Here is a 56,343-nt window from a genome sequence, read left to right as displayed (position 1 = left end):
CTTCTGCGAGGCCTGCAGCAGCGGCGCGTAGCTCGGCTCGGCCCAGAAGTCCTTCACGACGGCCATCGAGTCGAGGAAGGCCTGCGCATAGGGCTGGCTGGACGGGAACTTCGGGTCCTTGACGACGGAGTTCAGGCAGGAATAGCCGCCGAGCGACCACCACTTGGCCTGCACGTCCTTGTTGGCGAACCACTTGATGTATTTCAGGGCCGATTCCTGCTTGTCGGAGTATGAGACCACCGAAATGCCCTGGCCGCCGAGCTGGGCGAACTGGTCGCCGTCGGGACCTTTAGGGTTGACGAAGTAACCGATCTTGTCGCCGCCGACATTCTCGTCCTTCTGCAGGCCGGGCCAGGTGAAGGCGAAGTTCATATGCATCGCCACCTGTCCGGATTTGAAGGCGTCGACGCCTTCGCCCATGTAGGCATTGGAGGAACCAGGAGGCGTGCAGCAGTCGTAGAGCGCCTTGTAGAATTCCAGTCCCTTCACCGATTTCTCGGAGTTGACGAAGCCGTCCATCTCGTAGGGCTTCTTCGGGTTCTCATACTGGAAGCCGTAGCTGTAGAGCACGTCCATGGCGCCCATGGTGATGCCTTCGGAGCCGCGTTCGGTATAGATCGAGGCGCCGTAGACCGTCTTGCCGTCGATCTGCCGCTTCTGGAAGAATTCGGCGATCTGCTTCAACTGGTCGAAGGTCGTCGGCGGGGCGAGGTCCCAGCCATACTTTTCCTTGAACTCCTTCTGCAGCTCGGGCCGCGAGAACCAGTCCTTGCGGTAGGTCCAGCCGACCACGTCGCCCATGGCCGGCAGCGCCCAGTAGTTCGGCGTGTTCTTCGGCCATTCGGAATAGCCGACCACGGTCGCCGGCACGAAGTCGTCCATGCTGATCTTCTCCTTGTCGAAGAAGTCGTTCAGCTTGACGTAGTGGCCGTTCTCGGCGGCGCCGCCGATCCACTGGCTGTCGCCGATGATCAGGTCGCAGAGCTTGCCATGCGAGTTGAGCTCGTTGAGGAAGCGGTCGGCATAGTTGGTCCACGGCACGAATTCGAACTTCATGCCGATGCCGGTCTCCTTGGTAAAATCCTTGGACAGCTCCACGAGCGCGTTGGCCGGGTCCCAGGCGGCCCAGCAAAGCGTCAGGTCTTCCGCATGCGCGGCGTTCGAGACGGCTGTCGACGCGAGTGCCGCCGAGGTTAGTCCCAACGCCAGTTTCCAGGTCGATTTCATGCCTTACCTCCCATTTGCGAAACGCGTCCGGATGACGGTTTCAAAAGCCCTCAACCCTCGCTCCTCCGAGGGGCTAAACATGACGCGCAATGCGCTGCCGATGTTTAGTAATTTGTTTAGTGATGCTCTTTTTACTAAACAAGGCAAGCGAATTCGTTGCTGCGCCGCAGCATGATGAAAACGGTGCTTGAAATCGTTGGGAAATAACTGCCGGTCGCTCCGACCGGATCGTCGTCAGCCGGCTACTTGGCGCTCTTCGTGCTGACCGTCACCGGCCGGATCGGAGGTGCCGGCGGCAGCAATTCGCGTATGTCGGCGAACGGGAAGACTGGCTCGAACCGGAAGGCTTCGGCCAAGGCGCCGTGCGCGCCGTTGCATTGGCCGGCACGGAATTCGTTCTGCGTGCGCGCGCCCTCGACGAACCGCTCCGGATCCTGCGAGCGATGCGCGCGGATCGCTTGCGCCTTGATGTTCCAATGCGCGGAAATATCGACATAGTGCGTCGGCGCAAAGCCGGTGCCGCCGAGCGTGTCGGCATGCAGCACCGGCACGGCGAAGGACGCCGCGATGCGCACGCCGTCCGACAGCGCGCGATGGTCGCCATGATAGTCGTTCGGCGCATGGGTGATCGCGAGATCGGGTTCTATCTCGGCGATCATCGCCTTCAGAGTGCCGATCAACGCGGCGTCCACAACCAGCGCGCCGTCAGGAAAATCGAGGAAGCGCGGCGTGACCCCGAGCAGGCCGGCCGCGGCGATCGCTTCCGCGCGTCGTGCCTTGGCGAGCGCGGCAGGGTCGCCCTTGCCGCCCTTGGCGCCGTCCGTGGCTATCGCAAAAGTGAGCTCTGCGCCTAGCGCGGCATAGGCGGCCATCGTACCGAACATGAAGATCTCGATGTCGTCGGGATGCGCCCCCAGCGCCAGTATCTTCACTCTTTTCTCCCGGAAACGGAACGTGCCGAACGGAATTCTGCTCGCCCTGATCGCCTATGCAAGCTATTCGTGCAGCGACGCCGTCATCAAGAGCCTGGGCGGGCAGTTCACCGTCTTCGAGATAGGCTTCTTCGTAACCTTGTTTGCCGGCTGTTTCCTGTTCTTCACCCGTCCCGCCGATGAGCGCTGGCGTGACTTCTGGCGCACCAAACGCCCATGGGCCGTGCAGGCCCGTGCCTGGGCGGGCATCGCTTCGGGCGTGCTCAGCGTCTATGCCTTCACCACCATTCCGCTGGCCGAAGTCTACGCGTTGATCTTCCTGGCGCCGCTGTTCGTCACCATCCTCTCCACCGTCATCCTGAAGGAGAGGGTCGGCCCCTGGCGGTGGCTGGCGGTGGTTGCCGGCTTTGCTGGCGTCATGCTGGTTGTACGGCCGGGCTTCCGCGAGTTGCATCTAGGCCACCTCGCGGCCTTTGCCATCGCATTCCTCGCCGCCACCAGCGTCATCCTGATGCGCTCGCTGGCGCAGCAGGAAAAGCGTACGACGATGCTTGGCGTGCTGATCGGCTACGGCCTCGTCTTCAACGGCCTTGGCGCCGCGGCGACGTCGTTCACCGTGCCGGACGCCAAGCAACTGGTCTGGCTGATGATGGCCGGGGCGTTCACCGCCTGCGGTCAGCTTCTGCAGCTTCTGGCGGCCAAATACGCGCCGGCCAACCGGATCGCGCCGACGCATTATTCGCAGATTGTCTGGGCGGTGATCCTGGGCTCGCTGTTCTTCCACGAATATCCCGACATGCTGACGCTGGTCGGCCTTGCTGTGCTTGGCGCCTCCGGCCTTCTCACCATGGTGCGCGAGGAGGTGCGGCTGGGCACCGTGCGCTGGAACCCTTTTACGCGCACAAGGCTCTGAGCAATTCCAGGACTGGTTGCGTACCGTGTACGGCCGCTGATATGCGGGCGGCATGAAGACAGGATCGCTGCCGGAACTCCCGGTATCCGCCGTGCTGGCGGCGCTGGGCGCCGCGCTCGCCGAGCGCAACGGCGCCGTGCTGGTGGCGCCGCCCGGCGCCGGCAAGACGACGCTGGTGCCGCTGGCCCTGCTCGACGCGCCTTGGCTAGGGGACCGCAAGATCGTGCTGCTCGAGCCGCGCCGGCTGGCGGCCCGCGCCGCCGCCCGCCGCATGGCCGAGCTGCTCGGCGAGGAGCCTGGCGGCACCGTCGGTTATGCGATGCGCATGGAGAACCGCACCTCGGCGCGGACAAAAGTCCTTGTCGTCACCGAGGGCGTGCTCTCCCGCATGATCCTCGACGATCCGGAACTGCCGGGCGTTTCGGCGCTGATCTTCGACGAATTCCACGAGCGCTCGCTCGACGGCGATTTCGGCCTCGCGCTGGCGCTCGATGTCCAGGGCGCGCTGCGGCCCGATCTGCGCCTGCTGGTCATGTCGGCGACGCTCGACGGCGCGCGCGTCGCAAAACTCCTGGCCGGAGCCCCGGTGATCGAAAGCGAAGGCCGCGCTTATCCCATCGAGATCCGCTACGACGAGCGGTCGGCGGGCGTGGCCATCGAGGACGCGATAGCCAAGGCGGTCCGTTCCACTCTCGCCACCGAGCAGGGCAGCGTGCTCGCCTTCCTGCCTGGACAGCGCGAGATCGAGCGCACGGCCGAACGGCTTCTGGGCAATGTCGCGGCCGACACCGATATCGTCCCGCTCTACGGTCAGCTCGACAACAGAACGCAGGACGCCGCGATCAAGCCGGCCCCAGCCGGCCGCCGCAAGGTGGTGCTGGCGACCTCGATCGCCGAGACCTCGATCACCATCGACGGCGTGCGTGTCGTCATCGATTCCGGCCTGTCGCGCCTGCCGCGCTACGAGCCGGCCAGCGGCCTGACCAGGCTGGAGACGGTGCGCGTCAGCAAGGCTTCCGCCGACCAGCGTGCCGGCCGCGCCGGCCGCACCCAACCCGGCGTCGCCATCCGGCTGTGGCGCGCCGAGCAGACGGCTGCGCTTCCCGCCTTCACGCCGCCGGAAATCCTCGAGGCCGACCTTTCCGGCCTGCTGCTAGACTGCGCCGCCTTCGGCGTCGCCGATCCGTCGAGCCTGGCCTTTCTCGACCCGCCGCCGGCGCCTGCGCTCAACGAGGCGAGGGTTCTGCTTAAGGCGCTGCACGCCATAGATGACGCTGGCCGGTTGACCGAAGCGGGCGCGGCGATGCGCAAATTGGCGCTGCCGGTGCGGCTGGCGCATATGGTGGCGGAAGCGGCAAAGGCTGGGCAGGCGCTCGAAGCGGCGACGCTTGCCGTGCTGCTCACCGAGCGCGGGCTGGGCGGCGACAGCGCCGACCTGGAGCGGCGGCTGATGCGCTTTCGCACCGAAAAATCCCCGCGCGCCAACGCTGCCCGACAGCTCGCCGAGCGCCTGGCCAAACCCTCCCCCTCGAGGGGAGGGTTGGCGAGCGCGCTGAGCGACGCTCAGCGTGATCGACGGGGTGGGGTCGCTGGTAGCGTGCCCGAACCGACCCCACCCCGATCCGCTGCGCGGCTCGACCTTCCCCACAAGGGGGAGGGTAGCGCCGGCGCTCTCCTCATCCATGCCTGGCCGGATCGCATCGCCAGGGCGCGCGGCGAGCGCGGCCGCTTCGTGCTCGCCAATGGTTCCGGTGCGACGGTCGATGCCGCCGATCCGTTGGCCGGCGAGACCTGGCTGGTCGTCGCCGACCTGCAGGGCAAGGCGCAGAACGCCCGCATCACCGCCGCCGCGCCCGTCGACGAGGCCGATTTCCGCGCGGCGCTCGCCGACCGAATCGAGACGAAACGAGAAGCCAGCTTCGATCGCGAACGGCGTGCCGTGCGCGTGCGCGAGATCGCGCGGCTTGGCGCCATCACGCTTTCCGAGCGCATGCTGCCGGCGCCTTCGGGCGCCGATGCGGATCGCGCCATCCTGGATGCCCTGCGCGAGCACGGCCTGTCACTGCTCGACTGGGGCAAGGGGGGAGAGACGCTGCGCCAGCGGCTGGGCTGGCTCAATCGCGGCCTCGGCGCACCTTGGCCCGATGTCTCGGACCAGGCGCTGCTCGACCGCCTCGACGACTGGTTGCTGCCCTTCCTCGCTGGCGACGCCTCTTTCGCGGCGATCAAGCCGAGCGTGCTCGCGGCGGGACTGATGTCGCTGGTTCCGCACGACCTGCAGCGCAAGGTCGATGCGTTGGCGCCGACCCATTTCGGCGCGCCCTCGGGCAGCCACGTGCCGATCCGCTATGACGGCGAATGGCCGGTGCTGGCCATCCGCGTGCAGGAGCTGTTCGGCCTCGACCGCCATCCGGCGATCGCGGGCGGCACGGTGCCGCTGACGCTCGAACTCTTGTCGCCGGCGCATCGCCCGATCCAGACGACGCGCGACCTCCCCGGCTTCTGGCGCGGCTCCTGGGCGGATGTGCGCACCGACATGCGCGGCCGTTATCCGAAACATGTCTGGCCGGAAAACCCGCTGCTGGCGGCGGCCACCAGCCGTGCCAAGCCGCGGGGGACGTAGCCTTGCGCAGAATTGGCGCAGACGCTCATCGCTCCGCCCGTGGATGACGAAGTCGCGAGGGGCCTCGGCCAATCCCGAATGTTCATGATGTTGAACCGAGACGAACGGTGAAACACCGGGCTGCCAACCGGGTAAGTCACCTTCACAGCGCTACTAGCGCTCACCCTCCTGCGGCTATAATCGTAAGTCATGATCAACATTCTGCGCGCGCCCGATTCCCAGCAGAGCCAGCGGCTGCGGCTCAACACGCTGATCCGCCTGCGCTGGCTCGCCATCGTCGGCCAGAGCATTGCGGTGCTCGTCGTCGCCTACGGGCTGAAATTCCCGCTGCCGGTCTCGATGTGCTTCGCGCTCATCGCCTGCTCGGCCTGGATGAACCTCTGGCTGACCTTCCGCTATCCGGCGGCGCACCGGCTGGGTCCGCTCGCGGCCTTCGCCATCCTGACTTTCGACAGCCTGCAGCTCGCCGGGCTGCTCTACATGACCGGCGGCCTGACCAATCCGTTCTCGGTCCTGCTCTCCGTGCCGGTGGTCATCTCCGCCGCGTCGCTGCCGCTGCGCTTCACGGCGATGCTCGGCGTGCTGGTCATCGTGGCGGCAACGCTGCTGGTGTTCTTCCATCTGCCACTGCCCTGGTACGAGAATGCGCCGCTGCCGATGCCGTTCATTTATGTCGCCGGCATGTGGATGGCCGTGTTCGCCTCGATCGCCTTCACCGCCATCTACGCTTTCCGCGTCGCGGCGGAGGCGCGCCTGCTCGCCAATGCGCTCGCCGCCACCGAGCTGGTGCTGCAGCGCGAGCAGCATCTTTCCGCGCTGGACGGGCTCGCGGCGGCAGCCGCGCACGAGCTCGGCACGCCTCTGGCCACCATCACGGTCGTCGCCAAGGAAATGGAAAAGGCGCTCGGCAAGGATCCGAAATTCGGCGAGGACGTGAAGCTCTTACGCTCGCAGAGCGAGCGTTGCCGCGAGATCCTGAAGCGGCTGACCAGCCTGTCCTCGGAAGGCGAGGCGCACCTGTCGCGCCTGCCGCTGACCTCGCTGGTCGAGGAGGTGACGGCGCCGCACCGCGATTTCGGCATCTCGATCCGGCTACGTCCCGGCGAGCGCATCGGCCCGGAGCCGGTCGGGCAGCGCAGCCCCGGCGTCATCTACGGGCTCGGCAACCTGGTCGAGAACGCCGTCGACTTCGCCAAGAAGACCGTCACCATCGGCTGGAACTGGGATGAGACCGAGGTTTCCTTTTCCATCACCGACGACGGACCAGGCTTCCCGCCGGAGATCATCGACCGCATCGGCGAGCCCTATATGTCGACACGCCAGGGGACCGAGGCCGGCGGCGGCCTTGGCCTCGGGCTGTTCATCGCCAAGACCTTGCTGGAGCGTTCCGGCGCGACGCTCGACTTCCGCAATTCGAGCGGGCTCGGCGAGGGCGCGGTGGTGCAGATCACCTGGCCGCGCAGCGTCTTTCTCAATCCCCAGCAGCTGTCGGGGACCATGTTCGACAACGCCTGAGCCTTGCGTTTGCCGCATGGCAGCTTTGTTGCCGGCTGTAAAAATTGGACAATGCTGTTGCGGAATTGTATCTGCGTAAAAGTAAGGCAGTAGGATGCTGACGAAATGAGCGCAGAAGAACCCACCGGCGCAATGGTTGAGGGCGAGGACACCTCGTTGCTGATCGTCGACGACGACAAGCCGTTCCTCACCCGGCTTGCCCGCGCCATGGAAACCAGGGGCTTCGCGGTCGAGACGGCGGAGAGCGTGGAGGAGGCCGTCGCCAAGGCGCGCGCCCGTCCGCCCGCCTATGCGGTGGTCGACATGCGCCTCGGCGACGGCAACGGCCTCGACGTGGTCGCCGCCATCCGCGAGAAGCGCGACGATTCCCGCACCATCATCCTGACCGGCTATGGCAACATCGCCACCGCGGTGACGGCGGTGAAGCTCGGCGCCGTCGACTATCTGTCGAAGCCGGCCGACGCCGACGACGTCTTCGCCGCGCTCACCCGCACCGCCGGCGAGCGCGCGGCGCCGCCCGAAAACCCTATGTCGGCCGACCGCGTGCGCTGGGAACACATCCAGCGCGTCTATGAAATGTGCGACCGCAACGTCTCCGAGACCGCGCGCCGGCTCAACATGCATCGCCGCACCTTGCAGCGTATCCTCGCCAAGCGCGCGCCGCGTTAACACGCTTGCGTCGCCAAAGACGCTTACGCATCATCCGACAACAGGATTCCGGCCCGTTGGCCGTGTGACGGAGGCGATATGCGCGACGAGCGGCCGAGATCGATCCTTCGTGAATTCCTCGACGGCGAGGCGGCCGGCGGCATCATCCTGATGGCGGCAGCGGCGCTGGCTCTGATCGTCGCCAACTCGCCGCTCTCCGAAACCTATTTCGCCGTCCTCCACGGCTATCTCGGACCGCTCAGCGTCTCGCATTGGATCAATGACGGGCTGATGGCGGTGTTCTTCCTGCTGGTCGGCCTCGAGATCAAGCGCGAGATGCTGGACGGCCAGCTCTCGACCTGGCCTCGCCGCGTGCTGCCCGGCATCGCCGCCGCCGGCGGCATGCTGGTTCCGGCGCTGGTCTATGTCTTGATCAACCGCGACAGTCCGGCGGCGCTGTCCGGCTGGGCGATCCCGACCGCCACCGACATCGCCTTCGCACTCGGCGTGCTCTCGCTGCTCGGCAGCCGGGTGCCGGCGTCGCTGAAAGTGTTCCTCACCGCCTTGGCCATCATCGACGATCTCGGCGCCGTCATCATCATTGCTTTGTTTTATACCAGCGGCCTGTCGCTCGCCTATCTGGCGGCGGCCTTCGCGGCCATCGCCGTGCTGATCGCGCTCAACCGCGTGCGCGTGATGAATCTCGTGCCCTATCTCGTGATCGGCGCGCTGCTGTGGGTGCTGGTGCTGAAGTCGGGCGTGCATGCCACGTTGGCCGGCGTGGCGCTGGCGCTCACCATTCCGCTCGAGCGCTCGCCCGGCATCGGCCACGATGTCGAGCATTCGCCGCTGCACCGGCTGGAACATGGCCTGCACAAGCTCGTGCCCTTCATCGTCATCCCGATCTTCGGCTTCGCCAATGCCGGCGTCTCGCTCGGCGGCCTGAGCGTCGCCGCGCTCGTCGAGCCGCTGACGCTGGGCGTCGCCGCCGGCCTCGTTGTCGGCAAGCTGGTCGGCGTCTTCGGCTCCTCGGCCATCGCCATTCGGCTCGGCCTCGCCGACCTGCCGGTCAATTCCGGCTGGCTGCATATGCTTGGCATTTCGCTTCTGTGCGGCATCGGCTTCACCATGAGCCTGTTCATCGGCCTGCTCGCCTTCGCCGGTGACGCAGCGCTTCAGGACGCGGTGAAGGTCGGCATCCTCGCGGGTTCGCTGATTGCCGCGCTGTTCGGCGCCGCCGTGCTGCTCACGGCGCCGGCGGCAGGTGAGGAGGAGGAAGTGGAGTAGGCCAGGCCGCAACGCCGCCCGTTTTCCTCGCCCCCGCGAAGGCGGGGGGGTGGCCCGGCGAAGCCGGGACGGAGCGGGGGACGCCCTCCGCGACGCCAAACCCCGGCGCAAGAAGGGCATAAGACCAGCCGCGATACGAAGCTCATAGAGGCTTCGAGACAACTCCCAGACGCCGCGCTGACCCCTCTCCGTCCCGGCTTGGCCGGGCCACCTCTCCCCACTGCGTGGGGCGAGGAACTGGGCGCTACTCGCTCTCGCCGTCCAGCGCCGGCACCGCCACACCGGCAAGCTCCGCCGCCAGAAGGCGCGCAGCGCCGGCGCGGGCGATCCTGAGCATCAGCGCCTTGCGCGTCGCGGCCGCCATGCGGTGCTCCGGCGCATCGCGCAGGATCTCGGCGCCATAGCCGTCGGAGAGGATGAAGCCGCATTCCTCCGGAAAGATCTCCTGCGGCACGCCCGGATGGGTGGCGAAGAAGAAGCGGTCGGAATGCAGCCGATAGTCCGGCCATTTGCGGTCGACGCGGAAATCCTCGATCGAGGACTTGATCTCGATGATCCAGATGTCGCCCTGCCGGGTCAGCGCGACGAGGTCGGCGCGGCGCCCGGTGGCGAGCGACAGTTCCGGCAGCACATGCGCGCCCATTTCGCGGAGCAAGCGCTGTACGCCGCGCCGCACCAGCATGGCGCGCTCCGACTGGCGGCCGTCGATCAGCGGGTTGAGGGGAATCGGGGAGACGATAGGCATGGCAGCACCATGCCAGATTTTGTTCACGGTTTGAACCCGCTTCTTATCTGGTTGACGGACCCCGACGGACCTATGCGGCCGACAGTGCGACTTCGGGCCCAAGATTAGATATCACTAATATGTTATGCGTAAATGCGAGGGGATTTCCATGTACCACCGAGGAAGACACGTCGCATGGGTTTGGCTTGCCTTGGTTGGCGATGCAGACGCTCACGATTGGTACACAGGCAAGGCTGACCCTGTTATGCGATATGACTGTTGTGGGGGCAAGGATTGCCACCCGATCGACCCCAGTGATGTCAGGGCGACAAAGGATGGGTATTACGTCAGGGTGCCGCGCCCGACCTACATGAATGAACCGCAGGAAGCGGAATGGTTCATCCCAAGCGAGCGAGTCCAGACCGCGCCGGATGACCGATACCATATCTGCGAACGTTTGATGACGTTTTACCGGACGATCACGCCACATATGAAGTTCGAGGCGTATCAGAGATACGGATGGACCTGCTTCTTCGTGCCCATGGGCACAGGCTCAATCACGACTGAGCGCTAGAACTTAATTTACTGGTCCTGTCCCGTCACAGGGATGAATGCGAGTATTGTCAGACGGGTATGTGCCCGACTGTAGAGCCCTTCATTCAGGCTCCCCCGAGGTCTCCTTCGAAGATGAGAAGGACACGGTTTGACGCCCGCAGCGCAAACCGCCGGGCTTCGTCGTAGGCCGGGTCGTCGTAGCAGGCCTTGGCCATTTCCAGTGACGGGAATTCGACGACAACCACCCGGCCGGCATCGCGCGCCTCTACCAGCAAGGGTGGCTCTTTGGTGGGATTGCTGCGCGCCTGATACTTCTCGCCGATAGGCTTCCACAGCCTGGCGTATTCGGCTTGCGCTTCCTGATCCGAAATCTCGGTGCCGACGATGAGCCAGTATCCCTTCACGGTGAAGCACTCCTGCCGCTGAGTTGTTGCTGGCCAGAGAGCTAAGACAGGGATGGGACACTTGTCCAGGTTCTGGCCACGGCGCCTCAGGCCGCTCCCGCCATATCATCCAAAATCGGACACTCCGGCCGTTCGTCACCATGGCAGGCGTGGATCAGCTTCTGCAGCGTCGCGCGCATCGACTGCAGCTCGCGCACCTTTTCCTCGATTGCCTTCACATGGGCGGCGGCGATTTCGCGCACGTCGTGGCTGGCGCGGTCGCGATCCTGATAGAGCGCCATGAGCTGCCTGCAATCGTCGATTGAAAAGCCGAGGTTGCGCGCCCGGCGCAGGAAAGCCAGCCGGTGGACGTCGTCGCCGGAATAATCGCGGTAGCCGTTCTCGGCCCTGGCAGGCCGGATCAGGCCGATCTCCTCATAATAGCGTATGGTCTTGGCCGGCAGTCCGGAACGCTCGGCGGCATCACCGACATTCATGGCGCACTCCTTGGTCTCCGATGGGCCTTGAGCGGCCCCATTGATTTTGCTTCACAATCCTGTCAGCCCTGTTGCCGAAATGCCGCAGTTCGGCACTTACCGGCGGGTAAAGCCTTGCATATAGGCACCTCGCGCTTGGCAAGCAAAAGAAATGCCAGCATGAATGATGGCGACAAGGCGGCCGACTCGTGCCGCTGATATTTGGGCAGGGCGTCGGACCTATTCATGCGCTTGAAGTCACTTGCAATCCTCGCTGCTCTTGCGCTTTCGGCCGCGGTCAGCGGCTGCAGCACGATCGGCTCGCAGCTCTTCACCAACAACTATGGCGCGATGACCGACGCCGGCTACCAGCTGCCGCGCGTCCCGATCGAGAAGGTGCCGGCGCGCTTTCACCGGCAGGAAGTGCGCTACGACTCCTCGGAGAAGCCGGGCACCATCATCGTCGACACCCAGAACAAGTTCCTCTACTTCATCGAGGGTGACGGCATGGCGATGCGCTATGGCATCGGCGTCGGCCGCGAGGGCTTCGAATGGCACGGCACCGCCCATATCGCGCTGAAGCGCGAATGGCCGACCTGGACGCCGCCTTCGCAGATGATCAGGCGCCAGCCCGAGCTCGCCAAGTTCGCCGGCGGCATGGAGCCGGGCCTGAAGAACCCGCTCGGCGCGCGCGCCATGTATCTGTTCAACAAGGGCGGCGACATGGGCTACCGCCTGCATGGCAGCCCGGAATGGTTCTCGATCGGCAAGGCGATGTCGTCGGGCTGCATCCGCCTGATGAACCAGGACATTATCGATCTCTACGACCGCACCTCGGTCGGGGCCAAGGTCATCGTGTTGTGATCACGATGACCGCGGACAAAAGCATTCATGCGCGGACCGTCTAGGCAACAACAAGACGTCCAAGAACAGAAAACCGGGCCGTTGGGGCCCGGTTTTTTGTTTTTAGGTCTTGGATAGGAGGGAATTCGCTCCGCCGGGGCCGGCGAAGCGGAATTGTCAGGCGACCTGCTCGACCTGCTGCACCTCCGGAACGAAGTGGCGAAGCAGGTTCTGGATGCCGTGCTTCAGCGTCGCCGTCGACGACGGGCAGCCGGCGCAGGCGCCCTTCATGTGCAGGAACACGGTGCCGTTCTCGAAGCCGCGGAAGGTGATGTCGCCGCCGTCCTGCGCGACCGCCGGGCGCACCCTCGTGTCGAGCAATTCCTTTATGGTCCGCACCAGCTCTTCGTCGGCCTTGTCGTAGAACTCCCCGCCCTGGCCGGCATCAGCCGCCGGAGCCGCCGACGCCATGACCGGCGCGCCTGACATGAAATGCTCCATGATCGCGCCGAGGATCGCCGGCTTCAGGTGCTGCCAGTCGGGACCGTCCTTGGTGACGGTGATGAAATCGTAGCCGAAGAAGACGCCGGTGACGCCGGGGATCTCGAACAGCCGGCCGGCCAGTGGCGAGGCCTCGCCTGCCGTTGCCGCGTCGCGGAAATCGGCGGTGCCTTCGCGCAGCACTTCCTTGCCGGGCAGGAACTTCAACGTCGCCGGGTTCGGCGTCGATTCGGTCTGGATGAACATGGGTATCTCCAGGCCCTTCCCGGGCCGATAGTTTGGAATAATTCTAAATAGGCTCTATCGGCTGGACATTCAAGCGAAACGCGACGCCCGAACGGCTGGCTGGCGGGATGTTTTGTGGGCTTCTGTCACCCACGATGAGATGTGCTGAGATTCAGGTCAGGCCGGCCCCACAACGCATCTCAGGCCAGGCTCTCGATCTCCTCGTCCGACAGATTCTGCGGCACCACGGTAACCGGGATGGGGAAGGCGGCGCCCCGGCCGGCCACGGCGCTCACCAGCGGCCCCGGGCCTTCCTTGCCGGCACCGGCCGCCAGCACCAGGATGGCTATGTCCTGGTCTTCCTCGATCAGCTTGTGGATCTCTTCTGTCGGCTTGCCTTCGCGCACCGTCAGTTCGGGTTCGATGCCGACCTTCTGGCGCACCTTGTTGGCGTAGGTGTCGAGGGCCGCGCGCGCGGTCGCGTTGGCTTCCTCGCGCATGATCTTCTCGACGCCCAGCCAGTGCTGGAAATCATCCGGCTCGATCACATAGAGCAGCACCAGCACGCCATTGGTGCTCTGCGCCCGCTTCGAGGCGTAGGCGACGGCGCGCTCGCATTCCGGCGTGTCGTCGATGATCGCCAGGAACTTGCGGCGATGGCCGGCTTCGCGGCTGAGGCGTTTGGAAACCATGTCTGTCTGCTCGGTATCAATTCGGCCGCAATCTGCCACCGCCACGGACCGGCGGCAAGCGCCAGCCGGCATGGCGATGGAAGTCAGTAAGGCAGGACCGGTCAGTCCTGCAGCAGGCCGATGATGTCGCGCACCGTCTTCATCGTGCCTTCGGCGATCGCCCGCGCCCGCTCGCCGCCGTTCCGGAGCACGGCATCGACATAGGCGCGGTCGCCCTCTATGCGGCGCATCTCGGAAGCGATCGGCGCGAGCTTCTCCACCGCAAGGTCGGCGAGCGCCGGCTTGAACACGGAGAACTGCCGGCCGCCATATTCCTTCAGTACGTCGGCCTTCGAGATTTCGGCGAGGCCGGCATAGATGCCGACCAGGTTTTCGGCTTCGGGCCGGCTTTCCAGCCCGTCGACCTCGTTCGGCAAGGCCTCGGGATCGGTCTTAGCCTTGCGGATCTTCTTCGAGATGGTGTCGGCATCGTCGGTCAGGTTGATGCGCGACAGGTCCGACGGATCCGACTTCGACATCTTCTTGGAACCGTCGCGCAGGCTCATGATGCGCGCCGCCGGACCGCCGATTACCGGTTCGGTGATCGGGAAATAGCCGTTCACCGTCTCCTCGCCGACCTGCATCTCGACCCCGACGCCAAGCGCCGCGATGCGCTCGGAGAAGTCGTTGTTGAACTTCTGCGCGATGTCGCGGGTGAGCTCGAGATGCTGCTTCTGGTCCTCGCCCACCGGCACGTGGGTGGCGCGGTAGAGCAGGATATCGGCGGCCATCAGGCTCGGATAGGCGAGCAGGCCGAGCGAGGCGTTCTCGCGGTCCTTGCCGGCTTTGTCCTTGAACTGCGTCATGCGGTACATCCAGCCGATGCGCGCCACGCAGTTGAAGATCCAGGCAAGCTCGGCGTGCTGGATGACCCGCGACTGGTTGAAGACGATGTGCTTCTTGGGGTCGATGCCGGAGGCGAGGAACGCCGCGGTGATCGAGCGGGTCTGGTCGCCGAGATCCTGATGGACGAGCTGCGCCGTCAGCGAATGCATGTCGACGACGCAATAGATGCAGTCGGACTGTTCCTGGAGGGCGACGAATTTCTTGATGGCGCCGAGATAGTTGCCGAGATGCAGATTGCCGGTCGGCTGGACGCCCGAAAAGACGAGTGGCTTGAAGGCGGACATGAATTCCCCAGGGCTTGTGGAGGGCCGTATAAGCATGATTCCAAAAAGTTGCAGACTTTTTGGAGCCAATCATGCGGCTGGAAACCGCGCGCGGCGAAAGTCTTGCGACGGCGCGCTTATGGACGAAGGCGAATGCGGGATCAAGAGGGGCGGGCGATCGTGGCGGCGCTGTCGCTTTGGTCGGATTGCCCTTCCGTATTGTTCCGGGCATCGCGCTTGTCGTGCCTGTCGCTCGGCTTGAACGGCTGGCGCCGCCCCTCATCTGGCTGCCGCCATCTTCTCCCCGTGAAGGACGGGGAGAAGGACGCCTTCATCGACGGTTTTGCCAAACGCCGACGTGGCAGGAGAAGCAGCGGCATTGCGGTCAGCCACTTTCTCCCCGTTTTTTACGGGGAGAAATGCCCGGCAGGGCAATGAGGGGCAGCGCCGACATCGACATGTGTGTGATAGGGGTGAGATGTGTCCTGCAGGATTCTGATGTGAGAAGCGGATGCCTGTCATCGTCAACGACGAGAAAGCTCTAAAGCGCCGACAAGACCACGAGACACCACTGGAGACAGCGGCGCGACTCCGGGCCGAATTCGGAATCAAGCTGAGCGAGCGGGCACGCGAACCGGTGCCACGCTCGGTCTACGACGAATTGTCCGGCGAAGACTGATGCCTGTCGACGGCACTCACGGATCTGGAGACTGTTCCGTGACCGGCGGCTCCGCCTTCGAGCCGCGCTTGACGTTCCTGCGGATCATGCCGAAATCGGCGCCGCCGGTGCCGAAAGCGGTGATGAAATAGAGCGCCGCGCCGCCGCCGACCAGCGCAAGCACGGTCGTCGCCTTGACCACCAGCGGCGAACCAGGCCCAAGCTGGGTGGCAAAATAATGCTCGGCGAAGTAGAGCGCCGTGGCCATGATCACAGCGGACAGGACGAGCCTTGGAATGCGGTTCAAGAGCGGTATGTCGCGGCCCCAGTGGCCGCGCCGGATCAGCATGCCGAGCAGCATCAGCGCATTGACCCAGCCGGCGACGGCCGAAGCGACCGCGATGCCGGGCGCGCCCATCGAGGGGAACAAGGACAGCGCGATGGCGACGTTCACGCCGACCGAGATGGCGGCGAAGACCATCGGCGTGCGCGTGTCCTCGCGCGCGAAATAGCCGGGCGTGAAGGCCTTGATCAGCACGAAGGCCGGCAGGCCGAGGCCGAAGATCGCCAGGATCGAGGCGACGATCGGCGTCGAGTGGTTGGCGGCGAACGCACCGCGCTCGTAGACCAGCCGCACGATCGGTTCCGACATCACCCAGAGCGCCGCGGCGGCCGGCAGCGTCATGAACAGCGTGAACTCGACCGAGCGGTTCTGCAGGTTCGCCGCCTCGATCAGATTGCCCGACTTCAGCGCCCGCGACAGCTCCGGCAACAGCACGATCGCCACCGCCACGCCGACGACGCCGAGCGGGAGCTGGTAGATGCGGTCGGCATAGGCCAGCGACGACACGGCGCTGTTCTGCCCCGAGGCGATCGCCGTGCCGATAAGCTGGTTGATCTGGGTGATGCCGCCGGTGATCGCCGCCGGCAGCGCCAGGATCAGCAGCCGTTTGACGTTCGGCGTCAGGTGCGGCCGGCGGAAACCGATCGAGATGCCGGCATGGCGCACCGCCACCCAGACGATGGCGAGCTGCACGATGCCGGCCGCCAGCACGCCCCAGGAAAGCCCGTAGCCGACATCATGCGCATCCAGCCCGTGATACCAGGCATAGCCGAGCACGCTGATCAGGATGATGTTGAGGAAAGCGGGCGCGATCGCAGCGGCGAAATAGCGGCGGAGCGAATTCAGCATGCCCGCCATCATGGCGCCGAGCGACATGCAGATCAGATACGGGAACATGATCGTCGCCAGCCGGACGGTCGTCTCGAACTTGCCCGGAATGTCGGCAAAGCCCGGCGCCACCAGGTAGCGGACGATCAGCGGCATCGCCAGTTCCATGGCGATGGTGAGCGCGAGCAGCGCCGAGAACAGCACGCCGAACACCTCTTCCGAAAAGCGCTTGGCGCCGTCGGTGCCGTGCGTCTCGATCTCCTTGGCGAAGAGCGGCACGAAGGCGGCGTTGAAAGCCCCTTCGGCGAACAGCCGGCGGAAGGTGTTGGGGAACTGGAAGGCAGCGTTGAAGGCGTCGGCGACCGGCCCGGTGCCGAGCGCCGCCGCCATCAGCATCTCGCGGCCGAAACCCAGCGCGCGGCTCATCAGCGTGCCGGAAGCGACGGTGGCGAATTTCTTGACAAGGCTCATGCGGTGGATGACTGCCTGCGCAATTGCGTCAAATGGATGGTGATGATCACTCGGCCGCCGCCGCCTTGGCCTTGCCGTTGCGTTCGGGCGCATTGCCGTCCAGCGTGTCGATCAGCCGTTTGTGGATGGTGGCCGTGCGCGTCGGGCTGTCGATCTTCTGTCCGGTGAGGTCGGTGACGTAGAAGGTGTCGATGACCTTTTCGCCGAAGGTGGTGATGTGGGCCGAGGCGATGTCGAGCGAAAGGTCCGAAAGCGCGCCGGTGATCTCGGAAAGCAGGCCCGGCCGGTCCAGCCCCTCGATCTCGATGACGGAAAAGCGGTTCGACAGCGTGTTGCGGATCTCGGCGCGCGGCGGAATGCGGAAAGCCTTGGCGCCGCGCTTCGGCTTGGTGCGCTTCTCGATCATCTCGGGCAGCCAGCTCCTGCCGGACAGCACGTCCTCGATCAGCCGCCCGACGCGCTCGGCACGACGACGCTCGTCCTCATCGAGGTCGAATTCCCTCGAGATCAGGATGGTATCAAGCGCGCGCCCGTCCGAGGTGGTGAAGATCTGCGCGTCGACGATGTTGCCGCCGGCCCCCGCGCACGCGCCGGCAATCACCGAGAGCAGGCGCGGATGGTCCTGCGCGAGCACTGTGATTTCGGTCACCGCCTCGAATTCGTGGGTCTTCACCATGGTGGCGAGCTTCTTGCCGGCGGCGTCCGCCTCGCGGATGAATTCGGCGTGGCGCAACTGGTCGGGCAGGTCGACGGTCAGCAGATAGTTCTCGTAGTGCTGGGCGACATAGCGCTTGCGTTCTTTCGCCGGCCAGGCGGAGAGCGCCTCGGCCAGCCGCTCGCGCGCCGCCGCGGTGCGCTCGGCGCGCGACACCTCGGAGAAGCCGCCGGTCAAAAGCAGCTCGGTCTCGAAATAGAGCGTGCGCAGCAGTTGCCCCTTCCAGCCGTTCCAGACGCCCGGCCCGACACCCCTGATGTCGCAGACGGTGAGGACGAGCAGCAGCTTCAGCCGTTCGACCGACTGCACGATCGAAGCAAAATCCTCGATCGTCTTGCGGTCGTTGAGGTCGCGCGTCTGCGCCGTCATCGACATGACGAGATGGTTTTCGACCAGCCAGGCGACGGTCTCGGTGTCGGCGGCCGACAACCCCATATGCGGGCAGATGCGCCGTGCGATCCTGGCGCCGGCCTCCGAATGGTCCTCCGGCCGGCCCTTGGCGATGTCGTGCAGCAGCACGGCGACATAGAGCGCCTCGCGGCTCTTCTTCAGCCCCGGCATCAGCGAATGCGCCAGCGGATGCACCTTGGCGCCGTCGCCGCGCTCGATCTCGGCCAGCACGCCGATGCAGCGGATGAGATGCTCGTCCACCGTATAATGGTGGTACATCGAGAACTGCATCATGGCGACGATCTTGCCGAAGTCGGGGATCAGCTTGCCGAGCAGCCCCGCCTCGTTCATGCGCCTGAGGTTGAGCTCTGCATTGCGGTCCGAAGTCAGGATGTCGAGGAACAGCCGGTTGGCCTCCTCGTCGCGCCTGAGCGACTTGTTGACCAGGCCGAGCGAGCGGGTGAGCAGCTTCAGCGCGTCGGGATGGAACTCCAGCCCATGCTTGTCGGCGAACCAGAACAGGCGGAGCAGGTTGACCGGATCGCGCTCGAACACCATGTCGTCGGCGATGTTGATGCGGTGGTTGTCGACGATGAAGTCGGATGTGCCGGCAAGCTTGCGCTTGCGCCGCGAGAAGGTGAGGAAGATGCGGTTGAAGCCGGGGACGTGCTTGGCTTGCTCTTCCTCGAGCGCGGCGCAGAAGATGCGGGTCAGGTCGCCGACATCCTTGGCGACCAGGAAATAGTGCTTCATGAAGCGCTCGACCGCCGACAGGCCGGGATGCGTGGTGTAGCCCAGCCGCTCGGCGATCTCGCGCTGGATGTCGAAATGCAGCCGCTCTTCGGCCTTGCCGGTGAGGAAATGCATGTGGCAGCGTACCGCCCACAAAAAATCCTCGGCCTTCTGGAATTCGCGATATTCGGCCTCGGTGAAGACGCCTTTCTCGACCAGCTCCTCGCCGGTGCGGACGCGATAGAAATATTTGCCGATCCAGAACAGCGTCTGCAGGTCGCGCAGGCCGCCCTTGCCGTCCTTGACGTTGGGCTCGACCAGATAGCGGCTTTCGCCCGCCTTGGCATGGCGCTCGTCGCGCTCGGCGAGCTTGGCCTGCACGTACTCCGGTCCGGTCGTGCGCACCACCTCATGATCGAAGCGGGTGAGCAGTTCGTCATAGAGCTTGCGCTCGCCCCACAGGAAGCGCGCCTCCAGGATCGAGGTGCGGATGGTGATGTCGGTGCGCGACAGCCTCAGGCACTCTTCGATGTTGCGGGTGGCGTGGCCGACCTTCAGCCCCATGTCCCACAGCATGTAGAGCATGTATTCGACGATCTGCTCGCCCCAGGGCGTCTGCTTGTAGGGAAGCAGGAACAACAGATCGATATCGGAGCCCGGCGCCAGCGTGCCGCGGCCATAGCCGCCGACCGCGACGACCGCCATGCGCTCGGCGGCCGAGCGGTTCTTGACCCGGTAGACATGGCCGGCGGCGAAATCGTAGAGCGCCTGGATCAGCTCATCCATCAGATGCGACAGCCGCTCGGCGCAGGCATTGCCGCCGCCATCCTCCTTCAGCATGGCCTCGGCAATCTTTCGCCCTTCGCCAAGCCTGCCCTTGAGCAACTGCAGGACGGCCGTGCGCGTGGCCTTGCCGGAGCCGTCGCCGGCGCTCGCCCTCGTCAGCGCCGTCATGTCGCGGCGCAAGGCGTCGCCTTCGATGATTTCGTCGAGTTTCAGGGAGATCTTTGCCATTCGGCGGCGTCTATAGCGTGTTTTCGCGGCGCTGTGTATGGGGCGGGCGGCCGCGTTGCCAATGACATGCGATTGATGCAGCGCAAGGCCGGACGACCAAAATTCCCAAAAATCGAAACCGCCCCTTGACCTTCCAGTTACTGGAAGGACTACCTCCGCCCCATTCGATAATTCCGAGGCGTTTCGACATGAGCCATTCCGACCATCATCACCATCACGCGCATGGCGCATCCTGCTGTTCCGCAAAAGGCGCTGCGCCGGCCGCGGAAGCCGTGATCCGCGATCCGGTCTGCGGCATGACGGTGGATCCTTCCGCCGGCAAGCCTACGGCCGAACACAATGGCCGGACATTTCATTTCTGCAGCGAGCGCTGCCGCACGAAATTCCAGGCCGGGCCGGAAACATATCTGACGGCGACCGATCCCGTCTGCGGCATGAATGTCGACCGCGCGAGCGCGAAGCATTTCGTCCGCCACGAAGGCCAAGGCTTCTATTTCTGCTCGGCAAGCTGCAAGGGCAAGTTCGAGGCCGAACCGGCAAAATACCTTGACGGCCGGCCGGCGCCGGAGCCGATGCCGAAGGGCACGCAATACACCTGCCCGATGCATCCCGAGATCATCCGCGACAAGCCCGGCTCCTGCCCGATCTGCGGCATGGCGCTGGAGCCGATGGGCGTACCGACCGGCGATGAGGGGCCGAACCCGGAGCTGGTCGATTTCACCAGGCGATTCTGGGTAAGCGCGGTGTTGTCCGTGCCTTTGCTCGTCTTCGCCATGGCGCCGATGCTGGGTTTCAGCTTCGAAAGCTTCATCGACGGCCGGACGAAGACCTGGGCAGAACTGGCGCTGGCGAGCCCTGTGGTGCTGTGGGCTGCCTTCCCGTTCTTCCATCGCGGCTGGGACTCGATCCTGAACCGCAGTCCGAATATGTGGACGCTGATCTCGCTGGGCGTCGGCGCGGCCTATCTCTACAGCGTGGTCGCCGCCCTGTTCCCAGACATTTTCCCGCATCAGTTCCGTGGCCATGACGGCGCCGTGCCGGTCTATTTCGAGGCGGCCGCGATCATCGTCGCCCTGGTGTTCCTTGGCCAGGTGCTGGAACTCAGAGCCCGCGAACGCACGGGCTCGGCCATTCGCGCCTTGCTCGACCTTGCTCCGAAGACGGCGCGCCTGATCGGCGCCGACGGTTCCGAGAAGGACGTGCCGCTCGACAGCGTCCAGGCTGGAAACCGGCTCCGCATCCGCCCCGGCGATGCTGTGCCGGTGGACGGCATCGTGCTGGAAGGCCGCTCGGCGGTCGACGAATCGATGATCACCGGCGAGCCGCTCCCGGTCGAAAAGACGGAAGGCGATCCCCTGACCGGCGGCACGCTCAACAAGAACGGCTCGCTGATCATGCGCGCCGAAAGGGTCGGCGCCGAGACCACGCTCTCGCGCATCGTCGAAATGGTCGCCAAGGCGCAGCGTTCGCGCGCGCCGATCCAGGCGCTGGCCGACCGCGTATCCTTCTATTTCGTCCCGGCGGTCGTGCTGGTGGCCGTCATCGCCTTCATTGCCTGGTCGTTCTTCGGGCCTGAGCCCAGCCTGATCTTCGCCATCGTCTCGGCGGTGTCGGTGCTGATCATCGCCTGTCCCTGCGCGCTGGGTCTTGCGACGCCGATGTCGATCATGACCGCGACCGGGCGCGGCGCCCATGCCGGCGTGCTGATCAAGGAAGCGGCGGCGCTGGAGCGCTTCGCCTCGGTCGATACGCTGATCGTCGACAAGACCGGCACCTTGACCGAGGGCAGGCCGAAGCTGACCGACGTCGCCGCCGCCGAGAGCGCCGATGAGAATGAACTGCTGGCGCTCGCCGCCACGCTTGAAAAAGGCTCGGAACATCCGCTCGCCGAGGCGATCGTGGAGGGGGCAGCCGAACGCGGCGTCAAGCTTGCCGATGCCGAAAACTTCGAGGCCATCACCGGCAAGGGCGTTGCCGGCACGGTGTCCGGCAGAAAGGTAGCGCTTGGCAATGCGGCGATGATGGCCGACCTTGGCATCGACACCGCGCCTGTTTCCGCCAAGGCGGAGGCATTGCAGGCCGAGGGCAAGACGGCGATGTTCGTTGCCGCCGACGGCAAGCTCGCCGGCCTCGTCGCTGTCGCCGACCCGGTCAAGGCCACCACGGCCGAAGCGATCAGGGCGCTGCACGACAAGGGCCTGAGGATCATCATGGCGACCGGCGACAACGAGCGCACGGCAAAAGCGATTGCCGGCAAGCTCGGCATCGACGAGGTGCGCGCCGGTCTGTTGCCCGATGAGAAGGGCGCGCTGGTCGAGGAATTGCGTGGAACGGGCGCGGGCATTGCCATGGCCGGCGACGGCGTCAACGACGCGCCGGCGCTGGCCAGCGCCGATGTCGGCATCGCCATGGGTACCGGCGCCGATGTCGCGGTCGAAAGCGCCGGCATCACGCTGGTCAAGGGCGATCTCAACGGCATCGTCAGGGCACGCACGCTCGCCCAGGCGACGATCCGCAACATCCGCCAGAACCTGTTCTTCGCCTTCCTCTACAACGTGCTCGGCGTGCCTGTCGCCGCAGGCGTGCTCTATCCGCTCACCGGCACGCTTCTGTCGCCGATGATTGCGGCGGCGGCGATGAGCCTGTCGTCGGTCTCCGTCATTTCCAACGCCTTGCGGCTGAGAACATTGAAACTCTGAGCGAAGCTCCCAGATACGCATTCCAACCGCAAAGGAGACCTGAATGACCCTGGCCAAGAAGATCGTGCTGCTGCTGATGGCGGCGGGAATGCTGCTCGCGGTGTTCCTCGAAAGCGTTCCGGCGCAGTCCGAGGAGATGAAGCACGACATGTCGGGCATGGCGATGGGCGCTGAGAGCCCCGCTACCGTCGGCTACAAGGCGGCGATGGACAAGATGCACGAGGACATGATGCTCAACTACACCGGCAACGCCGACGTCGACTTCGTCCGCGGCATGATCCCGCACCATCAGGGCGCGATCGACATGGCCAAGGTGGTGCTCGCCAACGGCAAGGATCCGGAAATCCGCAAGCTCGCCGAAGGCGTCATCAAGGCGCAGGAAGCCGAGATCAGAGAGATGCAGGACTGGCTTGCCAAGCATCCGGTGAAGTAACTCCCTCGCCGGGAATCCGGTCGAAGGCGAGGACTTCAGTCTGGATTTCCGGCCACGGCTGTGCTGCGATCCGGCCTCACGCGGAGCAGACCATGTCTTCTGAAATCAGAACCACCACCCTGCCGTCCGGCGAAGCCGTCCCGGTGCTGGGCCAGGGCACCTGGAAGATGGGCGAGGACCGCCGGCGCCGCGCCGACGAGGTCGCGGCGCTGAGGCTCGGCCTGGACCTGGGCATCACGTTGATCGACACGGCGGAGATGTATGCCGGCGGCGGCGCGGAGGAAGTGGTGGCGGAAGCCATCGCCGGGCGCCGCGACGAGACCTTTCTGGTTTCAAAGGTGCTGCCGACCAACGCTTCGCGCACCGGCGTGAAGCGGGCCTGCGAGAACAGCTTGAGGCGGCTTTCCACCGATCGCATCGATCTCTATCTGCTGCATTGGCCGGGCAGCGTTCCCTTGGCCGAAACCGTCGAAGCCTTCGAGGCCTTGAAAGCCGCCGGCAAGATCCGCCACTGGGGCGTCAGCAATTTCGACACCGACGAGATGGAGGAGCTGGTCGGCCTGCCCTCCGGAGGCAACGTCCAGACCAACCAGGTCCTCTACAATCTCTCGCGGCGTGGCCCGGAATTCGATCTCGCGCCCTGGAGCCTTAAGCGCGGCATTCCGCTGATGGCCTATTCGCCGGTCGAGCAGGGCGCGCTCGCCCGCAATGCGAGGCTTGATGCCGTAGCTGCCCGCCACAAGGCCACGGCGGCACAGATCGCGCTCGCATGGGTGATGGCGCAGAAGGGCGTCATCGCCATCCCGAAGGCCAGCCGGCAGGAGCACGTCCGCCAGAACGCCGCCGCGCTTGCCATCAGGCTGACGGCGGAGGACTTCGCCGAGCTCGACCGCGCCTTCCCGCCGCCGACGCGCAAGCGCGGGTTGGAGATGATCTGAGGCCGAACCTCACCGAAATTTGCGACCGAACAGAGAGCAAGCATTGGAACGAATCTCAGCCGGGTCTCATCACACGACCTATGAAATCGCAGACATGAGGGTTACCTCGCTGCGGGACGGGTATGTCGACATGCCGGTCCGGCGGCTGCGCCAGCCGGGAGACAAGCCTTTCGGCGCCGATTTCCCATCGCGGGTGCCGCTCTTCGACGGCGCGCTCAGATTATCGGTCAATGCCTTTGCCATCGACGACGGCCGTGAAATCACGCTGATCGATACCGGGTCCTCGAACGCCTGGCACCCGACGATGGGGTTTCTGCCGCAGGCGTTGAGCGAGGCGCGGATCGCAATCGATCGGATACGCACGGTTGCGTTCACTCACACGCATCTCGACCATATCCACGGGCTCGTCCTTGCCGACGGCGAGGACGGTTTCCCGCAGCTCTCCCGCCTGCTTGTCCCGCGGCCGGAGCTCGACATGTTCCGGGCAGTGGCAAGGCTGCAGCGCTTCCATGATCGAGCCCAGCCCTTCGACGCCGGGCAACGCCTGAGCACGGATATCGAGACGATCGCCATTCCCGGTCACGAAGTCGGTCACACATGCTTTCGCGTTGTGAGTGGGGGCGAGACACTGTTGATCTGGGGCGACACCGTGCATGTGCCGTCGCTTCAGTTCGATCGCCCGGAGATCGCATGGGAGTTCGACGCCGACCAGGCGCAGGCGCGTGCAAGCCGGTTGCGAATACTGGGCCTTGCTGCCGACAACGACCATTTCGTTGCAGGCGCGCATCTCGATTCACCCGGCGTCGGTCGGGTTCATCGAACCGAAACAGCTTTCCGCTTCGAACCTGTCTAGAGGTCAATGCATGTCGCGCAAAAGTGTGCAGCGGTTTTGCGAAAACGACATACATAAAAACTAAAGACTTAAAGCGCATCGCCTGAATCCGTTTCAGCGCGACACGCTTTAGTCGCTTGCCGGCAGCCCAAGCCGCATGCGCATCCTGCCCAGCGCTCGCGAAAATACGCTGGCATCGTCAGCGGCGCGGGCAAGCGTGAGTGCACCCTGGACGGCGGCGACGGTTTCCTCGGCTAGCTCGGTTGCCTTGGCTCGTTCATGACCATCTCGGGTCAGCGCCTCGGCAAGCTGCATAACCCAGCGGCCGAAATAGTCCCTTATTTGGCCGGCGAAGAGGTCGCGGGATTCATCCAGCGCGAAGGCGCCGATGAGGCAAATCCGGCGCCCCGAGCGGAAGTAGCTGTCGGTCGCATCGAGCATCTGCCCGATCCCCGTTCTTGGATCTGAGTTGTCGCGCAAGGGCGCAAAGACATTGTCCTCGAACCAGCCATCGATATGGGCAATGACGGCTCTCGCCATCTCTTCCTTGCCGCCGGGAAAGAAGTGGTAGAGGCTTCCCTTGCCGAGCCCTGTCGCCTCGCCGATCAAGGCCAGGCTGGCGCCCTCATAGCCATGCTCGCGGAAAACCTCGGCCACGATCCCCAGCAACTGGTCGCGATCCGGAGCGATGCGCCGCATCCATTCGCCCTAAAGCCCGAGTTCCGAGAGGCCGGGATGGTCGTCCGGCCGGCGGCCGAGCGGCCAGTGGTACTTCCGCTCGCCTTCAACGATCGGCAGGTCGTTGATGCTCGCCACGCGGCGGCGCATGAGCCCGGCTTCGTCGAACTCCCAATTCTCGTTGCCGTAGGAGCGGAACCAGTGGCCGCTGTCGTCGCGCCATTCGTAGGCGAAGCGCACGGCGATGCGGTTGTCGTTCCAGGTCCAGACCTCCTTGATCAGGCGGTAATCCAGCTCGCGCGCCCACTTGCGCTTCAGGAAGCCAACGATCTCGGCGCGGCCGGAAATGAATTCGGCCCGGTTCCGCCAGATGCTGTCCTCGGTATAGGCGAGCGACACCCGCTCCGCGTCGCGGCTGTTCCAGGCGTCCTCGGCGAGCCGTGCCTTCTGCGCTGCTGTTTCGGCCGTGAAAGGCGGCAATGGTGGACGGCTCATGAAAATCTCCTGTCCTCGTTCGGTTGACCGGATATTGTACCGATCGGTACAATGAGTCAACACGGCTTGTGTTCTTTGCGACGCCTCAGGCGGCTGGATCTATCGAATCTCGGTTTTCAGCCTTTCAAAGGCATCCCGGACATATCCCGCCAGCGGATGCCTGGCGTGTTGCTGCTGCCATGTTTCGACGGCCAGGCGCAACGCGACGACTGTCACCAGAGAGACCAGTCGCAGACTGTCGCGCGCTTGGTCCGGCTGCAATTCGCATAAGCCGTCGAAAATGGCTTGCTCGAACTGCAGGTAGCCCGTGTGCCTCCGCGAGCGCAGCGTCTTGCTTTCCCGCATGATCTTGGCCGTCGCCATCATTTGTGATCCCTGGAAACTGCCGATAATATTGAGCAATGCGTCGCGGGCGATGTCGATCGCCGTTCCCGTGGGGGGCTCGGCAAGGATCGATGCTTTGACCACGCTTGCGTGGTTGCCCAGGGATGCAAACAGCACCTCGTCCTTGCTCTTGAAGTAGTGGAAGAACGTCCGGCGCGAGATGCCGGCGGCAGCAGCTATCTCGTCAAGCGTGGTCGCGTCATAGCCATTGGCCAGGAAAGCCTTCAGGCCGGCGTCGGCGATACGGCGGGACGTTTCTCGCCGCTTCCGCTCGCGCAGGCCTTCCGGTTTTGGCGCATCGTTCATGGAGCGCTCCTGCCACGACCTTTCCTCAAATGCGACAAGAAATTTGGCTCACATTCAAGTCCCGTCATCACGCCTCGCCATAATGGTGCCATCAATTTATTGCACTGAGTGCAATTATTGACCGTCCCCCAAAACGCCCCGCCGGGCGCACCCAGACAGAGGCATCCATGGCAGCTTGCTTGCGTTCCCGTCGCGAGGCTCACATCAGTCGTGGCCCGTTCGATCCGCGCGCGTGCCGCGCGGATCACCGCGTAATATGGCCGTTTGTGCTGGTCTTGAGCATGCTCGCGGTCGGCTGCGCGTCCGCGCCCCTGGATCAGGTAGGCTCGCTGCAATCCTATGACGAGTTGAAACCGTCGGACGGTTTGTTGGCCCGCTCACTAATGCGGGTGAGCAAGGACGACGTGCTTGCGGCAAAGACCGTTCGGATCATTCCGACGGGCTTCTCGCAGTCCGCCGGCGGAAGATCGACATTGTCCCAAGCGCAGCGCAGCCTTGTCACCAACGCTGTCGACAGGACGCTCTGCTCGGGCTTGAGCCAGCGCTTCCGTGTGGTCGATCTGACCGAGCCCGCCGACCTGACGGTCCATGCCATGGTGACGCACGTGACGCCGACGAACGCTTTGGCGGTCGGCGTTTCGAAAGTCGCCTCAACGGCGGTTTCCGTCGCGCTGCCTGAAATGCGGGTCCCGGTTCCTCGTCTGCCAATCGGATTGGGCAGCCTGTCGCTCGAAGCCGAAGCGATCGGCGACAACGGCAAACAGGCGGCGGCGATGATCTGGGGGCGCGGCGCCAACGCCTTGCTGGATTCCGGCCGGGTCGCCCGCGAGGGCGACGCCTACGACCTGGCGGCGAAGTTCGGCGACGATTTCAGCAAGCTCCTGGTCACCGGCAAGACGCCGCTGAACAAGCTGCCATCGCTGCCGACGAGGGCGGAATTGCGCGCCATGGTCGGCGGCGGGCCGAAATATCCCGCCTGCAAGGCCTTCGGCAAATCGCCCGGTCTCGTTGGCTTCGTCGGCGATCGGATGGGATTGCCGCCGGCCTGGACCGACAAGGGAGCCGCGGTACGCGACGACTGAGGCGGGTGATACAAGTGCAGAAGAAGTCCCCGATGCCGCTTTCAGCTTTTCAACAAGGCAGAAGGATGCGTTTCCTTTGGCTGGTTGCTCCCGTCGTCCTGGCGCCGGCCCTGCTTGCGGAGAGTGGGTGGCCGCAAGGCAGCACCTTTCGCGAAATGCTGGAATTTGCGGGTACCGTGCTGATCCTCATCTGTATCGGCGGCCGCTGCTGGGCATCGCTGTATGTTGGCGGACGCAAGAACCGTGAACTCGTCACAACCGGCCCCTATGCCTATACGCGCAACCCGCTTTATTTCTTCTCGGCCCTTGGACTGGCCGGCGTCGGGCTGACATTCGGGTCGCTGATCCTTTCGGCGTTTCTCTTTGCCTTCACCTATCTAGTCTTTTCCTATGTCGCGACGCGCGAAGCGATCACGCTGGACGCCATCTTTGGCGAGGCCTATTGGCGCTATTGTCAAAGCGTGCCGGCCTTCTTTCCCCGTCTGTCGCGCGATTACGACGACGTCTTGGGCCCGTCTCCCGTCACCTTCGACTCGGTGGCGCTGAGGCGGACCGCCATCGACAGCTCTTACTTCCTTGTGGCGATACTGGCGGTCGAATTGCTCGGCTGGCTCCAGTCGGCAAGGCTGGTGACGCCGATGTTCCGATTGTTTTGATTACCGGTCCGCCAGCCCCTTCAGCCGATAGAGCGCCTCCAGCGCCTCGCGCGGCGTCATCTCGTCCGGATTGATCGCGCCGAGCGCGTCGCCCAGCGCATCGCTCTTCACCGGCTTCGGCGCTTCGCGCTTCACCGCCACGGAAAACAGCGGCAGGTCGTCGACCAGACGGTTGGTCTTGCCAGAGACTTCGCCTTCCTCGAGTTGGTGCAGCACTTGCCTAGCGCGCGCCACCACCGCTTCCGGCAGGCCGGCGAGCCGCGCCACCTGGACGCCGTAGGAACGGTCGGCCGCGCCCTTGCCGACCTCGTGCAGGAAGACGACGTCGCCTTCCCATTCCTTGACCCGCATGGTGACGTTGGAGAGCCGCGACAGCTTGCCGGCCAGCGCCGTCATCTCGTGGAAATGCGTGGCGAAGATCGCCCTACAGCGGTTCTTCTCGTGCAGATACTCAACCGCCGCCCAGGCGATCGAGAGGCCGTCGAAGGTCGCGGTGCCGCGGCCGATCTCGTCGAGGATGACCAGCGCCCGCTCGCCCGCCTGGTTGAGGATCGCCGCCGTCTCGACCATCTCGACCATGAAGGTGGAGCGGCCGCGCGCGAGGTCGTCGGAAGCGCCGACGCGCGAGAACAGCCGGTCGACGACGCCGATATGGGCGCTCTGCGCCGGCACGAAGGAGCCGGTCTGGGCCAGGATGGCGATCAGCGCGTTCTGTCTGAGGAAGGTCGACTTGCCGCCCATATTGGGACCGGTGAGAAGCCAGATCGCGCCGGCCTTCGCCCCGCCTTCCGGCGAGAGGTCGCAGTCATTGGCGACGAACGGCCCTTCGCCGGAACGCCTGAGCGCCTGTTCGACGACCGGATGCCGCCCGCCGGAAATCTCGAAGGCGAGGCTGGCATCGACCGCCGGCCGGCACCAGCCCTCGTTTTCGGAAAGAAGGGCCAGCGCCGCCGACACGTCGAGCACGGCGAGTGCCTCGGCGCCGGCGCGGATGCTGTCGGCCTCGCCGACCACCTCCGCCGTCAGCCGGTCGAAAGTGGCAAGCTCGATGCTCAGCGCCTTGTCTGCGGCGTTGGCGATCTTCGATTCCAGCTCCGCCAGTTCCGTCGTCGTGAAGCGCATGGCGTTGGCCATGGTCTGGCGATGGATGAACCGCGCCTTCGCCGCGTCGCTGCCGGTCATCACGCCATGATGGTTGGCGGTGACTTCGATGTAATAGCCGAGCACATTGTTGTGCCGGATCTTCAGTGAGCGGATGCCGGTCTCCTCGATCAGCGAGCGTTCCAGCCCGGCGATCACTTTTCGCGACTCGTCGCGCAATGCCCGCATTTCGTCGAGTTCGGCATTGTAGCTCGACCGCACGAAGCCGCCGTCGCGTCTGATCAGCGGCAGTTCGTCGTCGAGCGCCTCGCTGAGATGGCGGGCGAGCGCTTCGGGCAAGGCCTTGATCGCCGCCAGCGCCGCGCCGAGTTCGGCGGGCAGGCCCGTCGTCGCGAACAGCGCGGCGATCGCGCCCGCCGCCTCGAAACCGGCGCGCAGCGCGCCGAGATCGCGCGGGCCGCCGCGATTGAGCGCCAGCCGCGACAGCGCCCTCGGCATGTCGGCAACGCTTTTCAGGCTCGTCCGCAGGCCTTGGCAGAGCCGCGTCTCGGCGCGGAAGAACGAGACCGAATCCAGCCTTGCGGAAATCGCCGCCGGGTCGGTCAGTGGCGCCATCAGCCGGTCGGCGAGCAATCTCGCGCCGCCGCCGGTCACCGTGCGGTCGATCGCCTTGAACAGCGAGCCGTCGCGGCTGCCTGACAGCGTGCGCAACAGCTCCAGATTGGCGCGCGTCGCCGGATCGATGAACAGCGTCGAGCCGCTCTCCTCGCGCTCGGGCCGCGACAGCGGCGGCCGCTCGGCCTTCTGCGTTTTCTCGACATAGGCGATAGTGCCGGAGATCGCCGACAATTCGGCGCGCGAGAACGTGCCGAAGCTGTCGGGCGTCGCCACCTCGAAAAAGCGGGCGATGCGGCCGGTGGCCGATGCCGAATCGAACAGCGACGGCGGCTGCGGGTTGGCGACCCGCCCGAGCACGTCGAAGACCGGCCGCAATTCCGGGTCGTGGAACACCGGTTCGGCGACGATCAGCTCGCGCGGATCGACGCGGAAGATGTCGGCAAGCAGCCGTTCGGCCGTGGTTTCCGCCACGCGGAACGCGCCGGTCGAGATGTCGATCCAGGCCAGCGCGAAGCTGCCTTGGCTGGCCGCATTGCCGCCCTTCACCCGTCCCAGAGCCATCAGGTAGCTCGATTCCGAGGGCGCCAGCAGCTTGTCCTCGGTGATGGTGCCGGGCGTGACCAGCCGCACCACATCGCGGCGCACCACCGACTTCGAGCCTCGCTTCTTGGCTTCCGCCGGATCCTCGATCTGCTCGCAGACGGCGACGCGAAAACCTTGCGCGATCAACTTCTGCAGGTAGTCGTCCGCCGCATGCACCGGCACGCCGCACATCGGAATGTCGTGGCCCTGGTGCTTGCCGCGCCGGGTCAGCACGATGCCGAGCGCCTGGCTCGCCTTTTCGGCGTCGTCGAAGAACAGCTCGTAGAAATCGCCCATGCGGTAGAAGAGCAGCGAATCCGGGTTCGCCGCCTTGATCTCGATATACTGCTCCATCATCGGCGTGACGGTGCCCACGGCGGGCGCCGGCGTCGTCGTCTCCTGGGCGTCGGTATCGGTCGGCATGTGCATGTTCATGCCGGAACGCTAGCAGAAGTGGCAGTGCGGTTTAATGCCGGCGCCTCGAAAAGCAGGGGAAAGCGCGAGCTATGCTGCCAGCCGGCTGCCAACTGAGCCGCCGCATTGCCTTGTCCGCCCGCGTTGAAGCAGCTTCGCCGGGCTTGGCGGTTTACAGCGGCCGCGTGTAGCCTTAATCCGGAATGCCATAAGAAAGCACCCGTCCCAAGCGGTGCCGCACAGGTGAGGAAATCGAAAGCATCATGGCCAAGAAAACCGAAAGCAGCGGGCCCTCCGTCAGCGCGCAGGAGGCGCTGGAATTCCACGCCATGGGGCGGCCAGGCAAGCTGGAGATCGTCGCCACCAAGCCGATGGCAACCCAGCGCGATCTCAGCCTCGCCTATTCGCCGGGTGTGGCCGTTCCCGTGCGCGCCATCGCTGAAGACCCGAGCCGCGCCTTCGACTACACGGCGCGAGGCAACATGGTCGCCGTCATCTCCAACGGCACCGCCATCCTAGGCCTCGGCAATCTCGGCGCGCTGGCCTCGAAGCCGGTGATGGAAGGCAAGGCGGTGCTGTTCAAGCGCTTCGCCGATGTCGATTCGATCGATCTCGAGGTGGCGACGGAGGATGCCGACGAGTTCATCAACTGCGTGCGCTTCCTCGGCCCCTCCTTCGGCGGCATCAACCTCGAGGACATCAAGGCGCCGGAATGCTTCATCATCGAACAGCGCCTGCGCGAGCTGATGGACATCCCGGTCTTCCATGACGACCAGCACGGCACCGCCATCATCTCGTCCGCCGGGCTGCTCAACGCGCTGGAGATCACCGGCCGCGACATGAAGACCACGAAGATGGTCTGCAACGGCGCGGGCGCCGCGGGCATAGCCTGCATCGAACTGATGAAGGCGATGGGTTTTTCGCCGGAGAACATCACCCTCTGCGACACCAAGGGCGTGGTCTACCAGGGCCGTACCGAGGGCATGAACCAGTGGAAGTCGGCGCATGCGGTCAAGACCGAGGCGCGCAGCCTCGCGGAAGCGCTGGACGGCGCCGACGTCTTCCTTGGCCTCTCAGCCAAGGGGGCGCTGACCACCGCGATGGTGCAGTCGATGGCGAAGAACCCGATCATCTTCGCCATGGCCAATCCCGATCCGGAGATCACGCCCGAGGAAGTGGGCGAGATCCGCACCGACGCCATCATGGCGACCGGCCGTTCGGATTACCCGAACCAGGTCAACAATGTGCTTGGCTTTCCCTATATCTTCCGTGGCGCGCTGGATGTCCGCGCCACCACCATCAATGACGAGATGAAGATCGCCGCGGCTCGCGCGCTGGCGGAGCTGGCGCGACAGGACGTGCCGGACGACGTCGCCGCCGCCTATCAGGGCAACCGGCCGAAATTCGGCCCCAACTACATCATCCCGGTGCCGTTCGATCCGCGCCTGATCTCGGCAATCCCGCTCGCGGTGGCCAAGGCCGCGATGGACTCCGGCGTTGCCCGCAAGCCGATCCTTGACCTCGACCGCTACGCACAGGAGCTTTCGGCGCGCCGCGATCCGATCGCATCCACGCTGCAGCGCATCTACGACCGCGTCCGCCGCCAGCCCAAGCGCATCGTCTTCGCCGAGGGCGAGGAGGAGCAGGTGATGCGCGCTGCCGTCTCCTATGTGAACCAGAAGCTCGGCACCGCAATCCTTCTCGGGCGCGACGACGTCATCAAGGAGAACGCCAGGAACGCCGGCATCGACTTGAACAAGCAGGGCCTCGAGATCATCAATGCCCGGCTGTCGCGCCGCAACGCGATCTATACCGACTATCTCTACGAGCGAATGCAGAGGAAAGGTTTCCTGTTCCGCGACTGCCAGCGCCTGATCAACAACGACCGCAACCATTTCGCCGCCTGCATGGTGGCGCTTGGCGATGCCGACGGCATCGTCACCGGTGTGACCCGCAACTATTCGACCGCTCTCGACGACATCCGCCGCGTCATCGATGCCAAGCCCGGGCACCGCGTCATCGGCGCCTCGATCGTGCTGGCGCGCGGCCGCACCGTGATGATCGCCGACACCGCAGTGCACGACATGCCCAACGCCGAGCAGATCGCCGACATCGCCGAGGAGGCCGCCGGCTTCGCCCGCCGCATGGGCTACGAGCCGCGGCTCGCCATGCTTGCCTACTCGACCTTCGGCCATCCGCAGGGCGAGCGCTCGGAGCGGATACAGGAGGCGGTACGCATCCTCGACAAGCGCCGCGTCGACTTCGAATATGATGGCGAGATGGCGGCCGACGTGGCGCTGAACCCCCGCGCCATGGCGCAATATCCGTTCATCAGGCTCACCGGTCCGGCCAATGTGCTGGTGATGCCGGCGTTCCACTCGGCCTCTATCTCGACCAAGATGCTGCAGGAACTCGGCGGCTCGACCGTCATCGGCCCGCTGCTGGTCGGTTTGAACAAGCCGGTCCAGATCGTCTCGCTCAACGCCAAGGATTCAGACATCGTCAACATGGCGGCGATCGCGGCCTACACGGCAGGGAATTGACGAGCGGTCGCTGCACCACTTCTGAAAAGCAAAGGGCCCGCGGCGATGCCGCGGGCCTTTCCGTTAAGATCGCAGGGATCGATCAGAACGAGCGTTGGAAGCGGAGGATACCGCCGACGCTGTTTTCCTTGTCGGCTTTGGTAAAATTGGTGACGCTGTCTTCGCCGAGATGCAAATAGTCGACTTCGGCGGTGACCTTGAGACCCTTGACGATTTCATAGGCAATGTTCGCCGCGACGCCAAAATTCTTGCCTTCGTCATAGGAGAGCTGGGCGTTGAACGAGGTCTTCTCGTTGATGGTATAGGTACCACCGCCCCACACCGCCCAGTTGCCGCTCCACTGCTTGTAGAAGCCGCGACCGTGGGCGTCGATAACGTTACCCGCATCATCGTTAAGGTTGTCGTCAGTGCCATAGCCGCCCATGATGAACAGGGACAGGTTGTCCATCGGCTTGATGTCCAAGCGAACTTTGCCGGCCACCTCTTCGTAGTTGCTGTCGTAAGCGACGACGCCGGTGATCGCACCCCAGCCCTGCGTGTACTTCACGCCGCCGACGACATGCGGAACGTAGCTATCGATCGTGCCAACCACGCCGGAGCCTTCTTCGAGCGAAGCCACGGCCGAGAAGCCATTGCCGGCGTCGAAGTAGTACTGGACAACGTTGGTATCGAAATCGCCATAGGGCACCAGCGTATCCTGGATGACGCTACCGGCGTAGCCGATGAACGTATCGAAGGCCGATTCGTCCTTACCGACGCGGAGACCGCCGAGCTGGATCCAGGCGAATTTCACCGTGACGCCCTTGTCGACGGCGGGATTGCCGGAGACGACGGTGCCATAGCCGTTGCTGTTGCCGAAGTTGAAGCGCATTTCGGTGTAAGTCTTCAAGGTGCCGAGCTCGGTTTCCTGGCCGGTCCAGGTCTTGAAGGTGAAGCGGGCGTTCTTCTTCCAGGTGTCCTGCTGGTCACCGTCTTGGTGGTCGAACGACTTCGCGCCGTCGAACGAGCCGACGTCGCCGAGGCCGATGTCATAGCGGACATAGCCGCCGATGCGCAGGCAGGTTTCGGTGCCGGGGATGTAGAAGTAACCGGCCCCGTACACGTCGCAGATCTTGACGTATTCGGCCGGTTCCGGCTCGGCGACGGTGACCGCGTCGGCGGCGCGGGCGCCCGAAACTGCGATCAGCGCCGCAGCGGAGCCGAGAAGAAGGCTCTTGATGTTCATTTTCTTGAATCTCCAGTCAAAGGTTCAAGACAGGCTCGGCATGCCATCCGGCTTTTTTGCCACCCCGTCCCCATCGTTGAAAAAGCCGCGCACCGGCGCCGCTTCTTCGCCTTCGACATGGCCTAATTAGCTGTCGTTCACAACAGAGATTGTGTCGGAAAAACGGCTTCTGGACTCTTATGGAAGTCTTGTTGCGTAAATATCACGTCACATATTTGAAAGAATGGCACATATTGCACAATGTATACGTTCTAAAAGGATATTTTACCTGACAGGCGTTCCAGATGTGCCATTTGTTACAGTTTTGTGACGAAAGAACAGCCGGCTAAAATTCTAGAAAATAGTTGAGCCAGAGGCGAGGAGCCACGCTGCAGACTCAGGCCCGGGACAAGCTGCGCGCGACGCGAACGACATCCTCGATCATGTCCTCGCGCAGCATTTCGATGGGGATGCGCCCGCCCAACTCAGCGGACGGGCGAGTGAGCCAGAACCAGGCCAGCCTCGGATTGGTGATCGCCGCCAACACCTCGCTTATGCCCGGGGCCGGCCTGCCGTCGACGAACTGGGCGAGCGGGAAGACGTGTTTGCGGCCGCCCTTGCGAAGGGCGATGACCTCGCCCCGCCTTTGCCAGCGATGCAGCGTCGAGCGCGGGATGCGGAATCTTTCTTCCAGGTAGGTCGACCCGGCAACCTCGCCGGCCCAGTCTTCGATGAGCATCGACTGGAGCTCGGAGGCTCGCTCGGCCAAAGGCCGGGAAGCAGATTTGCGAGGCCCCGCCGTCGGGCTTTCGTCCACGCTTTCGGCGCCTGCCTGGTCTGCCCGCACGATTTTTTCCGCCATCGCGCGGAAAAACGCGGACGTCAGCTCGGTCCAGCCACCCTTGAAGGAGGTGATTGCGAGCCGTTGCGTCTGAGACAGGAAGGGAAGGGCGGCGGCAACGCGGCCTGCAATCGCGCTGGCGGAGGCCAGGGCTTCCGCGTCCAGCAGAATGCCATGCCGCATCAATGCCTGTTGCACCGCTTCGGCCACCAGGCCGGCCAAGGCCTCCTGCGAAATCCCTTCAGGCGGATTCTGAAATCTGGTCATGCGTCTGTCTTGCGTGCCGCGCTCTCCTCCCCCTGGCCGCGGCTGGTTTTTGAACGGCTACAACGGAAAGCGGCAATCGCAATGGCGACAGATGCAGCGACCGTGAAGGTTGCTGTCTTGCATTTTCTTTGACACCCCAACTGTTGCGGGCATCCCGAGATGTCAGTCACGGAACGCCTACCATGCCTGTAGGAGCGATCTATGACAGCGGCGCGACAGATGCCGCTCTTCCTTCTCCCCTTGTGGGAGAAGGTGGCCTCGCGGAGCGAGGTCGGATGAGGGGTGTTCCAGCTTGGCGCCAGCTTACCCCTCACCCGGATTGCCAGCCGATTTGTGAAGAACAAATCGGGGCAATCCGACCTCTCCCACAGGGGGAGAGGTAAGAGGCGCTACAGCAGCCCCGCCTGCTCGGCCTCGCGGCGCAGGTTTTGTCGGGGCCGCGGGCCGATCTGCTGGATCACCAAGCCGGCCGCCAGCGAGCCGAGGTCGCCGCAATCCTTGAGGCTGCGTCCGGTCGTGTAGCCATAGAGAAAGCCGGCGGCGTAGAGGTCGCCGGCGCCGGTCGTGTCGACCAGTTCCTTGATCGCCGTCGCCTTGATGGGGACGGTCTCGTCGCCGCGCACGATCACCGAGCCCTTTTCCGAGCGGGTGACGGCGGCGATCTTGCAGTCCTTGCGAATGGCGGCGAGGGCGTCCTCGAAGGAAGCGGTCTGGTAGAGCGACCTGATCTCGTGGCTGTTGGCGAAAACGATATCGACCGTGCCCGAACGCATCAGCTCGAGGAACTCGTCGCGGTAGCGGTCGACACAGAAGGAATCCGACAGCGTCATCGACACTTCGCGGCCTGCGGCGTGCGCCAGCTTCGCGGTCTGCCGGATCGCCTCCTTGGCGCGCGGCGGATCCCACAGATAGCCCTCGAAATAGGTGACCTTGGCGCCGGCGGCCTTGTCGGCTTCGACGTCTTCCGGTCCGAGCTCGATACACGCACCGAGATAGGTGTTCATCGAGCGCTCGCCGTCCGGCGTGACGAAGATCATCGAGCGCGCCGTCGGCGGTTCGCCTCTGAGCGGCCTGGTGTCGAAGGCCACGCCCTGGGCATGGATATCGTGGGTGTAGATCTCGCCGAGCGCGTCGTTCGACACCTTGCCGAAGAAGGCGACGCGGCCGCCGAAGCTCGCCACGCCGGCGGCCGTGTTGCCGGCGCTGCCGCCCGAGGCCTCGATCGCCGGTCCCATGCGGTTGTAGAGCAGCTCGGCACGCCTGGTGTCGATGAGGTTCATCGCGCCCTTGATGATGCCGTTGGTTTCGAGGAAGGCCTCGTCGCACTGGGCGATGATGTCGACAATGGCATTGCCGATGCAAAGCACGTCATATTCCGGCATCAATGTCTCCGCCAACGACCACCGGCTTTCTGCCATGCCGGCCGGGCGCGGGTCTAGCGGCTTGCAACTGCTTTGCCTACCCCGAAAATCGGCTCCGGTTTGCTTCGTGCCGACTTCGGCGGGGATTGTTCGCCGGCTGCGGCAGCGTTCGCATCGAACTGGCCCACAACAGTTGCGACCCTTACGGTTATGGTTTCGCCGTCATCGAAACATATCCGCCCCGCCGCAAGCTAGAAGCGGGTCGTTCCCGCAACAGGCCGAAGGCACTGCCATGCCCGCAAAGACCGATATGACCATCGAACTGGCGCTGTTGGCCGTGCTGGCGGTGTTGTGGGGCGCCTCCTACACCTTTATCAAGATCGGCGTCGCGACGATCCCGCCGGTGACCTTCATCGCCGGCCGCACGCTGATCGCCGGCGGCATTCTGCTTGGCCTCATCCGCTGGCGCGGCCTCGCCATGCCGCGGGATGCGGTCAACTGGCGCCGCTTCATGTTCCAGGCCTGCCTCAACAGCGTCGTCCCGTTCACGCTGATCGCCGCCGCCGAGCGCTCGATCGATGCAGGCCTCGCCACCATCCTCAACGCCACGTCGCCGATCTTCACCTTCCTGCTGACGGCGCTGATCACCCGCCACGAACCGGTGACGCCGCGCAAGCTGGTCGGCGTCGGCGCCGGCATCGCCGGCATTTGCCTCATCGTCGGCACCGAGGCCCTTGGCGGGCTCGGCCATCAATTGTGGGCACAGCTTGCGGTCGTCGCCGCCACAATCTGCTATGCCGGCGCCGCCATCTTCGGCCGCAATTTCAGAGGGCTCGACCCGATGCTGCCGGCCGCCGGCTCGATGATCTGCGGCGCGGCGATCCTGATACCCTTGAGCCTCGTCTTCGACCGGCCCTGGACATTGATGCCATCGACGGCGTCGATCCTTGCTCTCTTCGGGCTTTCGGTCTTCTCCACCGCGCTCGCCTTCTCGATCTTCTTCCGGCTCATCCACACGCTGGGCTCGGTCGGCACCACCTCGCAGGCCTATCTGCGCGTGCCGATCGGCGTCGGCATCGGCGCTGTCTTCCTCGGTGAGAGCCTCGGCCCGACCGCTTGGCTCGGCATGGCGTTTGTCGTCGTCGGCGTCGCCGCCATGACCATACCGGCTCGTCAGGCCAGGCTTGCGCAATAATGCATGTCGCCCAAAAGTGCGCAGCGGTTTTGGGGGAACGACATGCATCAGGAAAATGCATGTCGCCCAAAAGTGCGCAGCGGTTTTGGGGGAACGACATGCATCAGGAAAATGCATGTCGCCCAAAAGTGTGCAGCGGTTTTTGGGAGAACGACATGCATCAGGAAAATGCATGTCGCCCAAAAGTGCGCAGCGGTTTGGGAGAACGACATGCATCGAGACAAAGACTCAAAGCGCGTCGCCGACGCGCTTTGGTTGCGCCTCGCATCAACCCTGCCTATCTCGGGAGCATCGTTCCTCGATAAGGGCTTGGAGCTGCCGTGATTCTTGACGCCGCCCGCGCCGCCGCCAGCCAGCTGTTCTCGCCCGAATTCCGCTCCGTCTTCCTGAAGACGCTTGGATTGACAGTGCTGGCGCTGGTGGCGTTGTGGTTTGGCATCGAGAGCCTGCTCGAATGGCTGGCCTGGCCGTGGCTGCAGACATTCGTGCCTGGCCTGCCTGCCTGGGCCGGTTGGCTCAGCGCCATCATCGCCGGCATCGTCCTCGCGGTGGGAATGGCGCTGCTCGTGGCACCAGTGACGGCGATCGTCGCCGGCCTGTTCCTCGACGATGTCGCCGAGGTGGTCGAGCGCACCGATTACCCGAACGATCCGCCCGGCCGCGCTGTGCCTGCGCTGCATTCGCTGGTGCTGGCGATCAAATTCTTCGGCGTCATCGTCGTCGGCAACATCGTCGCCTTGTTGCTGCTCCTGATGCCGGGCATCAACATCGCCGCCTTCTTCATCGTCAACGGCTATCTGCTCGGGCGCGAGTTCTTCGAATTCGCCGCCATGCGCTTCCGTCCCGAGGCCGAGGCCAAGGCGCTGCGCCGGAAACACGCCGGCACCGTGTTCCTGGCCGGGCTGGTTATCGCCGTCTTCCTTGCCGTGCCGCTGCTCAACCTTCTGACGCCGCTCTTCGCCGCCGCCGTGATGGTGCATCTGCACAAGGCGGTTTCGGCGCGCGAGCTGGTTTAGTCCTGCTCAGTAGCGCCTCCGCGGAACAGTGCCTGCAGCTTGCCGAACGGCATCGCTGCGCGGGTGAAGCCGAAGGTGCCGTCCTGCAGGATCTCGCGCGCCGCCGTTTCCAGCATGCCGTAGGCGAAATTCGTCAGCCATGGTCCGAGCGAGATGCGTTTGACGCCGGCTGCGGCAAGTTCGGCGACGGTGAAGCCCGGCCGCGCCATGACATTGATGGGTTTGCTCACCGCCGAGCAGACCGTGCGCACCATGTCGACGTCGCTCAGGCCCGGTGCATAGAGCACATCGGCGCCGGCGTTCTCGAAGGCCTGCAGCCGCTTGATCGTGTCGTCGAGATCGGTCTTGCCCCACAGGAAGTTCTCGGCCCGCGCGGTAAAGACGAAATCGTGCTTGAGCGCGCGAGCCGCCTCGACCGCCGCGGCAACGCGTTCGACGGCATGCGAGAAATCGTAGATCGGATTGTCGGGATCGCCGGTGTGGTCCTCGATCGAGCAGCCGGCAAGGCCGGCGGCTTCGGCCGCGAAGATGGTTTCGGCGGCCTGCTCGGGGCTGTCCCCCTTGCCGCGTTCGAGGTCGGCAGAAACCGGCAGGTCGGTGGCCGCCGTCACCTCGCGGCAATGGTGGATCATGGCCTCGAACGTCACGGCGCCGTCTGGCAGCCCGCGCGAGAACGCGAAGCCGGCGCTTGTCGTTGCCAGCGCCTTGAAGCCGAAGGAAGCCAGAAGCTTGGTCGTGCCTATGTCCCAGGGGTTGGGCATGACGAAGGTGGAGGCATGCAGATCGCGAAAAATCTTGCCCTTGTCCATGGCGGGTCCTCAATCATGATTGGGGTCGTGCGGGGAATTTATCGCGGCCGCCCGGGTCGGGCAAACGAATGCGGTTGGCTTAGAAGCGTTTCTCGTTCTCTGCTGACAAACGCCCGAACGCGTCGGAATTCCTCACATAACGCGACTTGGCCTTGTCCCAGCGATAGGTGACGGAAATGTCGTGCGAGACGGCTTTAGGCGTGGGCTCCTCGCAGCTTTCGTCGCTTGGCGCGGTGGCATCGGTCACCGTCACCTTGATCGCCGCGTGGGGTTTCTTGCCGCCGCGCGTCTGGAAGGCCAGGTTCTGCGTGCGCCTGTAGGCGCAGTAATTTTCGTTGAACGTGTAGATTGTGTCGATCAGTTCGAAGCGGTCGTTGCGGACCATGATCAGCAGCGTACCGGCATAGCCCTGGTTCGAGTTGAAATGCGTGCTCGTGGTGACGATGGCATCGTCGCCGGCGCCGAGCGAAAGCTTGGCCGGTTCGCCGAAATAGGTGCTCCTGTCGACTGCGACGTTTGCCGCGTCGAGCAGTCTCGGCTTGCCGGAGAGATCAAAGAGCGCCAGCACGGCGAAGCCCTCGGCGTCGTCGGATGAGTAGCCGAGGTCGTAGAGCATCGCCAGCCGGTCCTTGCCGCCGGCCTTGATGGCGAGTACGGCGGCGTCCGGCAGGCTTGCGGTGGGAGGCGGCGAGCCGCCATCGTCATCGCCGGTGATGTCGCGCATCTGGATCGGCGGGCTGCCGTCATCCGGGATGATCAACTTCGCGAGGTCGAGATAAGTCACGTCCGGGTGGCCGGGAACGGCGCTGCCCGGTTCGGGAAAGCTGACGGTCTCTGCATCCGCGGTCGCCCACAGCCACGGCAACAGCAGGCAAGCGAACAGGAATCGACGCGGGACGGATGTCATGGAGTGCCCCCTTGGGAGCGTGCAGGCTAGCATGGCTGACGGCGACAAACAGCCGGATTGTCCGCAGCGCAATGAACTCAGTGGATCGGCACCAGCCCGGCGAGTTCGCGCATGTCGTCGAACAGGATGCCGCCGGCCGCGGCCAGCCCGTCGCGGTCTGAGAACGGATCGGCGTGGTAGGAGAACACGCGCATGCCGGCGGCGATGCCCGCCTGGGTGCCTGCGACGCTGTCCTCGATGACGATGCAGCCGTCCGGCGCGAACCCCATTGTCTTTGCCGCATGGAGGAAGAGGTCGGGGAAGGGCTTGCCGCGCCCGACCATGGTCGAGGAGAACATGGCGTGCTCGAACAGCGGCAAAAGCCCGGTCTGGCCGAGCGTGATATGCATCTTCGAGATCCGGGCCGAGGAGGCGACGCAATAGGCGATGCCGGCCGCGCGCACCTTCCCGATGAAGTCGCGAACATAAGGGATCGCCTCGACGCCATGCGCGAACAGGTCCGGCAGGCCGGCGTTCCAGCGTTCGACGAAATCGGTGCCGAGCCTGACCTCGGTCTCCGCCTCGATCTCTTTCTGCACCGAGGCCATGCTGCGGCCGGAGAAATGCTTGCGGCAATATTCGAATGTGGTTTGAAAGCCGGCCCCGGAGAGCCATTCGGCGAGGCGTTTGTTGGCAAGGTTCTCTGTGTCGACCAGAACCCCGTCGCAGTCGAAGATGACCAGCTTTGGAACTTGCATCAAGCGGTGCCGGTCGACCCGAAGCCGCCGGCGCCGCGTGTCGTGCCGCCGGCGAGCGAGCGTTCCTCGCTGGCGACCTGCGTCACCGCGGCAAACACGATCTGCGCGATCCGCATGCCGCGCGTCACCGCGAAATCCTCATCGCCGAGATTGACGAGCAGCACCTTCACCTCACCGCGATAGTCGCTGTCGATTGTGCCGGGCGTGTTGAGGCAGGTGAGGCCATGCTTGAAGGCGAGGCCGGAACGCGGCCGGACCTGGCCTTCCATGCCTTCCGGGATTTCCAGGATCAGTCCTGTCGGCACCAGCGCGCGCTTTCCCGGCAGGATGAGCAGCGGCCGGTCTTCCGGCACCGCGGCACGCAGATCCATTCCGGCAGCGCCTGAGCTTTCATAGGCCGGCAACGGCAAGCCCTCGCCATGCGGGAGCCTGACGAAACCGACGGTGGGGCCGATGACGGAGGAAGGATAGACAGCGGTGCGCATGAGCCCATTCCTATCGGCGCGAATGGCGATTCGGTCAACTCGACGGCAAGCCTATCAACGGCTTTCTTTGAACGCGGTTCCGCCGGCTTTCAGCGCAACTCCACCGGAACGACGGTCGTCTCCTTGATTTCTTCCATCACGAAAGAGGCCGAGACGTCCGACAGCGCCACCTTGGCGATCAGCCGCTGGTAGAGCCGGTCATAGGCTTTGACGTCGGCGACGCGGGCCCTCAGCACATAGTCGAGGTCGCCGGACATTCGGTAGACGCCGGTGATCTCGGCAAAGCCGGTCACCGCGGCCCGGAATTTCTGCAGCCAGTCCGGGTCGTGGTTCGAGGTACGGATCAGGATGAACACCGAAAGGCCGAGCCCGAGCTTGTCGGCATCGACCAGCGCCACGCGCCCGGTGATGACGCCGTCCTCCTCCAGCCGCTTGACGCGCCGCCAGCAGGCATTGCGCGAAAGCGCCACGCGCTCCGACAACTGGTCGACGGAAAGCGTGCCGTCGCGCTGCAGCTCCGCCAGCAATCTTCGATCGCTTGCATCGAGTTCATGGATCATATTGGGATGAATGTCCCAAAATTCTTCTCCATTCAAGGACAATTTGAGATCGATGAACCTTCGCCTCATGGCAGGTTACTCAGAATCGGGGCTCATCCCGGCAGGAGGGACCACCATGACGACACGGTTTACGGCACTCTTCACCGCTCATCCGGCCAAGGTGGGCGAGACCTATTTCGGCCATATGGCCTTTGCCGCCTGGTTCTGTTCCCGCCTGTCGATGGCCGCCGGCGCTGCGCTCGTTCACGCTTTCTTGCCATTTCTGTTCGAGACTACGGCCAGCCGGATCGTTCGCGAGCTCTATGAGCGCACGCAAAACAGAGGCTCAAACGCGGTGAAGGAGCCGGCGGCTCTCTTGGACCGCGCCTGAAAGATGGTGGAAAGCGATGTGCCGGTGGGCGGCCTATCTTGGTGAAGCGGTCTTCCTCGAAGACATCATCACCGCGCCCTGCCATTCGCTGATTGCCCAGAGCCACTGCGCCCAGGAAGCCAAGTCGCCGACCAATGGCGACGGTTTCGGCCTCGCCTGGTATGGCGACCGCCCCGAGCCCGGCCTCTATCGCGACATCCTGCCGGCATGGTCCGATCCGAACCTGAAGAGCCTCTGCCGGCAGATCAAATCCGGCCTGTTCCTCGCCCATGTGCGCGCCTCGACCGGCGGCGCCACCAGCCGCATGAATTGTCATCCCTTCATTTCCGGCCGCTGGTCGTTCATGCATAACGGCCAGATCGGCGGCTTCGAAAAAATCCGCCGCACGCTTGAGAATTCGCTCTCCGACGCCGTCTTCGACCAGCGCGAGGGCACCACCGATTCGGAGCTTTTCTTCCTGCTGATGATCGACGAAGGCATGTCCGACGACCCGCAGGGCGCTGTGGCGCGCGCCACCAGCCGTGTGCTGGAAGCCTCGCGCCGCGCAGGTCTCGAACCGGCGCTGAAGCTGACCGCCGCCTTCTCCGACGGCCAGGCGCTGCATGCCGTGCGCTATGCCACCGACGATCATGCGCCGACGCTCTATACCGGCGCCTTCGCCAAAGGCGCCGGCCGCTGCATCGTCTCCGAACCGTTCGACCGTGACGGCGGCGACTGGCAGGCGATCCCGCCGTCGAGTTTCGTCACCATGACCAGGGACGGCACAAGCATCCGTCCGTTTGCGCCGGCCGCCGCGCGGTTGGCAATGGCTGTGTAGTCTGTCAAACGTTGGGATCTTGGCGAAAGCCATCGTGACATCCAATCTGCCCACCGTGGAGAGATTTCCGGCAGGAGAAAGGGGCGCGTAGAGCAACAACCTCGACATGTTCAGTCGCAGCAATTTCGATCAAGCACCGTTGTCCTCCGGATGCTGAACTCGGCTTGAAGCCACATCGAAATCCGCCATGTTGATGGCGGCGCGCAGCAGCCGGAGCCTCGTCATGGACCTCGCCTTCTCATCCGCCACCGACCTCGCGGCAATGATCGCCGAGCGCAAAATTTCGGCGGTCGAGGCCCTCGATGCGCATCTCGCGCAGATCGACCGGCATAACGAAGCGGTGAACGCCGTCGTCATCCTCGATCGGGAAGGCGCGCGCGGGGGCGCCGAGAAAGCCGATGCGGCGCTGGCGCGCGGCGACACGCCCGGCCCGCTGCATGGCGTGCCCTTCACCTTGAAGGACGCGCATGAGACGGCCAGCATGAAGACCACCGTCGGCTTCCCGCCCTTTGCCAATTATGTGCCGCAGAGCGACAGCCCGGTCGTCGCCCGGCTAAAGGCCTCGGGCGCCGTGCTGGTCGGCAAGACCAACGTCGCCGCAATGCTGGGCGACTGGCAGTCGGACAATCCGCTCTTTGGCCGCACCAGCAATCCGTGGGATCTGTCGCGTACGGCGGGCGGCTCCAGCGGCGGCGCCGCGGCCGCGGTTGCGACAGGCATGGCGCCGTTCGAGGTTGGCACCGACATGCAGGATTCCATCCGCCTCCCTGCCGCGTTCTGCGGCGTCTATGGCCTGAAACCGACGGAGCATCGCATTTCGTTGGCCGGCGCTTTCCCCGATCCTGGCGGTGCGCCGCGCAGTGTCCGATGGATGTCATGTGTCGGCCCGCTCGCCCGGAATCCGGAGGACCTGGCGCTGATCTATCGGATCATTGCCGGCCCGGATGGAACCGATACCGACTTGGCGCCGGTGCCGATTGATCCAACGTCAAAGCTCGAACTGAATTCGTTGCGCATCGCCTTCGCCAGCACCTTCCCGGGTTTTCCAATAGCGGCCGAGATCAGCGCCGCGGTGGAAAGATTGGCCGCTGGGCTGGCCTCCGCCGGCGCGAGCATCGGGGAAGCAAGACTGCCGAAGCTCGACCTGCATGACGATCTCGCCGAGGGCGACAGGCTGATCGGCATGATGTTGGAGGCAGCACAGCCGGAACAGCCAGAGCAGCCGACGCCGGTGTCGCGCTGGTTCGCCGCGCTCGCCCGCCGCGACCGTTCGATCCTTGCCTGGGAGCGCTTCTTCGAAACCTGCGACGCCTTGCTCTGCCCGGTCGCCATGACCACGGCCTTTGCGCACTGCAAGCCGGGGACCACGCTCAAGGTCAACGGCAAGGACGAGAGCTACCGGATGCTGCCCGCCTATGGCGCGGTCTTCAACTATTCTGGTCACCCGGCGGTGGCGATACCGTGTGGGCAAGACAGCAATGGCGTACCCGTCGGCCTGCAGCTCGTCGGCCGGCACTGGTCGGAAGCGCGGCTGCTCGGCATCGCCGCAGCGATCGCGCCCTTGGCTGGCGGGTTTCGCCGGCCGCCTGGCTACTGAGCGAAACGCGACAGCGCGTAGGGCGCCAGCAACGCATCGCGCTCGCCATCGAGGATTTCACGGGCGGCAAAAAGGCCGATCGCGGGTGCCAGCGTGATTCCGGAATGGGTGACGGCGAGATAGAGGCCGCCGACACCCTCGGCGCGGCTGACAATCGGAAATCCGTCGATCGGGGTCGGCCGGTAACCGACGGTATGAAAATCGAACTCCAGTCCATCGCCGCCGCGCAGCATCGCTTTCATCGTCGCGAACAGCTCGCGGGCGGTGGCTTCCGGATTCTCGCCCGGATCGCCGCCGCCGAAATCCGAGCCGGCGATGATGCGGCCCTCCGCCGTCTGCCGCATATGCAGTCTCTCGGCCAGTACCAGCCCGTTGAGCAGCTTCTTGTAGGGGCGCGAATGCACGATCAGGCCGGGCGGGGCCTCGATCGGCAGCTTGATGCCAGCCGTTCCGGCGATTGCCGGAGCGCCGGTGCCGGCGGCGATCACCGCCTCGTCGGCGGTGATCGTTTCGCCCGAAATGACAACGCCCGTGACTTTGCTGCCGGACAGCGCCAGCGCGCCGACGGTCCCGGCGATGATCCGCGCGCCGCGCCGATCGGCATCGGTGAGCAAGGCCCTGGCTGTGGCGACCGGCTCGGCCACGCCCTCCTCGGCAACGTAAAGGGCGGAATCCGGAAGCTCGGCGAGGTTTGGCTCAATGCGCGCCGCCTGTTCGCGCCCAACCCGCTCGATGCCATAGCCCCAGGAAGAATGCTCGGCCGCATAAGCTTCGAGCCTGTCCGCCGGCAGGTCCCAGCACAGGCCGCCGCACCAGGCGAGCGGTAATCCCGGCAGGTCCTTCGCCAGCCGTGTCCACTCGGCCATGGCTCGGACGCGCAGGTGGAAATAAGTTTCGGGATTTCCCCAGCTGGCATTGATCCAGGCGAAGGAATTGGGCGTCGCGACGCCGCCGGCGCCGCTTGTCGAGACGACCGTCACGCGCGCGCCGGCCTTCGTCAGATGCCAGGCGATCGAAGCGCCGATGATACCGGCGCCGATGACGATGACTTGTTTTGGGCTGCTCATGCTGGACCTTCGGGGAGATTTCCCCCCGTCATGCCACCGCGCCGGCCATACCTCAAGGTAGAAGCGCTCAAGCGAGACGCGGCTACACGCTGCCCACCGCTGCCTTCTGAGTCCCGGCGAGCATGTCCTTCAGCTCTTCGCAGCGCCGCATGAGTCGGGAGGAGTCGAGCTTCTTCGCAAGCGCCAACGCGGTGCCGAGCTCCAGTTCCGCGCCGTTACGATCGTCGAGCTGAATGAGGAGCGCCGCGAGCGAAAGCCTGGCGTCTGCGACATTGATCGGCGAGCCGATCTCGTTCCAGAGCGAGCATGCGGTTTGCAGCTCCCGAACAGCCTCGGCGAGGCGTCCCTCCTGTATGAAAAGCTCTGCCTTGGCCTCGCCGGTCAGCGCCCGGATGGAGGCCATCGGCCAGCGCTGTGGCTGGGCCTCCAATTCGGCGAAGACCTCTTTCGCGCGCTCGAGCCGGTTGGTGCGCGCCGCCACCTTGGCGAGCGTGGCAAGGACGATGCCGCGCCGCTGCAGTGTCGGCCAGCCGTTCCCCACCAGGGAGCGCTCGAGAGCGCTGAAGGCCGCTTCTGCCTGCCCCTGCTCGAGCTGCAGCAGCGCAAGGCCGGGCTGCGGATCCCAGCCCGCGGCGTGGGACGCGCGATAAGCTGTTTCCGCCTCGGCGAGATCGCCGGCGGCGAGATGAATGTCACCCAGCACGCGCAGTGCATCGCCCGTCGCCCACGGCGCATCGAGCGCAAGCTGGTCGAGCGCGGCGCGCACCAGTGCCTCGGCCTCCTTCAGCGTGCCATGGACGCCAAGCACCTCGGCGCGATGCAGCCGGCATGATCCCGACAGGTTCTCCAGCCCGTGTCCCTTGCACCAGTTTTCGTAGCCGAATGTCCATTGGTTGGCCCTCGCCCAGTCGCCGAAGTTCCGGCAGGACCAGAGGATGTTGCAATAGAGGATGCCGCCGACAACCGGGTCTATGTCGCTTGAGAGGCCGAGCGCGGCGGCGAAATCCTGGTCCTCCTGGCCGGATTTGGTTTCCCCGAGGCAAAGTTTGAAGAAGCCGCGATAGATCAGCCCGAGCGATTCCACGACCGGGTCTTCAAGATGTTTGCCGACTTTGAAGGCCTGCTCGGCAAATGCGAGCGCCTGCTCGGGTTCTGCTTCGGCGCCCATGATGCGCGCCCCCATCCAGCACCACAGGCCGTGCTCCCTGCTCTCGGTGGCGCTGTCGATCAGCTGCGCGGCGCGCTTGTGCCAGCCCTTGGCGACGGCAAGCTCTCCCCTCTCGAGATGGATCCTGGCGAGGGTGACTGCCGGGGAGGCCGCGCGCAGGCGCTCGCCGGCCACGCCGTAGGCAGTCACGGCGCGAGCCAGAAGCGGGATGGCCGCAGCCGGCCGCCCCATGCATTCCAGTGCCAAGGCCCATTCTTCGAGATCGGCCGTCAGCAGCTCGTCGGCGGCATTCGCTTGGGCGAAGGAAGCCGCGGCCTCGTGCCATTTTCTGGCTGCAGCGGCCGCGCGTGCCGACAGGATTGGTGAGCCGGGGCTCGTTGGCTTGTCGCCGCCATCGGCCGGAGCCGACCTGTTCTCCGAAGCGACCGCTTGATCGAGGCAGATCCGGTAGCCGAAGCGGGGCAGGTTGCGCAGCGCCGTCTCCAGGCCGCCCTGGCGCAGAACGCCGCGGGCTAGGCTCGCCACGCGCTGCAGCGACGCCTCGGTCACCGTCACGCCCGGCCACAGCGTTTCGAGCAACTCATCCTTGCTCAAGGCCCGGTCCTGGTGCCGCAGCAGCATGGCGAGGAAATCGAAGACCAGGGGCTGCACCTCGATCTCGCTTCCGGCGCGGCGAAGGGCGCGGGAGTTTTCGTTGAGCTCGAAGTCGCCGAAGCGATGAATTCCCATCGGCAGCAATCCCTGTAACGGCAATAGGCAAAGGATCAGAACCAGATAAGAGCGGCATAAGGACTGTTGGCCGCCTCTTGGGCAATTCTCCGTCTGCCTGGCGAGCCAAGCTGCAGTTTACCTCAGCGGCCCCGGGGATGTCACCGGCACCCGACCTGGTCGGGCGTCCGAAGGCATTTCAACCGCAGATCAAGGAGATTGTGAAATGCAGAAATACATCATCGAACGCGAAATTCCCAAGGTCGGCACCTTCGAGCGCGAGCAGCTTCGCGATGCCTCCAAGGCCTCGAATGCCGTTCTCGCCGAGCTCGGCCCGGACATCCAGTGGGTGGAGTCCTTCGTGGCGGACGACAAGACGTTCTGCGTCTACCTCGCCAAGGACGAGGCGATCATCCAGCGCCACGCCAAGATGAGCGGCTTCCCGGCCACCAAGATCACGCAGGTGAAGCGCCTGTTCGATCCGACGACGGCCTACGCCGCCGCCTGACGGGGAGGGATGGATCGTGAAGCTCCGCGGCATGTGAGCCGTGAGCGCGATTGGTTCTGACCTCTTCTTCGAGAAGCCTTTGGGAGGGTCATTCACTGGCCCTTCCAATGTCATCGTTTAAACCGATGGAGACATGACTATGACCATCTTCGGGCAGGAGCTCGTCGCCAATCGATCCGCGCTTGGGTGCTCTTTCGCTACGGCCGTCGAAATCTGCCGTTCCGGCATAGGTCCCCTGGCGCGCATCATCCGCATCCGCAGGGATCGCGCCTGGCTGGACGAGTTGCCGGACTACCTGCTGCGCGACATCGGCGTCGAGCGCATGGAGATACGCTTGATCACCAGATTGGGCCGCAAGGTCGGCCGTAGCGAGCGGATCTGAAAGGACACGGGTTCCCTTACCGGGTTGGCGGCTGCGCCGCTCGGACGACCCGATCTGCCCGAACCTGTCGACACGCCCAAAATGCGCTGCTAGAAGCCCGCGCCACAGACAGGATTTCACGAATTGGCAGAAGACATCGAACAGGCGGTATCGCGCCGCCGCACCTTCGCGATCATCGCGCACCCCGACGCCGGCAAGACCACGCTTACCGAAAAGCTGCTGCTGTTCGGCGGCGCCATCCAGCTTGCCGGCGAGGTCAAGGCCAAGAAGGACCGCATCCAGACCCGGTCCGACTGGATGAAGATCGAGCGCGAACGCGGCATCTCGGTTGTCACCTCGGTGATGACCTTCGAGTATGACGACAACGTCTTCAACCTGCTCGACACGCCCGGCCACGAGGATTTCGCCGACGACACCTACCGCACGCTGTCGGCGGTGGATTCCGCCGTCATGGTCATCGACGCCGCCAAGGGCATCGAGCCGCGCACGCTGAAACTGTTCGAGGTCTGCCGGCTGCGCGACATCCCGATCATCACCTTCGTCAACAAGATGGACCGCGAGAGCCGCGATCCGTTCGAAATTTTGGACGAAATCGAGCAGAAACTGGCGCTGGATACCGCGCCGGTGACCTGGCCGATCGGCCGCGGCAGGACGTTTTCTGGCACCTATCATCTGGCGCAGAACGCGGTGCGCCGGAGCGACGACGAGAAGGAGCGCACCCCGGTCAACGGTCCGGATTCCAATCGCGTCGCCGGGCTTTTGCCGGAAAACGAGCGCAACGACTTCATCGAGGAGCTGGAGCTCGCGCGGGAAGCGTGCAGACCCTTAGACGTCGACGCCTTCCGCGAAGGCCATCTGACCCCGGTCTATTTCGGCTCGGCGCTGCGCAATTACGGCGTGCGCGACCTGATCGAGGCTTTGGGCGCTTACGGCCCGCCGCCGCGCGCCCAGGCAGCCGATGAACGCACGGTGGAGGCGACGGAGGAGAAGATGACCTCCTTCGTCTTCAAGATCCAGGCCAACATGGATCCCAACCACCGCGACCGCATCGCCTTCGTCCGTGTCTGCTCGGGCAAGCTCGAGCGCGGCATGAAGGCAAAGCTGGTGCGCACCGGCAAGCCGATGAGCCTGTCGGCGCCGCAGTTCTTCTTCGCCCGCACGCGAGTCACGGCCGACGAGGCTTTCGCCGGCGACGTCGTCGGCATCCCCAATCACGGCACGCTGCGCATCGGCGACACTCTCACCGAAGGCGAGGAGATCCTGTTCCGCGGCGTGCCGAATTTCGCGCCGGAAATCCTGCGCCGCGTCCGCCTCGGCGACGCCATGAAGGCCAAGAAGCTGAAGGAGGCGCTGCACCAGATGGCCGAGGAGGGCGTCGTGCAGCTCTTCTCGCCCGAGGACGGCTCACCGGCGATCGTCGGCGTGGTCGGCGCGCTGCAGCTCGATGTGCTCAAGGAGCGGCTCAACATCGAGTACACGCTGCCGGTAGATTTCGAGATGTCGCGCTTTTCCGTCTGCCGCTGGATTTCGGCCGACGACAAGGCTGAGCTGCAGCGCTTCATCGAAGGGCATCGCGGCGACATTGCCCGCGATCTCGACAACGATCCGGTCTTCCTCGCCCAGCATGCCTTTTCGCTGAACTATGAGGCCGAGCGCTGGAAGGCGATCCGCTTCGCCGCCGTCAAGGATTACCAGGTCCGCGACAAGGCGGCGTGAAGCGCAGCTTTTCCTTCTCCCCTTTTGGGCTAGCGTGCGCACACATTTGCTTCGGGCTCATTTTTGCGAGGCCAGAACGAAGCCGTGTGTGATGGCGTTGAAGCGTCTGAGGCCGTGGGTGAAGGTGATGGGCCCTGGCGGGCGTTCCTTTTCGTAGCCGTTCCAGCCTCCGAGCCTGGCGATACACCAGGCGGCCCAGGCGAGCGTGTGCGTGGGGTGCGGGTTCTTCTGCTTTTGGGTCTTGCCTTCGAGCTTGGCGATGAGCACTTCCAGGACGGTGATCTCGGTGGGATCGAAGAGGTGTGCGGCCTGGAAGCGCTGGCCCGGCGAACCACGCCCGTGTACGAGTTGCATGACCTTGGTGGCGACGACCAGAGCGGTGGCGGCCAGACGTTCGAGTGCATCGCCGTCGGCGATGAGACTTTCCTCCAGATCGATGGCCTGCGACTTCACGGTCCGAAACAGCTGTTCGACGCTCCAACGCGAGCGATACAGGTCGACGATGCGGCAGGCATCGGCGAGCGTTTCGACGCTGTGGGTGGTCAACAGCCGCCAGATCACCGCGTCCTTGGCCGAAGGTGGATCGATCTCACGCACTTCCACCATGTTGAGCGTGAGTTCGCGCGGATCGCGGCTGTCGGCGCCAAGGCGGGGCTGGCGCAAGCTCACCGCGGTGAAGCGAACGGCCAGTTCGACGGTGCGGGCCGGCCGGCCGGGTCGGGCCTGCAGTTCGAAGGCAATGCGGCCGGCTTCCGGCGTCTTGGCGATCGCGCCGAACAGGCGCTCGCCCCGCGTGCCCAAGGCCCGATCCCGTACAGCGCGGATGAGCACATGGGTGCGCTCGTCGGGCAGCCTTGCAAACACTTCGTAGATGTCGGCCTCGCGGTCGCCGATCACCGTCATCTGCGGCGCGTCGGTCAGCGCCTGGCATGCCGCCTTGGCGGTGCCGATCCACTTGTGGCTTTCCTTGGCTTCGATCGGCAGCGCCTGGTAGTCATCCGCCTTCTCTGCCTCGCGCCGCCAGATCGTGGCGCCTGCAAGGCCAAGGACCGAGCCGTCCACGGCATCCACGGCCAACGCCGGATGCACGAACAGCCCGATATCGGTGCCATTGCCGACACGACCGAGGCCGCGCTTGCGCGAAGCCTTGGCTTCATAGTTGATCTCGCTGCTGTCCTCGATGATCAGCACGTGGCGGCCGGCGGCCAGTTCGGCGGTTCGCGCCGCCGCCGTGCGGATGATCTCTTGCGTGCTCACGTGGCGATTGCGAAACAGGCGTGTGAACGCGACCTTCTCGGCGCGCGTGTCGGCCAGCCGGCGCATGCCCGTGCTGACACGCGCAAACATGCGCTCCAGAACCATGCTCCCCTTTTTTGCAGGCGCAGGTCGCCGAAGTAGCCAAGCAACGAAGCCATCGTCGAAACCTCCAGAATCAACAATGGCGGCTACAGAATCACATACAATTCAACCGCTTCAAGCCATTTTCCGACGGCGCCTCTTCACGCTTGACCACAGCACGAAGCAAATGTGTGCGCACGCTAGCCCCTTGTGGGAGAAGGTGAAGCCTGCTCAGCCCTTCGCCGCCGCTTCCAGCTTGTCGATCTCGATCTTGCCCATCTGCATCATCGCCGACATCACGCGGCCGGCCTTGGCCCGGTCAGGATCCTGAAGCAGGCGCGGCAATTGTTCCGGCACGACCTGCCAGGAAACCCCGAACTTGTCCTTCAGCCAGCCGCACCGGCCGGGCTGGCCTCCATCCTCGGTGAGCCTAGTCCAGAAATGGTCGACTTCCTCCTGCGTTTCGCAGTCGATCGACAGCGAGATCGCCTCGGTGAACTTGTATTGCGGACCGCCGTTGAGCGCTTGGAATTGCACGCCGTCGAGTTCGAACGAGGCCACCAGCACCTGGCCTTCGAGAGCATGGCCCTTGGGCCAGCGCATGGTGCTAAGCACCTTCGACTTCTTGAAGATGGAAACGTAGTGGTTCATGGCCTCCTCGGCCTGGCCGTCGAACCATAGGAAGGTGGTGATCTTTTGCATGTCTTGCTCCTCGGACTGTTCAGGTGGGTTCCATCTTCAACGGCGGGCCGGCGATTTGGTGCCGTTTCCGTACCGTCTGCCTCGAGGACGGGCCGGCGAGGCGCGATCCGACAGCGACTTTCAGATTTTCTTGAAGTTCCGTGGCGCAGTGCAAAACTGTGGCAAGGCCGGACCTTGGTCGCTATAACCGCTGCCGACCAAAATACAGCGCCGTCGCGCCACGCTCAGCGCGGCCAGCCAGCAAGGACAATCCGATGCCTGCCTATCGCTCCCGCACCACTACCCATGGCCGCAACATGGCCGGCGCCCGCGGCCTGTGGCGCGCCACCGGCATGAAGGACTCGGATTTCGGCAAGCCGATCATCGCGGTGGTCAATTCCTTCACCCAGTTCGTGCCGGGCCACGTGCATCTGAAGGACCTCGGCCAGCTCGTCGCGCGCGAGATCGAGAAGGCCGGCGGCGTCGCCAAGGAATTCGACACGATTGCCGTCGATGACGGCATCGCCATGGGCCATGACGGCATGCTCTATTCGCTGCCGTCGCGCGAGCTGATCGCGGACTCCGTCGAATACATGGTCAACGCGCATTGCGCCGACGCCATGGTCTGCATCTCCAATTGCGACAAGATCACGCCCGGCATGCTGATGGCCTCGCTGCGCCTCAACATCCCGACCGTCTTCGTCTCCGGCGGGCCGATGGAGGCCGGCAAGGTGGTGCTCGCCGGCAAGGCGCAGGCGCTCGACCTGGTCGACGCCATGGTTGCCGCGGCCGACGACCGCGTTTCCGACGAGGACGTCAAGGTCATCGAGCGCTCGGCCTGCCCGACCTGCGGCTCGTGCTCGGGCATGTTCACGGCAAACTCGATGAACTGCCTGACCGAGGCGCTCGGCCTCTCGCTGCCGGGCAATGGCTCGACGCTGGCAACGCACGCCGATCGTAAGCGCCTGTTCGTCGAGGCCGGCCATCTGATCGTCGATCTCGCCCAGCGTTACTACGAGCAGGACGATCAAAGCGCGCTGCCGCGCAGCATCGCCTCCAAGGGCGCCTTCGAGAACGCCATGGCGCTTGACATCGCCATGGGCGGCTCGACCAACACGGTGCTCCACATCCTCGCCGCCGCGCACGAGGGCGAGGTCGACTTCACCATGGAAGACATCGACCGGCTGTCGCGAAAAGTGCCGGTGCTGTGCAAGGTGGCGCCGGCCAAGGCCGACGTGCACATGGAGGACGTCCACCGCGCCGGCGGCATCATGGCCATCCTCGGCCAGCTCGACCAGGCGGGACTGATCAACCGCGACCTGCCGACGGTCCATACGGCTTCCCTCGGCGAGGCGCTCGACCACTGGGACATCGCCCGCACCTCCGCCGAGAATGTGCGCGAGTTTTTCCGGGCGGCGCCCGGTGGCGTGCCGACGCAGGTCGCCTTCAGCCAGGATCGCCGCTGGGATGAGCTCGACATGAACCGCGAGACGGGTGTCATCCGTTCGGCAAAGACGCCGTTCTCGAAGGACGGCGGCCTCGCCGTGCTGAAAGGCAATTTGGCGCTCGACGGCTGCATCGTGAAGACGGCCGGCGTCGACGAGTCGATCCTGAAATTCACCGGCCCGGCCCGCGTCTTCGAGAGCCAGGACGCCTCGGTCAAGGCGATCCTCGGCAACGAGATCAAGGCCGGCGACATCGTCGTCATCCGCTACGAGGGACCGCGCGGCGGCCCCGGCATGCAGGAGATGCTCTACCCGACCAGCTACCTGAAGTCGAAGGGCCTCGGCAAAGCCTGCGCGCTGATCACAGACGGCCGCTTCTCCGGCGGCACGTCCGGCCTGTCGATCGGCCATGTCTCGCCGGAGGCTGCCGAAGGTGGGTTGATTGGTCTGGTCCAGGAGGGCGACACGATCGAGATCGACATCCCGAACCGCAAGATCCATCTTGCCATCAGCGATGCTGAGCTCGAAGCGCGCCGCGCCGCGATGACAGCGAAGGGCGCGGATGCCTGGAAGCCGGCCGAGAAGCGCAAGCGCAAGGTGACGACCGCGCTGCGCGCCTACGCCGCCTTCGCCACCAGCGCCGACAAGGGCGCCGTGAGGAAAGTGCCGGAGTAGGAGCGCTTTTCCTTCTCCCCTTGTGGGAGAAGGTGGCCGAGCGAAGCTCGGTCGGATGAGGGGTGTTCCAGCTTGGTGACACCTCTCGCCCAGCCTGATTTTCCCGCGCCTCACTCCGCCCAGCACCCCTCATCCGTCTTGGCGCTTCGCGCCAATCCACCTTCTCCCCACAAGGGGAGAAGGAGAGGGCCGCGCTACGGCATCAGCTGATACTCATAAAGCCTCTGATAGAGCCCGCCGTGCTTGAGCAAGGTCTTGTGCGGGCCGCTTTCCTGCACCTTGCCACCCTCCAGCACCACGATGGTGTCGGCCTGGTGCACCGTCGACAGCCGGTGCGCGATCACGATCGTCGTGCGTCCGACGGTGAGCTGCTGCAGCGCATCGCGGAACAGCGCTTCCGATTCGGCGTCGAGCGCGCTGGTCGCTTCGTCCAGCAGCAGGATCTCGGCGTTGCGCAGCATGGCGCGCGCGATCGAGATGCGCTGGCGCTGGCCGCCGGAGAGCAGCGAGCCGTTCTCGCCCACCTCCGTCTCGTAGCCCTTGGCCATGGCGCTGATGAAATCATGCGCATTGGCTGCCTTGGCGGCGGCGATCACTTCCTCGTCGGTCGCGTCCTCACGGCCGAGGCGGATGTTGTGCATGATGGTGCCGGCAAACAGGAACGTGTCCTGGCTGACATAGGCGATCTTCTGCCTGAGCGAATTGAGCGTTGCGAAGGATATGTCCTGGCCGTCGAACATCACCTTGCCGGTCTGCGGGTCGTACATGCGCATGATCAGGTTGAGGATCGTCGACTTGCCGCTGCCCGATGGTCCGACCAGCGCCGTCATCTTGCCCGCCGCCAGCGTCAGGTCGAAGCCTTCGAACACCGGCGGGCTCTCCGGA

General features: G+C 64.7%; 52 protein-coding genes (2 of these 52 running past the window's edge). 25 read left to right on the top strand and 27 right to left on the bottom strand.

The genetic code is table 11. The features are described from left to right. Both EJ070_RS06115 and EJ070_RS06110 read right to left on the bottom strand, forming a co-directional pair. A protein-coding gene (locus tag EJ070_RS06115; RefSeq protein ID WP_126090526.1) for an ABC transporter substrate-binding protein crosses the window boundary here: on the bottom strand, positions 1 to 1,227 show its 5' portion. Its footprint begins 105 nt before the window's first position; the window shows 1,227 of its 1,332 coding nt (coding positions 1-1,227); it begins with the start codon at positions 1,225 to 1,227; its stop codon lies beyond the left edge, outside the window. 242 nt (positions 1,228 to 1,469) lie between these two features. Continuing rightward, on the bottom strand, positions 1,470 to 2,159 hold the full coding sequence (locus EJ070_RS06110; RefSeq protein WP_126090525.1) for a PIG-L deacetylase family protein: 690 nt from the start codon (positions 2,157 to 2,159) through the stop codon (positions 1,470 to 1,472). A 22-nt stretch (positions 2,160 to 2,181) separates the two neighbouring features. Here EJ070_RS06110 and EJ070_RS06105 point away from each other — a divergent pair, with 22 nt between their 5' ends. The 5 genes from EJ070_RS06105 (at position 2,182) to nhaA (ending at position 9,145) form a co-directional block, all read left to right on the top strand. After that, positions 2,182 to 3,072: a DMT family transporter gene (locus EJ070_RS06105; protein WP_126090524.1), complete on the top strand. Its 891-nt coding sequence runs from the start codon at positions 2,182 to 2,184 to the stop codon at positions 3,070 to 3,072. 52 nt (positions 3,073 to 3,124) lie between these two features. Continuing rightward, positions 3,125 to 5,695 carry an ATP-dependent helicase HrpB gene (gene hrpB / locus EJ070_RS06100; RefSeq protein ID WP_126090523.1) on the top strand — a complete coding sequence of 857 codons (2,571 nt, stop codon included), beginning with the start codon at positions 3,125 to 3,127 and terminating at the stop codon, positions 5,693 to 5,695. Between the two features lie 189 nt (positions 5,696 to 5,884). Beyond that, positions 5,885 to 7,210 (top strand): ActS/PrrB/RegB family redox-sensitive histidine kinase, encoded by a 1,326-nt coding sequence (locus EJ070_RS06095; protein WP_126090522.1) that lies wholly within the window; start codon positions 5,885 to 5,887, stop codon positions 7,208 to 7,210. A gap of 105 nt (positions 7,211 to 7,315) precedes the next feature. Continuing rightward, positions 7,316 to 7,879, top strand: coding sequence for an ActR/PrrA/RegA family redox response regulator transcription factor (locus EJ070_RS06090; RefSeq protein WP_040974834.1), 564 nt, complete (start codon positions 7,316 to 7,318; stop codon positions 7,877 to 7,879). A 78-nt stretch (positions 7,880 to 7,957) separates the two neighbouring features. After that, positions 7,958 to 9,145 (top strand): Na+/H+ antiporter NhaA, encoded by a 1,188-nt coding sequence (gene nhaA / locus EJ070_RS06085; RefSeq protein ID WP_126090521.1) that lies wholly within the window; start codon positions 7,958 to 7,960, stop codon positions 9,143 to 9,145. A 244-nt stretch (positions 9,146 to 9,389) separates the two neighbouring features. Here nhaA and EJ070_RS06080 read toward each other — a convergent pair whose 3' ends face one another. From EJ070_RS06080 to cueR, 3 genes are all read right to left on the bottom strand, one after another. Beyond that, positions 9,390 to 9,890: an MmcB family DNA repair protein gene (locus EJ070_RS06080; RefSeq protein ID WP_126090520.1), complete on the bottom strand. Its 501-nt coding sequence runs from the start codon at positions 9,888 to 9,890 to the stop codon at positions 9,390 to 9,392. Between the two features lie 638 nt (positions 9,891 to 10,528). After that, positions 10,529 to 10,828: a DUF1330 domain-containing protein gene (locus tag EJ070_RS06075; RefSeq protein ID WP_126090519.1), complete on the bottom strand. Its 300-nt coding sequence runs from the start codon at positions 10,826 to 10,828 to the stop codon at positions 10,529 to 10,531. A gap of 86 nt (positions 10,829 to 10,914) precedes the next feature. Then, the gene (gene cueR, locus EJ070_RS06070) at positions 10,915 to 11,304 is read right to left on the bottom strand and encodes a Cu(I)-responsive transcriptional regulator (protein ID WP_126090518.1); all 390 of its coding nucleotides are present in this window, start codon (positions 11,302 to 11,304) and stop codon (positions 10,915 to 10,917) included. 225 nt (positions 11,305 to 11,529) lie between these two features. On the opposite strand from cueR, the gene EJ070_RS06065 reads away from it, so the two are divergent. Next, on the top strand, positions 11,530 to 12,147 hold the full coding sequence (locus EJ070_RS06065) for a L,D-transpeptidase (protein WP_126090517.1): 618 nt from the start codon (positions 11,530 to 11,532) through the stop codon (positions 12,145 to 12,147). 156 nt (positions 12,148 to 12,303) lie between these two features. On the opposite strand, the gene EJ070_RS06060 is transcribed toward EJ070_RS06065, so the two are convergent. From EJ070_RS06060 to trpS, 3 genes are all read right to left on the bottom strand, one after another. Beyond that, positions 12,304 to 12,873, bottom strand: coding sequence for a NifU family protein (locus EJ070_RS06060; protein WP_126090516.1), 570 nt, complete (start codon positions 12,871 to 12,873; stop codon positions 12,304 to 12,306). 179 nt (positions 12,874 to 13,052) lie between these two features. Continuing rightward, entirely contained in the window at positions 13,053 to 13,544 is a 492-nt protein-coding gene (locus tag EJ070_RS06055) for a universal stress protein (protein WP_126090515.1), read from the bottom strand. A 101-nt stretch (positions 13,545 to 13,645) separates the two neighbouring features. Beyond that, complete coding sequence (gene trpS, locus EJ070_RS06050) at positions 13,646 to 14,713, bottom strand: tryptophan--tRNA ligase (protein ID WP_126090514.1); 1,068 nt, start codon at positions 14,711 to 14,713, stop codon at positions 13,646 to 13,648. Between the two features lie 132 nt (positions 14,714 to 14,845). On the opposite strand from trpS, the gene EJ070_RS06045 reads away from it, so the two are divergent. Together EJ070_RS06045 and EJ070_RS36180 are read left to right on the top strand one after the other, a co-directional pair. Further along, the gene (locus EJ070_RS06045) at positions 14,846 to 15,130 is read left to right on the top strand and encodes a hypothetical protein (protein WP_126090513.1); all 285 of its coding nucleotides are present in this window, start codon (positions 14,846 to 14,848) and stop codon (positions 15,128 to 15,130) included. Positions 15,131 to 15,203: 73 nt separating this feature from the next. Further along, a complete protein-coding gene (locus tag EJ070_RS36180; protein WP_189350403.1) occupies positions 15,204 to 15,371 on the top strand; it encodes a hypothetical protein in 168 nt (55 codons plus the stop codon). Between the two features lie 16 nt (positions 15,372 to 15,387). Here EJ070_RS36180 and murJ read toward each other — a convergent pair whose 3' ends face one another. Further along, positions 15,388 to 16,992, bottom strand: a complete 1,605-nt coding sequence (gene murJ / locus EJ070_RS06040) for a murein biosynthesis integral membrane protein MurJ (RefSeq protein WP_126090512.1) — start codon at positions 16,990 to 16,992, stop codon at positions 15,388 to 15,390. 46 nt (positions 16,993 to 17,038) lie between these two features. Further along, on the bottom strand, positions 17,039 to 19,843 hold the full coding sequence (locus tag EJ070_RS06035) for a [protein-PII] uridylyltransferase (protein ID WP_126090511.1): 2,805 nt from the start codon (positions 19,841 to 19,843) through the stop codon (positions 17,039 to 17,041). Positions 19,844 to 20,031: 188 nt separating this feature from the next. On the opposite strand from EJ070_RS06035, the gene EJ070_RS06030 reads away from it, so the two are divergent. The 4 genes from EJ070_RS06030 (at position 20,032) to EJ070_RS06015 (ending at position 24,766) form a co-directional block, all read left to right on the top strand. Continuing rightward, positions 20,032 to 22,542 carry a heavy metal translocating P-type ATPase gene (locus EJ070_RS06030; protein WP_126090510.1) on the top strand — a complete coding sequence of 837 codons (2,511 nt, stop codon included), beginning with the start codon at positions 20,032 to 20,034 and terminating at the stop codon, positions 22,540 to 22,542. Between the two features lie 43 nt (positions 22,543 to 22,585). Continuing rightward, complete coding sequence (locus EJ070_RS06025) at positions 22,586 to 22,975, top strand: DUF305 domain-containing protein (RefSeq protein ID WP_126090509.1); 390 nt, start codon at positions 22,586 to 22,588, stop codon at positions 22,973 to 22,975. A 92-nt stretch (positions 22,976 to 23,067) separates the two neighbouring features. Beyond that, a complete protein-coding gene (locus tag EJ070_RS06020; protein ID WP_126090508.1) occupies positions 23,068 to 23,913 on the top strand; it encodes an aldo/keto reductase in 846 nt (281 codons plus the stop codon). Between the two features lie 94 nt (positions 23,914 to 24,007). After that, positions 24,008 to 24,766 (top strand): MBL fold metallo-hydrolase, encoded by a 759-nt coding sequence (locus EJ070_RS06015; RefSeq protein ID WP_245464823.1) that lies wholly within the window; start codon positions 24,008 to 24,010, stop codon positions 24,764 to 24,766. A gap of 108 nt (positions 24,767 to 24,874) precedes the next feature. On the opposite strand, the gene EJ070_RS06010 is transcribed toward EJ070_RS06015, so the two are convergent. The 3 genes from EJ070_RS06010 to EJ070_RS06000 all read right to left on the bottom strand — a co-directional run bounded on the left by EJ070_RS06010 (position 24,875) and on the right by EJ070_RS06000 (position 26,608). After that, entirely contained in the window at positions 24,875 to 25,444 is a 570-nt protein-coding gene (locus tag EJ070_RS06010; RefSeq protein ID WP_126090506.1) for a TetR/AcrR family transcriptional regulator, read from the bottom strand. Between the two features lie 9 nt (positions 25,445 to 25,453). Beyond that, positions 25,454 to 25,918 (bottom strand): nuclear transport factor 2 family protein, encoded by a 465-nt coding sequence (locus tag EJ070_RS06005; protein ID WP_189350401.1) that lies wholly within the window; start codon positions 25,916 to 25,918, stop codon positions 25,454 to 25,456. A gap of 99 nt (positions 25,919 to 26,017) precedes the next feature. Next, positions 26,018 to 26,608, bottom strand: coding sequence for a TetR/AcrR family transcriptional regulator (locus EJ070_RS06000; RefSeq protein WP_126090505.1), 591 nt, complete (start codon positions 26,606 to 26,608; stop codon positions 26,018 to 26,020). A gap of 167 nt (positions 26,609 to 26,775) precedes the next feature. Between EJ070_RS06000 and EJ070_RS05995 the strand changes: the two genes are divergently transcribed. Together EJ070_RS05995 and EJ070_RS05990 are read left to right on the top strand one after the other, a co-directional pair. Next, entirely contained in the window at positions 26,776 to 27,690 is a 915-nt protein-coding gene (locus tag EJ070_RS05995; RefSeq protein WP_126090504.1) for a DUF3313 domain-containing protein, read from the top strand. Between the two features lie 65 nt (positions 27,691 to 27,755). After that, positions 27,756 to 28,346, top strand: a complete 591-nt coding sequence (locus EJ070_RS05990) for an isoprenylcysteine carboxylmethyltransferase family protein (protein ID WP_189350399.1) — start codon at positions 27,756 to 27,758, stop codon at positions 28,344 to 28,346. On the opposite strand, the gene mutS is transcribed toward EJ070_RS05990, so the two are convergent. Beyond that, entirely contained in the window at positions 28,347 to 31,070 is a 2,724-nt protein-coding gene (gene mutS / locus EJ070_RS05985; RefSeq protein ID WP_245464927.1) for a DNA mismatch repair protein MutS, read from the bottom strand. It abuts the gene before it with no gap. A 254-nt stretch (positions 31,071 to 31,324) separates the two neighbouring features. Between mutS and EJ070_RS05980 the strand changes: the two genes are divergently transcribed. Next, positions 31,325 to 33,604 carry an NADP-dependent malic enzyme gene (locus EJ070_RS05980; protein WP_126090501.1) on the top strand — a complete coding sequence of 760 codons (2,280 nt, stop codon included), beginning with the start codon at positions 31,325 to 31,327 and terminating at the stop codon, positions 33,602 to 33,604. Between the two features lie 82 nt (positions 33,605 to 33,686). On the opposite strand, the gene EJ070_RS05975 is transcribed toward EJ070_RS05980, so the two are convergent. The 3 genes from EJ070_RS05975 to EJ070_RS05965 form a co-directional block, all read right to left on the bottom strand. After that, a complete protein-coding gene (locus tag EJ070_RS05975) occupies positions 33,687 to 34,829 on the bottom strand; it encodes a porin (RefSeq protein WP_126090500.1) in 1,143 nt (380 codons plus the stop codon). 376 nt (positions 34,830 to 35,205) lie between these two features. After that, positions 35,206 to 35,871 (bottom strand): antitoxin Xre/MbcA/ParS toxin-binding domain-containing protein, encoded by a 666-nt coding sequence (locus EJ070_RS05970; RefSeq protein ID WP_348639589.1) that lies wholly within the window; start codon positions 35,869 to 35,871, stop codon positions 35,206 to 35,208. 434 nt (positions 35,872 to 36,305) lie between these two features. Beyond that, positions 36,306 to 37,298: an adenosine kinase gene (locus tag EJ070_RS05965; RefSeq protein ID WP_126090498.1), complete on the bottom strand. Its 993-nt coding sequence runs from the start codon at positions 37,296 to 37,298 to the stop codon at positions 36,306 to 36,308. Positions 37,299 to 37,569: 271 nt separating this feature from the next. On the opposite strand from EJ070_RS05965, the gene EJ070_RS05960 reads away from it, so the two are divergent. After that, complete coding sequence (locus EJ070_RS05960; RefSeq protein WP_126090497.1) at positions 37,570 to 38,472, top strand: EamA family transporter; 903 nt, start codon at positions 37,570 to 37,572, stop codon at positions 38,470 to 38,472. Positions 38,473 to 38,792: 320 nt separating this feature from the next. Continuing rightward, entirely contained in the window at positions 38,793 to 39,488 is a 696-nt protein-coding gene (locus EJ070_RS05955) for a sulfate transporter family protein (protein WP_126090496.1), read from the top strand. On the opposite strand, the gene EJ070_RS05950 is transcribed toward EJ070_RS05955, so the two are convergent. The 5 genes from EJ070_RS05950 to EJ070_RS05930 form a co-directional block, all read right to left on the bottom strand. After that, positions 39,485 to 40,297 (bottom strand): oxaloacetate decarboxylase, encoded by an 813-nt coding sequence (locus tag EJ070_RS05950; RefSeq protein WP_126090495.1) that lies wholly within the window; start codon positions 40,295 to 40,297, stop codon positions 39,485 to 39,487. The genes EJ070_RS05955 and EJ070_RS05950 overlap by 4 nt on opposite strands. A gap of 79 nt (positions 40,298 to 40,376) precedes the next feature. Beyond that, positions 40,377 to 41,204 (bottom strand): hypothetical protein, encoded by an 828-nt coding sequence (locus EJ070_RS05945; protein ID WP_126090494.1) that lies wholly within the window; start codon positions 41,202 to 41,204, stop codon positions 40,377 to 40,379. A 77-nt stretch (positions 41,205 to 41,281) separates the two neighbouring features. Then, positions 41,282 to 41,941, bottom strand: coding sequence for an HAD family phosphatase (locus EJ070_RS05940; protein WP_189350397.1), 660 nt, complete (start codon positions 41,939 to 41,941; stop codon positions 41,282 to 41,284). Continuing rightward, positions 41,941 to 42,426, bottom strand: a complete 486-nt coding sequence (gene dut, locus EJ070_RS05935; RefSeq protein ID WP_126090492.1) for a dUTP diphosphatase — start codon at positions 42,424 to 42,426, stop codon at positions 41,941 to 41,943. Before dut ends, EJ070_RS05940 begins: the two co-directional genes overlap by 1 nt. A gap of 89 nt (positions 42,427 to 42,515) precedes the next feature. Further along, a complete protein-coding gene (locus EJ070_RS05930) occupies positions 42,516 to 42,986 on the bottom strand; it encodes an Lrp/AsnC family transcriptional regulator (protein ID WP_126090491.1) in 471 nt (156 codons plus the stop codon). A 115-nt stretch (positions 42,987 to 43,101) separates the two neighbouring features. Between EJ070_RS05930 and EJ070_RS05925 the strand changes: the two genes are divergently transcribed. The 3 genes from EJ070_RS05925 (at position 43,102) to EJ070_RS05915 (ending at position 45,770) form a co-directional block, all read left to right on the top strand. Then, positions 43,102 to 43,356, top strand: coding sequence for a DUF6356 family protein (locus tag EJ070_RS05925; RefSeq protein ID WP_126090490.1), 255 nt, complete (start codon positions 43,102 to 43,104; stop codon positions 43,354 to 43,356). Positions 43,357 to 43,372: 16 nt separating this feature from the next. After that, positions 43,373 to 44,173: a class II glutamine amidotransferase gene (locus EJ070_RS05920; protein WP_126090489.1), complete on the top strand. Its 801-nt coding sequence runs from the start codon at positions 43,373 to 43,375 to the stop codon at positions 44,171 to 44,173. Between the two features lie 223 nt (positions 44,174 to 44,396). Then, the gene (locus EJ070_RS05915) at positions 44,397 to 45,770 is read left to right on the top strand and encodes an amidase (RefSeq protein ID WP_126090488.1); all 1,374 of its coding nucleotides are present in this window, start codon (positions 44,397 to 44,399) and stop codon (positions 45,768 to 45,770) included. Here the strand turns inward: EJ070_RS05915 and EJ070_RS05910 are convergent. Together EJ070_RS05910 and EJ070_RS05905 are read right to left on the bottom strand one after the other, a co-directional pair. After that, positions 45,764 to 46,837 carry an FAD-binding oxidoreductase gene (locus EJ070_RS05910; RefSeq protein WP_126090487.1) on the bottom strand — a complete coding sequence of 358 codons (1,074 nt, stop codon included), beginning with the start codon at positions 46,835 to 46,837 and terminating at the stop codon, positions 45,764 to 45,766. The genes EJ070_RS05915 and EJ070_RS05910 overlap by 7 nt on opposite strands. 82 nt (positions 46,838 to 46,919) lie before the next feature. Beyond that, a complete protein-coding gene (locus EJ070_RS05905; RefSeq protein WP_245464822.1) occupies positions 46,920 to 48,626 on the bottom strand; it encodes a hypothetical protein in 1,707 nt (568 codons plus the stop codon). On the opposite strand from EJ070_RS05905, the gene EJ070_RS36980 reads away from it, so the two are divergent. The 4 genes from EJ070_RS36980 (at position 48,612) to EJ070_RS05890 (ending at position 51,319) form a co-directional block, all read left to right on the top strand. Further along, the gene (locus EJ070_RS36980) at positions 48,612 to 48,752 is read left to right on the top strand and encodes a hypothetical protein (RefSeq protein WP_245464821.1); all 141 of its coding nucleotides are present in this window, start codon (positions 48,612 to 48,614) and stop codon (positions 48,750 to 48,752) included. The two genes, EJ070_RS05905 and EJ070_RS36980, sit on opposite strands and share 15 nt — an antisense overlap. 187 nt (positions 48,753 to 48,939) lie before the next feature. After that, the gene (locus EJ070_RS05900) at positions 48,940 to 49,221 is read left to right on the top strand and encodes a DUF4242 domain-containing protein (protein ID WP_067003570.1); all 282 of its coding nucleotides are present in this window, start codon (positions 48,940 to 48,942) and stop codon (positions 49,219 to 49,221) included. A 139-nt stretch (positions 49,222 to 49,360) separates the two neighbouring features. Next, positions 49,361 to 49,603, top strand: coding sequence for a DUF1127 domain-containing protein (locus EJ070_RS05895; RefSeq protein WP_189350395.1), 243 nt, complete (start codon positions 49,361 to 49,363; stop codon positions 49,601 to 49,603). 123 nt (positions 49,604 to 49,726) lie between these two features. Continuing rightward, on the top strand, positions 49,727 to 51,319 hold the full coding sequence (locus EJ070_RS05890) for a peptide chain release factor 3 (protein WP_126090484.1): 1,593 nt from the start codon (positions 49,727 to 49,729) through the stop codon (positions 51,317 to 51,319). Between the two features lie 57 nt (positions 51,320 to 51,376). On the opposite strand, the gene EJ070_RS05885 is transcribed toward EJ070_RS05890, so the two are convergent. Further along, positions 51,377 to 52,681, bottom strand: a complete 1,305-nt coding sequence (locus EJ070_RS05885; protein ID WP_126090313.1) for an IS4 family transposase — start codon at positions 52,679 to 52,681, stop codon at positions 51,377 to 51,379. A gap of 207 nt (positions 52,682 to 52,888) precedes the next feature. Next, positions 52,889 to 53,359 carry a VOC family protein gene (locus tag EJ070_RS05880; protein ID WP_126090483.1) on the bottom strand — a complete coding sequence of 157 codons (471 nt, stop codon included), beginning with the start codon at positions 53,357 to 53,359 and terminating at the stop codon, positions 52,889 to 52,891. A 254-nt stretch (positions 53,360 to 53,613) separates the two neighbouring features. Between EJ070_RS05880 and ilvD the strand changes: the two genes are divergently transcribed. Further along, on the top strand, positions 53,614 to 55,458 hold the full coding sequence (gene ilvD, locus EJ070_RS05875; protein ID WP_126090482.1) for a dihydroxy-acid dehydratase: 1,845 nt from the start codon (positions 53,614 to 53,616) through the stop codon (positions 55,456 to 55,458). Positions 55,459 to 55,652: 194 nt separating this feature from the next. Here the strand turns inward: ilvD and EJ070_RS05870 are convergent, their stop codons facing one another. Beyond that, positions 55,653 to 56,343 carry the final stretch of an ABC transporter ATP-binding protein gene (locus tag EJ070_RS05870; protein WP_126090481.1) on the bottom strand. The gene runs 1,064 nt beyond the window's last position, so only the last 691 of its 1,755 coding nucleotides appear in the window; its start codon lies off the right edge, out of view; it ends in the stop codon at positions 55,653 to 55,655.

Source organism: Mesorhizobium sp. M1E.F.Ca.ET.045.02.1.1, assembly GCF_003952485.1.
Taxonomy (GTDB): Bacteria; Pseudomonadota; Alphaproteobacteria; order Rhizobiales; family Rhizobiaceae; genus Mesorhizobium.
This window is presented reverse-complemented; position numbering and strand designations above follow the sequence as displayed.

Bases quoted from the DNA above. Each gene is read 5' to 3' on its own strand.
- hrpB (WP_126090523.1), top strand. From the start codon at position 3,125: ATGAAGACAGGATCGCTGCCGGAACTCCCGGTATCCGCCGTGCTGGCG.
- EJ070_RS06095 (WP_126090522.1), top strand. From the start codon at position 5,885: ATGATCAACATTCTGCGCGCGCCCGATTCCCAGCAGAGCCAGCGGCTG.
- EJ070_RS06090 (WP_040974834.1), top strand. From the start codon at position 7,316: ATGAGCGCAGAAGAACCCACCGGCGCAATGGTTGAGGGCGAGGACACC.
- nhaA (WP_126090521.1), top strand. From the start codon at position 7,958: ATGCGCGACGAGCGGCCGAGATCGATCCTTCGTGAATTCCTCGACGGC.
- EJ070_RS06080 (WP_126090520.1), bottom strand. From the start codon at position 9,890: ATGCCTATCGTCTCCCCGATTCCCCTCAACCCGCTGATCGACGGCCGC.
- cueR (WP_126090518.1), bottom strand. From the start codon at position 11,304: ATGAATGTCGGTGATGCCGCCGAGCGTTCCGGACTGCCGGCCAAGACC.
- EJ070_RS06065 (WP_126090517.1), top strand. From the start codon at position 11,530: ATGCGCTTGAAGTCACTTGCAATCCTCGCTGCTCTTGCGCTTTCGGCC.
- EJ070_RS06060 (WP_126090516.1), bottom strand. From the start codon at position 12,873: ATGTTCATCCAGACCGAATCGACGCCGAACCCGGCGACGTTGAAGTTC.
- EJ070_RS06055 (WP_126090515.1), bottom strand. From the start codon at position 13,544: ATGGTTTCCAAACGCCTCAGCCGCGAAGCCGGCCATCGCCGCAAGTTC.
- trpS (WP_126090514.1), bottom strand. From the start codon at position 14,713: ATGTCCGCCTTCAAGCCACTCGTCTTTTCGGGCGTCCAGCCGACCGGC.
- EJ070_RS06045 (WP_126090513.1), top strand. From the start codon at position 14,846: ATGCGGGATCAAGAGGGGCGGGCGATCGTGGCGGCGCTGTCGCTTTGG.
- EJ070_RS36180 (WP_189350403.1), top strand. From the start codon at position 15,204: ATGCCTGTCATCGTCAACGACGAGAAAGCTCTAAAGCGCCGACAAGAC.
- murJ (WP_126090512.1), bottom strand. From the start codon at position 16,992: ATGAGCCTTGTCAAGAAATTCGCCACCGTCGCTTCCGGCACGCTGATG.
- EJ070_RS06035 (WP_126090511.1), bottom strand. From the start codon at position 19,843: ATGGCAAAGATCTCCCTGAAACTCGACGAAATCATCGAAGGCGACGCC.
- EJ070_RS06030 (WP_126090510.1), top strand. From the start codon at position 20,032: ATGAGCCATTCCGACCATCATCACCATCACGCGCATGGCGCATCCTGC.
- EJ070_RS06025 (WP_126090509.1), top strand. From the start codon at position 22,586: ATGACCCTGGCCAAGAAGATCGTGCTGCTGCTGATGGCGGCGGGAATG.
- EJ070_RS06020 (WP_126090508.1), top strand. From the start codon at position 23,068: ATGTCTTCTGAAATCAGAACCACCACCCTGCCGTCCGGCGAAGCCGTC.
- EJ070_RS06015 (WP_245464823.1), top strand. From the start codon at position 24,008: ATGAGGGTTACCTCGCTGCGGGACGGGTATGTCGACATGCCGGTCCGG.
- EJ070_RS06010 (WP_126090506.1), bottom strand. From the start codon at position 25,444: ATGCGGCGCATCGCTCCGGATCGCGACCAGTTGCTGGGGATCGTGGCC.
- EJ070_RS06005 (WP_189350401.1), bottom strand. From the start codon at position 25,918: ATGAGCCGTCCACCATTGCCGCCTTTCACGGCCGAAACAGCAGCGCAG.
- EJ070_RS06000 (WP_126090505.1), bottom strand. From the start codon at position 26,608: ATGAACGATGCGCCAAAACCGGAAGGCCTGCGCGAGCGGAAGCGGCGA.
- EJ070_RS05995 (WP_126090504.1), top strand. From the start codon at position 26,776: ATGGCAGCTTGCTTGCGTTCCCGTCGCGAGGCTCACATCAGTCGTGGC.
- EJ070_RS05990 (WP_189350399.1), top strand. From the start codon at position 27,756: ATGCGTTTCCTTTGGCTGGTTGCTCCCGTCGTCCTGGCGCCGGCCCTG.
- mutS (WP_245464927.1), bottom strand. From the start codon at position 31,070: ATGCCGACCGATACCGACGCCCAGGAGACGACGACGCCGGCGCCCGCC.
- EJ070_RS05980 (WP_126090501.1), top strand. From the start codon at position 31,325: ATGGCCAAGAAAACCGAAAGCAGCGGGCCCTCCGTCAGCGCGCAGGAG.
- EJ070_RS05975 (WP_126090500.1), bottom strand. From the start codon at position 34,829: ATGAACATCAAGAGCCTTCTTCTCGGCTCCGCTGCGGCGCTGATCGCA.
- EJ070_RS05965 (WP_126090498.1), bottom strand. From the start codon at position 37,298: ATGCCGGAATATGACGTGCTTTGCATCGGCAATGCCATTGTCGACATC.
- EJ070_RS05960 (WP_126090497.1), top strand. From the start codon at position 37,570: ATGCCCGCAAAGACCGATATGACCATCGAACTGGCGCTGTTGGCCGTG.
- EJ070_RS05950 (WP_126090495.1), bottom strand. From the start codon at position 40,297: ATGGACAAGGGCAAGATTTTTCGCGATCTGCATGCCTCCACCTTCGTC.
- EJ070_RS05945 (WP_126090494.1), bottom strand. From the start codon at position 41,204: ATGACATCCGTCCCGCGTCGATTCCTGTTCGCTTGCCTGCTGTTGCCG.
- EJ070_RS05940 (WP_189350397.1), bottom strand. From the start codon at position 41,941: ATGCAAGTTCCAAAGCTGGTCATCTTCGACTGCGACGGGGTTCTGGTC.
- dut (WP_126090492.1), bottom strand. From the start codon at position 42,426: ATGCGCACCGCTGTCTATCCTTCCTCCGTCATCGGCCCCACCGTCGGT.
- EJ070_RS05930 (WP_126090491.1), bottom strand. From the start codon at position 42,986: ATGATCCATGAACTCGATGCAAGCGATCGAAGATTGCTGGCGGAGCTG.
- EJ070_RS05925 (WP_126090490.1), top strand. From the start codon at position 43,102: ATGACGACACGGTTTACGGCACTCTTCACCGCTCATCCGGCCAAGGTG.
- EJ070_RS05920 (WP_126090489.1), top strand. From the start codon at position 43,373: ATGTGCCGGTGGGCGGCCTATCTTGGTGAAGCGGTCTTCCTCGAAGAC.
- EJ070_RS05915 (WP_126090488.1), top strand. From the start codon at position 44,397: ATGGACCTCGCCTTCTCATCCGCCACCGACCTCGCGGCAATGATCGCC.
- EJ070_RS05910 (WP_126090487.1), bottom strand. From the start codon at position 46,837: ATGAGCAGCCCAAAACAAGTCATCGTCATCGGCGCCGGTATCATCGGC.
- EJ070_RS05905 (WP_245464822.1), bottom strand. From the start codon at position 48,626: ATGCTGCTGCGGCACCAGGACCGGGCCTTGAGCAAGGATGAGTTGCTC.
- EJ070_RS05900 (WP_067003570.1), top strand. From the start codon at position 48,940: ATGCAGAAATACATCATCGAACGCGAAATTCCCAAGGTCGGCACCTTC.
- EJ070_RS05895 (WP_189350395.1), top strand. From the start codon at position 49,361: ATGACCATCTTCGGGCAGGAGCTCGTCGCCAATCGATCCGCGCTTGGG.
- EJ070_RS05885 (WP_126090313.1), bottom strand. From the start codon at position 52,681: ATGGTTCTGGAGCGCATGTTTGCGCGTGTCAGCACGGGCATGCGCCGG.
- EJ070_RS05880 (WP_126090483.1), bottom strand. From the start codon at position 53,359: ATGCAAAAGATCACCACCTTCCTATGGTTCGACGGCCAGGCCGAGGAG.
- ilvD (WP_126090482.1), top strand. From the start codon at position 53,614: ATGCCTGCCTATCGCTCCCGCACCACTACCCATGGCCGCAACATGGCC.